Origin of the sequence: Phaeovulum molybdatiresistens (assembly GCF_023544865.1) — a bacterium.
Taxonomy (GTDB): Bacteria; Pseudomonadota; Alphaproteobacteria; order Rhodobacterales; family Rhodobacteraceae; genus Pontitalea.
On sequence record NZ_JAMJFX010000017.1, the window covers coordinates 1 to 55,991 of the forward strand.

The window sequence follows — 55,991 nt, forward strand, 5'->3', positions numbered from 1 at the left end:
TGGGTCTGCTCATGCCCTCCAGCTACCACACTGGATTCACGAGATGAATCCCCCACGGGTTTTGTGCAACAGAGCCGGTATCGGCGCCCGAGCAGGTCCCGATGCCCACGACCGTGTCGATCATCTCGGCAGTCGGGATCGCCAGCACGCAATCGCGCCGGTCGCATAGCGCGGCCCAGGAATGGTTCCATGGCCCCGTGGTCAGCGCAAATTCGGCGTCAAAGCCGCGCGCCATGGTCCAGGTGATCGTCATGATGTTGGGCTTTGTCCCGTCATGCGTTGTCACCAGAACCACCGGGCCGGGTTCGATCAGGGTAAAGGCGCGGGAAAGGGGCAGGGGGTCCATCGGCATCCTCCGGCGATCAGGGGCGGGCATTAATCACCATGTTAGCACAAAGGCCCCCAACATGCATGCAGGCCCCCCGGCCCGCAGGCCGAAGGGCGCGGGCCGGGCCCCGATCGCCTAGCGGATCAGAGCGACCGGCACCTTGCAGGACCGGATCATTTCCGTCGTCGTCGATCCGATGATCAGGCTGCGGATGCGGCTGTGCCCATAGGCTCCCATCACCAGCATGTCGAAGGGCGCGTCCTCGACCAGGCGCGCAAGGGCGGTTTCCGGCTGGCCCGGCAGGACCGCGGTTTCCGCCGCGATCCCCGCCGCGTTCAGCAGCGCCCGGGCCTCGGCCAGCCCCTGCGTGACCTCGGCCGTTTCCTGGCCCACGGTGACGACCTGCACGAAAAGCCCCTGAAACAGCGCGCTCTGCGCGATGTGATCGACCGCCTTGCGCGCCGAGGCGCCGCCGTCAAAGGCGACCAGCACCCTGGAAACGGGGCGGAAGGCGCGCGCGGCAACGACCACGGGCTTGTGGCTGGCGCGCACCAGCCGTTCAAGGTTCGATCCCAGATGGCCGCGCGCGAAATCCGCCGCCTCGCCGCGCTTGCCGATCACGATGACGCGGGCATCACGCTCTACCTCGGCCACGGTCTCGACGATGTCGCCGTGGCGCAGGCGGGTGGTGACCTCGGCCACGCCGGCCTGTTCGACAAGGGCGCGGGCATCGTCCAGAATGGCCCGGCCCCGCTGGCTGATCAGCTTGGCGCGCTGGGCGTCCAGTTCGGCCAGTTCCTGCAGCAGCGCCGTGCGCGCGCCCAGGGCAATGGCGCCGGACCGATCCTGGGTTTCGGCCCGCTCGCTGCGGCCAAGGACGTGGATCAGTTCCACCGGCGCCCCGGTGCGGCCCGCGATCCAGGCCGCGTGTTCGCAGACCGAGGCGGAATAGATCGACCCGTCGACCAGCGCGACGATCTTTTGCGGTTGGTTGGTCATGGTCCTGTCCCCCTTAATGCGCCATCAGCTTGTCGAGCGCGCCGGGCTTGTCATGCACGGCCAGCTTGTCGACGATGGTTTCGGATGCGGCATTCATGCCGACGATCTCGACTTCGGCCCCGTCCCGGCGGAATTTCAGCACCGCCATGTCCAGCGCCTGCACGCTGGAAATATCCCAGATATGCGCGCGGCTGACGTCGATCACCACGCGGTCCAGCGCCTCGCGGAAATCGAAGGCGGCCATGAAATCCTCGACCGAGCCATAGAACAGCTGGCCCTCGACGACATAGGTCCGTTCGCGCCCGTCGGCCGAGGCGGTCGAGGTCACCTTGAACAGCTGCGCGATCTTGGCGGCAAAGAAGATGCCCGACAGCAGCACCCCCACCAGCACGCCGATCGCCAGGTTGTGGGTCCAGACCACGGTCACCACGGTCGCCAGCATCACGACCGACGACGATCGCGGATGCGTCGTCAGGTTGCGGATCGAGGACCAGGAAAAGGTGCCGATGCTGACCATGATCATGATCGCCACCAGCGCGGGCATCGGGATGTGCGCGACCCAGTCGCCCAGAAACACGACCAGGATCAGCAGCACCGTCCCTGCGGTAAAGGCAGACAGCCGCCCCCGCCCGCCGGATTTCACGTTGATCATCGACTGCCCGATCATTGCACAGCCCGCCATGCCGCCAATGAAGCCCGTCGCGGTATTGGCGATGCCCTGGCCGATGCATTCCTGGTTGCGGTCGGTTTTCGTGTCGGTCAGCTCATCCACCAATTGCTGCGTCATCAGGCTTTCCAGCAGGCCCACCACCGCCACCGCCACCGAATAGGGCAGGATGATCGCCAGCGTTTCCAGCGTCAGCGGGATGTCGGGGATCAGGAACACCGGCAGCGTGTCGGGCAGCGCGCCCATATCGCCCACGGTGCGCACATCCCAGCCAAAGGCCAGGCTTAGCGCGGTCAGCACAAGGATCGTGACCAGCGGTGACGGGATCGCCTTGGTGATGCGCGGGAACAGGTAGATGATCGCCAGCCCCGCCGCGACCAGCGCATAGGTCAGCCAGGTGACCTTGCGCGGGTCCAGTTCCGGCAGCTGCGCCATGAAGATCAGGATGGCCAGCGCGTTGACGAACCCCGTCATCACCGATTTCGAGACATAGCGCATCACAAAGCCCAGCCGGAAAAGCCCCGCGCCGATCTGGATCAGCCCGGCCAGCACGGTGGCCGCCAGCAGGTATTGCAGCCCGTGGTCGCGCACCAGCGTCACCATCAGCACCGCCGTCGCGGCAGTCGCGGCCGAAATCATCCCGGGCCGCCCGCCGGCAAGGGCGGTCAGCACGGCGATGGAAAAGCTGGCGTAAAGTCCCACCTTCGGGTCCACGCCCGCGATGATGGAAAAGGCAATCGCCTCGGGGATCAGGGCAAGGGCCACGACAAGGCCCGACAGCAGATCGGCGCGGATATTGCCGAACCACTGGGTGCGATAGGCATCGATTGAAAACATGCAATTCTTCCCGAACGGCCCCGACGAAAATCCTTGGCGGGGCCGTCATCCAAACAGGGTTTGGTCTGGTTGTCCGGCGGATCGGCGGCCGGAAGAGCCAGCCGGGGATCGCACCCGGCTCCGGTTCGTTGCGGCCGCAATAGGGCCATCAGCGCCGGATGCCAAGCCCTTTGGGCCTGTCCGGTGTCGATGCGGCCCCCGGACAGGCCCCCCGGGGCGCGTCGGTTTGGTGGGCGTTCAGGCCTTGCCGCCGGGGATGCGCAGCACCTGACCGGGGTAGATCTTGTCGGGATGGGTCAGCATCGGACGGTTCGCCTCAAAAATCTCATTGTAGCGGTTGGCATTGCCCAGCGTCTTCTTGGCGATGGCCGACAGGGTGTCGCCCTTTTGCACGGTGTGGAACACCGCATCGCCCAGGTCGTCATCGGTGTCGGTTTCCACGGCGGCGACCCCGCCCACATTGCCGACGGCCAGGACGATCTTTTCCTTGGTCGCGGCATCCACCGCCTTGCCCGAGACCACGACCTTGTCGCCCTCGACCTTCAGATCGACGCCGCTGGCGTCAAGCCCAAGCTCTTTCAGTTCGTGGCGCAACACCTCTTCCTTCGGGGCCTCGGCGGCCTCGGCTTCCTTGCCGAACAGCGATTTCCCGGCGTCCTTGACGAAATTCCACAGTCCCATGTCTTTCTCCTTGGTAAATTGTTTTGGCCGATCGGGCCCGACGCGCATCAGCGTGGCCCAATCCACCATGGAAGCAAACGCAAAACGCCCCGGATCGGTTCCGGGGCGTCGTGGGGATACTGTCGTGACCGGGCGGGGCGGCCCGCTTAGCCGTGCTTGATGAAGGTTCCGTTCTGCAGCTCTCGCATGGCCTGGCGCAGTTCGTCCTGGGTGTTCATCACGATCGGGCCGTGCCAAGCCACGGGTTCCTGGATCGGGCGGCCCGTCATCAGCAGGAAGCGCAGCCCCTCATCCCCGGCATGAACGGTGATTTCATCGCCCGCGCCGAACCGGATCAGCGTGCGGTTGCCGGTCATGTCGCGGATGTTCAGCTCTTGCCCGCGGAATTCCTTTTCCACCTTGATCCCGACCGGTGTGCTGGCGTCGCGGAACGTGCCCGATCCGGCAAAGACATAGGCCAGCGCATTGGCGCGGGTGTCCACCGGCAACACCTTGCGCCGCCCCGCGGGCACCGAGACATCCAGCAGCATCGGATTGGCCGCGATCCCGTCCACCGGGCCGGTCTTGCCCCAGAAGGAACCGATGATGACCTTGACCACGGTGCCGTCATCATCGACCTCAACAGGGATGTCGCTGGATGAGACGTCCTGATAGCGCGGGTTGGTCATCTTCAGAGCGCCGGGCAGGTTGGCCCACAGCTGAAAGCCATGCATCCGGCCCTGGCGGTCGCCCGAGGGCATTTCCTGATGCACGATGCCGGACCCGGCGGTCATCCATTGCACGCTGCCCGGGCCCAGCAGGCCGCGGTTGCCCAGCGAATCCGCATGTTCCACCTGACCTTCCAGCACATAGGTGATGGTTTCGATCCCGCGATGGGGATGCCAGGGAAAGCCCCGCGAATACAGTCGCGGATCGTCGTTGCGGAAATCGTCCATCATCAGGAACGGATCGGTCAGCGACGGATCGCCAAATCCAAAGACCCGGTGAAGGTGAACGCCCGCCCCCTCGATTGCGGGTTGGGCGCGGCTGGTGGCGGCGACAGGTCTGAAGGTCATGTGATGCTCCATGCGTCTTTACGATGAATGTGGGGCATCCGGGGCGATAATCAAAGCCATGCGTTTTCGGCAATATATGTGCACCTGTGCACAGCGCGAGACGGGCATGACACAGCGATTTGGACCATTGCGGCAAAGCCCCCCGCTTGCGGCCTGATGCACGGGACCTGTGCGCTGATCCGCGTTGCCAGGGGGGGACAAGCCCTTATGCTTGCACGGGGCCATGAAAAGGATGAGGTGATGGGCAAGCTGGTGAACGGCACATGGGACAGCGCCTGGTATGATACCGGCGCGACCAAGGGCAGGTTTGAACGCGATACCGCGCGCTTTCGCAACTGGATTACCGCCGACGGCAGCGCCGGGCCTTCGGGCGCGGGCGGCTTTGCGGCGGAAAGTGGGCGCTATCACCTGTATGTGTCCTACGCCTGCCCCTGGGCGCATCGCACGCTGATCTTTCGCGCGCTGAAGGGGCTTGCGCCGCATATCGGCGTGTCGGTCGTGCATCCCGACATGCTGTCCGACGGCTGGACCTTTGCCACCGACTTTCCCGCCACGACCGGGGACCGGCTGCACGGGTTGCCATTTCTGCGCGACCTTTACACCCGCGCGCAGCCCGATGCGACCGGCCGGGTCACGGTTCCGGTCCTGTGGGACCGCCAGCGCGACACGATCGTCAGCAACGAATCCTCGGAAATCATCCGCATGTTCAATTCGGCCTTCGACGGGCTGACAGGCAACCGCGCCGATTACTGGCCCGAAGATCTGCGCGATGGCATCGAGGCGATGAACGCCCGCATCTATCCGGCGATCAACAATGGCGTCTATCGCGCAGGTTTCGCCACCACCCAGGCCGCCTATGATGAGGCCGTGCAAGAGGTGTTCGCCGGGCTCGACTGGCTGGAAGGGCATCTGGCCGCCAACCGCTATCTGATGGGCGCGCGCCTGACCGAGGCGGACTGGCGGTTGTTCACCACCCTGATCCGGTTCGATCCGGTCTATCACCTGCATTTCAAATGCAACCGCAAGCGGCTGATCGATTATCCGAACCTTTGGGCCTATACGCGCGAATTGTATCAGATCCCCGGTGTGGCCGAGACGGTCAACCTGGACCATATCGTGCGCCACTATCACTATAGCCACGATACGATAAATCCGAACCGCATCATCCCGATCAACCCGGTGCTGGACTATATGCAGCCGCACGGGCGGGGCTGATCGCCCCCCCCCCCCCCCGATGTCAGGCGGCGCGATCAGGCGGCATCGTAGCGGGTGAACACCTCGGTTGTGCCATCGGCGCGGATCAGGTGCACGTCATAGGCCTCGCGCGCATCTTCCGGGCCCATGCCGGGCGACCCATAGGGCATGCCGGGCACGGCAAGCCCAACCGCGTCGGGGCGTTCGGCCAGCAGGCGGCGGATGTCGGCGGGGGGCACGTGGCCTTCGATCACATAGCCTTCGATATGCGCGGTGTGACATGAGGTCATGGCAGCAGGGATGCCGCTGGCCGCCTTGTGCGCCTGAAGGGCGTCGTAGTCGTGCAGCTCGACCGTGGCGGCAAAGCCATCGGCCTCAAGGATCTCGATCCAGGCATCGCAACAGCCGCAGTTGGGGTCCTTGACCACGCGGAGTCCGGTGGGGGCAGCCCGGACCATGGCGGGGGCCAGCCCCGCGCCGACGGTTGCCGCCAGCGCAAGCAGGGCCATGCGACGGTTCAGGACAAGCGTGGTCATGGGTCGATGTCTCCTTTATGGTTCGTGGGTTATCCTTGCGCCCTGCCGGCGCGGATGCAACGCGCGATGCCTGGGCACACGCAGATGTGTCGGCATCGCGGCGGTTGATCCGGGCCGGCAGCCCCGGCGCTTGCTTTTCGCCGCCGCCGGGCGCAGACTTTGACCACCTAAGATCCTTCCGTGGCCCGTATCCGTATCTGCCTGGTTGCCTGATGGCGTTGCCAAGGGATTTCGGGGCTTGGGAATGTGCGATTGGCCCGAAGCCGGGCACCAGCGTTCCAGAATGCTTCCGCAAGGCCCATGGACAGGGAGGGTTCCGCATCATGGCACAGGATTTCAGCACCCCGCGGGAACGGATGTATCTGCCGGCCCTTGGCGGGTTCTATTCGGAATTTGCCCAGCCCTTCGGCTGGCTTGCCTTCCGCATCGTGATCGGCGGCTGGCTGGCGGTCGAGGGCTGGCACAAGATCCAGCACCCGATGGCGATGGCGGGCTTTGTCGAAAGCATCGGCTTCTGGCCGGGCTGGTTTTTCTCGCCGCTGCTGGCGGTGACGAATTTCCTGGGCGGTCTGTTGATCGTGGCAGGCTTTCTGACGCGGCCCGCGGCCCTGGCCAATGCGGTGATGTTGCTGGTGACCTACTGGTTTCACGTCACCCATCCCTATGGCGATGCGTTCCTGACCCCGGCGGGGATGGCCTATCTTGCGGCGAACCCGGATCTGCTGACCCCGGCCGGTCAGATGCGGCTGTTGTCCGATGGCGGCGCGGGCTTTCTGGCGGGCCCGACCGGGGTGCAGCTGAAGGCGGAATTCGCCTCGTTGTTCGCCACGGCAGCGGCCGCGCTGATCGCGGCGCTGGGGGGCGGGCGGATCTCGGTCGATCGGATGAGGCGCAAGGAATTCTGATCGCGTCCGACCCGGCGGCACCCCCCCGATTGACGCGGCCCGGCCTTGCGGACAAGCTGACGGCAAATGACCGACATGGGGGGTGCAAGTGTCGAACGCCGTTGAACCGCAAGGGGCCGCCCGGCCGCGCTGTGGGGATGTCACACGGATCGGGGCCGCGCCATGACCCGCGTTGCACCCGACGCCTTGCGCGATTTCGCGACCCGCTGCTATGCGCAGCTTGGCCTGCCGCAGGCTTCGGCGGAACTGCTGGCCGATACGTTGGTTCAGGCCGATCTGTGGGGGCATCCGTCGCATGGCATCATGCGGTTGTTCTGGTATGCCAAGCGGCTGGAAAGCGGCGCGATCCGGGCCGATGCGCTGCCCCCGACCGAGGATAGCCCCGGCGCGCTGGGCGTGATCGACGGCGGCGATGGGGTGGGTCAGGTCGTGGCGCAGGCGGCGATGGCGCAGGCGATCCGCGCGGCCAAGGCGCATGGCATCGGCGCGGTGGCGGTGCGCAATTCGGGCCATTTCGGCACGGCGATGTATTTCACGCGCATGGCGGCGCAGGCGGGGTGCATCGGCTTCATCTCGACCAATGCCAGCCCCGCGATGGCGCCCTGGGGCGGGCGGGAAAAGCGCATCGGCAACAACCCCTTTTCCTGGGCGGCACCGGCGGGCCGGCATCCGCCGATGATGGTGGACATGGCCAATACCGCCGTCGCGCGGGGCAAGCTTTACGTCGCGCGGGCGCGGGGGCAGGCCATTCCCGAAGGCTGGGCCATGGATGCGACCGGGCAGATGACCACCGATCCCGCCGCCGGTATCGCGGGCACGATCCTGCCGATGGCGGGGCACAAGGGCTATGCGATCACCTTCGCGATGGATGTGCTGTCGGGCGTCCTGTCGGGCAGCAGCTTCGCGCCCGCTGTCGTGGGCCCCTACGTCCCCGAGGGGCGCAGCGGGGTAGGGCATTTTGTGATGGCGGTCGATATCGCCCACTGCCGCCCGCTGGCCGAATTCGAGGCGGATATGGAACGCCTGATCGCCAGCATGAAGGACACGCCCCGCGCGCCCGGCATCGACGAGATCTTTTATCCCGGCGAGATCGAGGCCCGCCACGATCTGCGCGCCCGGCACGAGGGCCTGGACCTGCCCGCCGATGTGCTGCGCGACCTGTCCGAAGGTGCCGCGCGTCTGGGCATCACCCCGCCGTTCTAGGCAGGCTGCGGGCGGGAAGGCGGTTCCCAGGGATAAGAAATCGCTATAGAAGGCGTCAGGGGTCGTGCGGGGCGGGCCTTGGCGCGGCCCCGTCTGGCGGGGTGGGGTGATGTCGTGATCTCCAGAAATCTCAGGCACTTCCGGGTCTTTCTTGCGGTGGTGGATCTGGGCTCGCCGACGCTTGCGGCTAGCCGCTGCCTGATCTCGCAACCGGCGGTAACGCAGGCGCTGGGCAAGCTGGAACAGGAAACGGGCGGCGCGCTGTTCGACCGCAGCCGGCAGGGTTTTTTTCTGACCGAACGCGGCCAGCGCCTGGACCGGCGCCTCCGGCGCGCGATGGGCCGGCTGGATGGCGCGCTGGCGGAAATCGCGCCGCGCCTGAAGGTGACCGCGACCGCCGCCCAGCTGCAGGCGCTGATCGCCATGAGCGAGGCACAGAATTTCACCCTGGCCGCGCGGATGCTGGGCCTGGCCCAGCCGACCGTGCACCGGGCCATCACCCGGATCGAGCGTGAGGCCGCCCGCGCGTTGTTCGAACGCACCTCATTCGGGATGGTGGCCACGCCGGCCTGCCGCCGGCTGGCGCAGGCCGCGCGGCTGGCGTTCTCGGAAATCGAACAGGCCGAGGCCGACCTGGCCGATTTCGACGGGCGCGCGGGCGGGCGGATCGTCATCGGCGCGCTGCCGCTGTCGCGGTCTGTGGTGCTGCCCGAGGCGCTGGTGCGGTTCCGCGCGGCCTTTCCGACGCATCGGGTCAGCGTTCTGGACGGGACCTATGATGACATGCTGGGCGGGCTGCGGCGGGGGGATATCGATCTGATGATCGGTGCGCTGCGCGACCCGCTGCCGATCGGCGATGTGACGCAGGAGACGCTGTTTCACGACCGGCTGGCGATCCTGGCCCGGCCCGGCCATCCGCTGGCGGGGGAGGGCCGGATCCCGCTGGCGGTGCTGGCGGCGCAGCAATGGGTGGTGCCGCGCCAGGGCACACCGTCGCGCGCGCGCTTTGATGCGCTGTTTGCGGGGCGGGACTGCGGGCCACCCGACAGCATTCTGGACTGCGGCTCGATCCTGCTGATGCGCGAGGTGCTGAGCCGCAGCGATATGGTTGGCTGCATCTCGGCCCAGCAGGCCAAGGCGGAAATCGCGCGCGGGCTTCTGGTGCGGCTGGATGCGGCGATGGATGTGCCGGTGGATGTGGGGCTGGATGCGGGGTTGGACGGGGCCGGGCGCCGCATCGGGCTGACCTATCGGGCGGACTGGATCCCGACCAAGGCGCAGGGCGCGCTGCTGGATCTGATCCGCGACGCCGCGCGCGGCATTGACGCGCGCTAGCGGGCGGCGCGGCGTTCGCGCCGGTTGCGCGCGGCCAGCGCGGCCAGGAACATCGCCGTCAGGATCATGACGATGGTGGGCGCGGGGGCGCTGTCCAGCCAGAAGGCGGCATAGGTGCCGCTGAGCCCGGCCAGCACCGCCGCCCCGATCGCCACCCCGATCATCGTCGAAAACCGCCGCGTCAGCAGAAAGCCGATGGCGCCCGGCGCGATCAGATAGGCGATCGACAGAATGATGCCCACCGCCGACAGCATCGCCACGATGGTGGCCGACAGGATCGCCAGCATCCCGTAATGCAGCCAGTTCACCCGCAGGCCGATCATCCGGGCATGCACCGGATCAAGGCTTTGCGCCAGAAAGTCGCGCCACTTCGCGGCCAGGATCAGCGTCACCGCCCCCGAGATCAGCCCCGCGGTCCACAGCGCCCCGGGGGTCAGGCCCAGCATGTTGCCAAACAGGATATGGTCCAGGTGCAGCCCGGTGCTGACCTGGGTGTGAAGCACGATGCCCAGGCCGAACATTCCCGAAAAGACCACGCCCATCACGGTGTCCTGCTTGATGCGCGAATGGTCCTTGATCAGGCCGGTGCCAAGCGCGCAGATCAGCCCGGCCAGAAACGCCCCGATGATCAGCGGTATTCCGGCCAGATGGGCCAGCACCACCCCGGGCAGCACCGCATGGCTTGTGGCATCGCCGATCAGCGACCAGCCCTTCAGCACGACGAACGCGCTTAAGATCGCGGCGGCGGGGGCGATCAGCACCACGATCAGCAGCGCATTTCGCATGAAGGGAAAGTGCAGCGGCAGCAGAAGCTCGGCGATCATGCGCGCGCCTTTCGGGTTGCGCCGCTGCGGGCACGCCTGCGCGCCGCCAGCACCCCGTGGCGGGGCGCCAGGATCAGCGCCGCCAGAAACAGCGCCGTCTGCAGGCAGACGATGATCCCGCCGGTCGCGCCGTCCAGAAAATAGCTGGCATAGGCCCCCAGCGCCGCAGTGCCGGCCCCGATCCCGACCGACAGCAGCAAAAGCCGCGCGAACCGGTCGGTCAGCAGATAGGCCGTGGCGCCGGGCGTGACCACCAGCGCGATCACCAGAAAGGCGCCCACGGTCTGCATCGCCGCCACCGTGCAGGCCGACAGCAGCGTGAAGAACACCAGCCGCAGCGCGGTGACGTTCAACCCGATCGAACGGGCGTGGCCTTCGTCAAAGAACACCGCCAGCAGGTCGCGCCACTTCGCTACCAGCACCGCCAGCGACACCCCCGCGATCAGCACCAGCTGCATCGTGTCGCCCGGCGTGATCGCCAGGATGTTGCCCATCGTAATCGTCTGGATCGACACCGCCATCGGGTTGAGTGAGACCATGAACAGCCCCAGCCCGAAGAAGGCGGTGAAGATCAGCCCGATCACCACATCCTCCTTCAGCCCCGATCGCTGGCGCAGGACCACCATCGCCACCGCCGCCAGCCCGCCCGACAGAAAGGCCCCCAGCGCGAAGGGCAGGCCCAGCAGGTAGGCGCCCGCGACCCCCGGCACCACCGAATGCGCCAGCGCATCCCCGATCAGCGAGCAGCCTTTCAGCATCAGATAGGCCGACAGAAAGGCGCAGACCCCGCCCACCAGCGCCGAGACCCAGATCGCATTGGTCATGTAGCCGTATCCAAAGGGTTCCAGCAGGATCATCATGGCCCCTTCACCGTATGGGCGCGGTCATCATAGATCACCAGCGGGCGTTCATCGTCGCTGAAGATGTCCAGCTTGCGCCGGTCGCCGTCGTCATGCAGGCGCGGCCCTTCCAGCAGGAAATGCCGCAGCACGCCGCCAAAGGCCGCGCGCAGGTTGTCCGGGGTAAAGACCTGTTCGGTCGGGCCATGCGCGATCACCGTGCCCTTGACCAGCACCACCCGGTCGCAGAATTCCGGCACCGAGCCAAGGTTGTGCGTGGCCACCAGCATCACCCGCCCCTCGGTGCGCAGGGCGCGCAGCAGGGCGATGATCTGATCCTCGGTCTTGACGTCGACGCCGGTGAAGGGTTCGTCCAGCAAGATCACCTGCGCATCCTGCGCCAGCGCGCGCGCCAGGAACACGCGCTTCTTCTGCCCGCCCGACAGTTCACCGATCTGGCGGTGGCGAAACGGCGCCATGTCGACGCGGTCCAGCGCCGCGGTGACGGCGGTATGGTCGGCCGCGCGCGGGCGGCGCAGGAACCCCATGTGGCCATAGCGCCCCATCATCACCACATCCTCGACCAGCACAGGAAAGGTCCAGTCGACCTCTTCGGACTGGGGCACATAGGCCACGGCCTGTTGCCGGATCATCCGGGCGACGGGCTGGCCCAGGATCTCGATCCGGCCCTGCGCCACGGGCACAAAGCCCATCAGCGCCTTGAACAGCGTCGATTTACCCGCGCCATTCACCCCCACCAGCGCGGTGATCGTGCCGCGCGGGATGGCAAAGCTGGCGTCGCGCAGCGCGGTATGGCCGTTGCGATAGGTGACGCACAGCCCCTCGGCGCGGATGCCATCAGTGTGAATACCATCAGCGCGGCTGCCGGAGTCATCGGTCATGGCTGCAACCCGGTCACGATGGTCTGTGCGGTCACGCGCAGCAGGTCCAGATAGCTGGGCACCGGCCCGTCCGGCGCGCTCAGGCTGTCGACATACAGAACCCCGCCATAGGCCGCGCCGGTTTCGCGCGCCACCTGACGGGCGGGCTTGTCCGAAACGGTGCTTTCGGAAAACACCGCCGGGATGGCATGGGCGCGCACCGTGTCGATCACCGCGCGCACCTGTTGCGGGGTGCCCTGCGCATCGGCGTTGATCGGCCAAAGAAACACCTCACGCAGGCCGAAATCGCGGGCCAGATAGGAAAACGCCCCTTCCGAGGTCACCAGCCAGCGGCGGTCTTCGGGTAGCGCGCGGGCGGCGTCGCGCAGGGGGCCGATCACCTCGGTGATCCGCGCCTTGTAGGCCGTGGCATTGGCGGCATAGGTGGCGGCATTGTCCGGATCGGCGCGCGTCAGCGCATCGCGGATATTGTCGACATAGATCAGGGCGGAACCCAGCGCCATCCAGCCATGCGGGTTGGGATTGCCGTCATAATCGCCGCCCGAAATCGCGATCGGCACCACGCCTTGCGACACGACCGCGGCGGGAACATCGCTCAGGTTGGCAAGGAATGGCTCGAACCAGCGTTCCAGGCCCAGCCCGTTCCACAGGATCAGATCGGCATCCTGCGCCCGGACCAGATCGCGCGGCGTCGGCGCATAGCCATGCACCTCGGCGCCCGGGCGGGTGATCGAGACGACCTCGGCGGCATCGCCCGCCACGTTCTTCGCCATATCCGCGATCACGGTGAAGGTGGTGACCACCTTCAGCCGGTCCTGCGCCGCCCCGGGCCCGGCGATCACGCTTAGCCCCAGGCCCAGGATCAGGGCGAAAAGCGGTCTTCGGCGGGGCATTGCGGGCTCCTTCATGGCGGTGGGTGTCTTTCATGCATTTAGGACTGGTTTGCATCTGTCAAGGCAAATGCAAACGATTTGCAACTGGATCTTGCCTGCCGCACCGCTTTCGCGCAAAAGTGACCCCATGACGAAGATTGACCGCAGAACCGAACGGCTGACCGATGCGCTGCGCCGGGCGGGGGTGCGCATCACGCGTCAACGCGCGGCGCTTCTGGCGGTGCTGGCGCGCGCCGAGGATCATCCCGAAGCGGTCGAACTGCACCGCCGCGCCGAGGCGCAGGTGCCGGGGATTTCGCTGTCCACCGTCTATCGCACCCTGACCGCGCTGGAGGCGCAGGGCGTGATCCAGCGCCATCAGTTCGCGGGCACCCCGGCGCGGTTCGAACATACCGAAACCGCCCATCACGACCACATGATCGACGTGGATACCGGTGAGGTGGTGGAATTCGCCAATGACCGGATCGAACGCCTGCAGGCCGAGATTGCGGCGGCGCTGGGCTATGACATCGTCCATCACCGGCTGGAACTTTATGTGCGCAAAAAGGCCCGCCCGGGGACCGATCAGGGCTGATCGGGGCGTTGCGCGGCGCGCCGACAAGGCGCGTGGGCCCTGCCAGCGCGGGAACCGGCACTCACAAAAAAACCATTACTTTCGCCGATTCCCGCACCCGTGCCGGTAAATGGCACGCAGCCAGGCACCACCCCCAGGCAGATACCCGACCGGATCACTATGAGCGGGACACTCCGCGACATCAGCCAATGGCTGTGCAGGGCAAATAGCCCCTGTGCGGACCCGCCTGAAATGCGCCGATCTGTCCAATCAACTTGACACATTCGCGCGCGCCGCGCCCCCTGCGTTCAGAGGGGGACCAGCGCCGGAAACGACAAAATCAGCGCGACAAGATCGCTTTGGCGGTTCGTATCGGTCTTGGAGAACAGGTTTTTCAGGTGGAAGGCCACGGTCGTGCCGGAAACGCCAAGGCTGCGGGAAATATCCTCGGGGCGCTGGCCCGTGGCCAGCAGATGGGCAATGCGCGCCTCGGTCGGGGTCAGGCCGAAGACCCGCGCCAGCAGCACCGGATCGGGCACATGGCGCCGGTCGGGGTCGACGATCACGACCAGGGCTGCCGCGCCCTGCGGGTTGCCGGGGGCCAGCGCGCCGATCAGAACGATCAGATCGCGGCCGCCATCCGCGCGCGGGATGCTGACCGGATCGGCCGCGTCTGCATGGCCCGAAATCACCTGCGCGATCGCCGTGCGCAGCGCAGCCGTGGGCCCGGGGGCGGTGCAGGCCAGCCGCTGTCCCAGCGCCAGCGGGCTGGCCGGACCGCAGAGCGCGCGCGCGGCGGCATTGGCCTGCACCACCTGACCCTGCGGGCCCAGCAGCACGATCGCAGGGGCCAGCCGGTCCAGCGCCGCGCCCTGATCATCCGCCGATGCCGCCAGCGCGGCGCGGGTTTGCGTCAGCCGCGCGCCAATCGCCGCACGCAGCCGCGCGACCTGGCGCAGATGGGCCGCCACCGTGGCCAGCATCAGATCGTAATCGATCGGCTTGACCAGATAGTCATCCGCCCCCGCCAGCTTGCCGGCGACCACGTCGGCCCGGTCGGCCAGCGCGGTCAGGAACAGGAAGGGCACATCGGCCAGATCGGGCCGCTCGGCACGCAGGTGCGCCAGCAGGCCGCGGCCATCCAGACGCGGCATGCAGATGTCGCACAGGATCAGATCGGGGCGGTCGGCCTCCAGCATCGCCAGCGCCGCCAGCCCGTCGGCCGCGGCCAGAACGCGGTATCCCGCCTCGGACAGTTCCGCAGCGATATCCTGCCGCAGCGCGGTTTCATCTTCGCAGATCAGGACGCAGGGCGGGGTCATGCGGCCACCTGCGCCGGGGCCATGGCCGCCAGCCACAGCGTAAAGACCGAGCCGCGCCCCGGCCAGCTTTCCACCTCGATCGCGCCGTCCTGCAATTCGGCCAGGCGCCGCGCGGTCCACAGGCCCAGCCCGCTGCCCTCGACCCCGCTGGCCGGGCCGCGGCGAAAGCGGTCGAAGATCCGCGCCAGATCGTCCGGCGCGATCCCGGGGCCGGTATCGACGATCGCGCAGGCGATCCGGTCATCGCGCTGAAACAGCCGCATCACGACCGGCCCGGTCGAATGGCGCAGGGCGTTTTCCAGCAGGTTCATCACCGCATGCTGCATCAGCGCCGGGTCGCACCAGGCCAGCATCGGTTCCGCCGCCGCTTCCAGCCGCAGGCTGCGGCCGGGGTGGCGCGCCTGCAGATCCGCGATCAGCGCGCGCAGCGGCGCCACGACGTCATGGCGCGCGCAGCGGGGCTGCTTCATGTCATTGTCGATCTGGCCTGCGATCAGCGCCGCCTCGACGAGCCGCGACAGATCGGCGACGGTCCGCCGGATCGTGTCCAGCCGCGTCCGGTGGCCCGGGTCATCGGGCGCGGGCTGGCCACGCAACATGCGCTGCGCGGCGCTGTCGATCACGGCCAGCGGCGTGCGGAACTGATGCGACACCACGGCGGCGAAATCGCGCCAATAGGCGGCCTGGGTGCGTTCCTGATCCAGATCGCGTTCCAGCCGGATCGCGCGCAGCCGCAGTTCCTCGGCGCGCAGAAGCGCGCGTTGATCGGCCACCAGCCGCCAGCCCAGATAGGCGGCAAAGCCGATCCCCAGCACCAGCGAGGCGATCACCTGTGCCACCGCCCCGCGATACAGCTCCAGCCGGTCGGACAGGTCTTCCCAGTCGGCGACCATGGTGCGGTTGCCCGCGCGGCGCAGCACCTGGCGCAACTGTTCCAGCGCGCCCGCAAGCTGCGCGGCGCGTTCGGGCGTCATGGGTGCTGCGCGCGGGTCCAGCGCCAGCACCTGCGCGCGCTGGTCCATCACCGGGCCGGACAGGCCGATGCGGTCCAGCGCGCGCAGCTGCGGCCCTTCGGCGATCAGGGTCAGGCGGCTGGCCAGCAGATCGAACCGCGTTGCGATCACGGGGTCATCCGCGGGGTTGCGCGCCAGCGCCGCATCCAGCCGCAGCGCCTCGGCCTCGGTCTGGCTGATCACCCACAACATGTTGGCCGATTGCTTGATGCGCATCGTCTGCTCGATCTCGGCCAGGCGCATCAGCCCGAAGGCCAGCGCGCCCAGACAGGCCGCCACGATGGCCACGGGCAGGCCGATCTGCCGCAGCCTGCGGGCGATCATTGCGCCTCAAGGCGGCGCAGCTGCCAGACCCAGCGGTGATCATACATGATGTCCTGCAATTCGGCGTGGTCATCGCGCGGATAGACGATCCAGATCGGCCCCTTGTCGCGCGGGGTCAGCGCCTGGTCGTTCATCGTCATCGCCGCGATCACGTCAAAGCGGGTGAAATCGGCGGTCGGAATCGCGATTTCATAGTCGTTCAGCGCGATGGCCAGCACGCTGTCGGCGCTGATCCCGGCATCGGCCAGCAGATCGCGCATCAGCGGCCCGGCAAAGCTCTGCGGCCCGTCGGTGACGCTGGTATGGGTGACGATGCGGTGCTGGGGCAGGGCGGCAAGCCGGTCGGCATCATAGGCCACGGCGCTACCGTCGGCGCCGACGATGTCAAGGATCGTCTGTCCCTTCGCCACGGGCGCGCCGCCCATCAGCGCCATCAGTGCCAGCACGCCTGCCCGAATCGTCATCGCGCCCCCCTTTGCCCGAAAGGACCCCGATCTTGACCCAAGGTCAGGCCGATCGACAAGGCGGGCAAGCAAAAACCGCGTCTGCCGCCCGCCGCGGCGGGCTTCCGGCGCAGGGCAGGGCCGTTCGCGGCGGGGGTTTGTTGTTTTCCGACCACAGGCGCAGCCTTTGCTTCCTTGGGTTAGGTGAGAGCTATACTTTTGCATTAGTTTTTCTCAAAATACAAATCAGCACATGCGAAAGGGGTGACGTGTCCATTGGACCCTTTGCCCGGCGGGTGCCCGGACCTTGGGGTCGGGGGCGCCCCTCGCAGGCTTGAGACGCAAAGGCCCGCTCCCCGGGCCGTAGCCAACTGGAGGAATTGTTTTGCGGAAAATCATTGCACGGAAACTTGGGACGGTCGCGCCCATTGCCCTGATCGCGGCGCTGGGCGCGCCGGCCTTTGCCGGGACGCTGGATGATGATGTGCTGATCGGCACGTCGGGTGGTGGCTATATCTTCGCCGACCCCGCGGAAGGCGTGTTGGAACCCGGCATTCGCGCCGTGACCTTCACCAAGACCCGGATCGGTGACGGCCAGACGGCCGAATATGTCGAACCGTTTGAAGCGATCGAGACCGATTTCGAAACGCTGGAGAAGCGCAGCGAAGTCACGAACTGCCTGATCGCCAACAACCCTGATGTATATTGCGATTCGGAACGCGGCACGGGCAAGCGGATCAAGACCCGCCTGACGGGCCCCGAGGCGCTGGACATCCGCATGCGCACCACGCCCAGCGACGAATATGCCCAGGTTGATTACTTCACCTTCGGCAAGACCTCGAACCTGACGGGCGCGCGCATCACCGATCTGTCGATCCAGTTGCTGGATGCCGATGGCAACCTGATGAACCCCGAAACCCCCGAAGCCGCGGTTCTGTTCAACCTTGCCGCGACCGCGATCGGCCTGGGCGCCAACCTGCCGGACGGTCTTTACGGTGATGGCGGCAATGAGGGCGAGATCGGGTTCTTCTCGCCTGACGCGGCGGAACTGGCCCTGACGGCATCGGCCAACACGCTGGATTTCGGCGCGCTGAGCAACGGCGATGGCCACTATGCGACCTATTTCGGCGATGCGCTGCTGGATGACAGCATGGTGCCGGACGGGTTGTTCTGGGATGACAATGACAATCCGGCCGATGAATCGGCGCTGATCGCCTGGAACAACATTTCCGGGGGCGGCTGGACCTATGGGATCATCGAACTGGGCGATGCCGCGATCGAAGCGCGCAAGATCGAACTGGCCGCGGCGCTGGGCGTCGAGGTGGACGCGCTGAATTACGTGCCCGGCGGTGCTGTGCCGCAAGAGATTGTCGATGCGGCCCAGGCGAACGGCCTGTTCAGCGTCGCCATCATCGAGGACCTGCGCAACGCGAACCTGAACTTCACCATCACGGTCGGCAATGTCGAGACGGGTGAATTCACGCTGCGCCTGGCCCCGGGCTTCGCCCCGATTGTTGAGGCTGCGACGACCGAATACCAGTTCCGCACCGCGGGCTATCTGGATGCAGCGGCAGAGGTCCCCTATTGGAACCTGGGCAATGCCGATGCTTATGCGGCGGAAATCACCCGCATCCTGGGTCTGGACCCGGCCGCGCAGGCCGATGCGCTGGAACAGACCGGCTTCAGCTTCCTGGGCGCCTTCTCGGGGCTGGGGATGAACCTGGGCCGCGATCAGGTCTTTGCGCTGGGCCGTCCGTCGGTGGAAATCGGCACCGATGGGGTGACGCTGTCCAGCAAGGGCGACGGCAGCTGGTCGATGGGCGATGACCTGCGCGGCTTTGCCTCGCTTCACGGCAGCTCGGGCAGCTATGAAACCACCGCCAACAGCATCGGTTACGATGTTGACACGCGCGGCTTCAGCGCCGGTGTGGAAACCGCGATCAGCCCGACGATGTCGGTGGGCGTGATGGTCGGCGGGCTTGACGGCACCGCCGAGGCCTTTGCCGGTCGCGGCGAAATCGACGCCTCGGGCTGGTCGGTGGCGGCCTATGGGCGCACCACCTTCGGTGTGGGCGGCAGCCTGCAGGCGGTCGTCGGCTATCAGGACCTGTCCTTCGACACGACCCGCAACGTGGCCGGCATGGTCGCCGAAGGCTCGACCGATGGGTCGCAGACCTTCATGGCGCTGCAGGCCGACTACATGTTCCGTCAGGGTGCGCTGACCTGGGGCCCGATGGCCTCGATCGAGCGCTATGACATCTCGGTCGACGGGTTCACCGAAACCGGCGCCGGCATCTGGAACCTGGCCGTGGGCGAACAGGATGGTGCGGTGACGCTGGTCAGCGCCGGTGTGCGCGGCGAATATGCGGTGGATGCCGCGGGCAACACGCGCGCCTATGGCAGCCTGGCGATGACCAAGGCCTCGGGCGATGATGCGATGATCGCTGCGGGCTTTGTCGGCCTGCCCTCGGGCAGCACGCCGGTGGATGGCATCGATCAGGACTGGGTCGATGTGAACCTGGGCATGACCACGACGATCCCGGGCTTTGGCGGCAAGGGTGCCGTGTTGGGCGGCGAATATCGCGGCTCGTTCGGCGATGACTATGAAAACCACGGTCTGGGCGTCTTTGTGAAGATGGCGTTCTGATCGCCGGGCCGGGGCACCCCGGCCCGAAACCTGCGCAAACGGGGCCGCATCGGTGCAGACCGGTGCGGCCCTTTGCGTTGCTGCGGGGCGCGGTGCGCGCGCAAGGGGTGCTGCGGCGCCAGGCCGCAGGGCGGTGCCCCATGGGTGCGATTTCGGCAGAATTCTGCGCGCCGCGCGCGATCCGTGGGCGGCGGCCCGCCGGATTGGCGGGCTGCGGCGGGGATGTGACCGCATGGTTCTGGCATGGGGCGGGGGAATGTCTAACTGATCGGCATGTCACCGGCATGGGGCACGGCGCCTTGCGGTGATGCGGATCAACAACCAAGGACGGACCCATGTCGAAACGCCTTATTCTTTCGGCTCTTTTCGTGATCGGCAGCGGTGCAGCCGCGCTTGCAGGCCATGCCAACCCCTGGACCGACGACACCTCGATCCTCGAGATGCAATATCACGATGAGAACCTTGCCCAAAGCGTCGATACCCCCGGCGAGGATGAGATGCTGGGTGAAATGGTGCAACAAGCGCGCGGCAAGCTGGAGGATATGGGCGGGGCCAGCACGGGCGGCGCCGATCTTGGGGGCAATGGCGCGGGCGGCAACCGCGCGAACTGACGGACCGGACGGGCGCGCGATGTCAGGGCCCGACGGGGCGCGGTGCGATCCGGGCGCCGTCGGTGATGCGGTTGCCGGGGTAGGCGACGACGCGGTCGCCTTCGGACAGCCCGGCCAGAACCTCGGCGCGGTCGGCCTGGATCTGGCCGATCGTGACCGGCACCAGCACCGCGCGCCCGTTCGTTTCACGAAACACCGCCCAGCCGCCTTCGTGGCGGAACAGCGCGCCCTGCGGCACCTGCAGCGCCTGCGGGCTGGACCAGATCACCACCCGCACGAACACCCGATAGCCATCGCCCAGACCTTCGCGCGCTTCGGGCGGTGACAGGATGTCCAGCTTCAGCCGCACGCGCTGTTCCTCGATCCCCAGCGCAGAAACGCGGGTGAAGGCGGCGGGCTCGATCCGGCGCACCTGCGCCCGCAGCGGGTCCGGCCCGCCCCAGCGTTCGATATGGGCAAGCGCCCCGGCGGCGACCTTGACCGCATCGGCCGACAGCAGATCGACCTCGATTTCCAGATCCTGCAGGTCGCCGATCGTCAGCAGCGGCTCACCCGCCTGCACCAGCCGCGCCGAGGGGTCGGCGACGGTCAGCACCCGGCCCGAATGCGGCGCGGTGATTTGCACGCAGCAATCGCCCGGGCCCGCATCAGGGCCGGCGGGCGCGGGCGCAACCAGTTGCGCCTGCATCCGGGCCAGCGTCGCGCGGTTCAGATCCAGTTCCGAGCGCGCCGCCTGCAGCGCGGCGGCGGCGGTGTCGCGCGCCTGCGTGGCCGCTTCCAGCGTGCGCGAGGCGATGATGCCGCGGTCCGACAGCGCCAGATTGCGGCGCAGTTCCGCCTCGGCATAGTCCAGATCGGCCTGGGCGTGGGACAGGTTCACCTCGGCCAGGCGCAGCGCGGCCTGGGCCTCGGTCACGGCGGCTTCGGCGGCGGCGCGGGCGCGGGCATCCAGAAAGGCGGGCTCGGCCGGGCTGATCACCGCCACCACCGTCTGCCCGCGCGTCACCGGATCGCCCACCTGCACCGGCATGCGCAGCGCCGCCCCCGTCAGCGGCGCGGTGACCAGATAGGGATCGCGCACCCGCGTCACGCCCTCGGCCTCGACCGTCACCTCCATCGGGGCCAGCGTAACCGCGGCCAGATCCACCGGCTCGGGCTTGGGCCACAGCGCCCAGGCCGCCAGCCCCGCCAATGCTGCGGCACCCAGCAGCGGCGCGATCAGGCGCAGCGCGGCAGTCTTGCGGGGCGGGCGGTCGGGCATGGTCGCTATCCTTTGCGTTATTCCTGCGCCTTCAGCGCCTGCACGATGTCGATCCGGTCCAGCCTGCGGCGCACCACCAGCGCCGCCGCCAGCGCCGTGACCAGCACGATCAGGCTGGCCGTGGCATAGGTCGATGTGTCGATCACCAGCGGCACGCTGACCACATCGGTGGATACGCCTGCCACGATCATCGCGGCAAATCCATAGCCCGCAAGCCAGCCCGGCGGGATCGCTGCCAGCGTCAGCCCCATCAATTCGCCCACCAGCACATAGCCCACCTCGGCCCGGCGAAAGCCCAGCACGCGCAGGCTGGCCAGGTCATGGGCGCGCTGTGACAGCTGGATGCGCGCGGCATTATAGATCACGCCGATGGTGATCAGCATCCCCAGAACCGAATAGATCGTGGCCGAAATCCAAAGGTTTTCATTGATCGTCTGTTCGAACTGGCGGCGCACCTCGGTCCAGGTGACCAGGCCCGCGACGGCCGGCGTGGTCTTGACGGTGCGGTGCAGCGCGTCCATGCGGTCGGTATCGACCATCAGATGCAGCATGTTGACCTGCGGCGCGCTGCGCATCAGCGAAAACAGCGCCGTGCGGTCGATATGCGCCTCTTGCCCGACGGTCTGGCGGATCGTGCCGGCCAGCGGGATCGACCAGGTTTCGCGCGGGGGGGCCAGCGCCTCGACCTGCAGCATGTCGCCCGGGCGCAGGTCCAGCTTGCGGGCCAGCCCTTCAGGCAGGACCAGGCCCCGGGCGGGCAGGGCGACGGGGCGGCCATCGGTGTCCAGAAGCCGCGACAGATCGGTCTGCGCGGGCCGGGCATTCAGCGTCGACAGTTCCGACCGGGCCCCGTGGATCAGCCGCACCGGCAGGGCAAAGGCGCCTTCGGCGCGGATCACGCCGGGCAGGGCCAGCACATCCTGCACCGCCGCCTCATTGCGGGCCGACGACAGGATCAGCGTCACCTGCTGGCGGTTGGACTGGGCGAACATCTCATCCATCATCAGGTCCATCGCATCGAAGGTGCAAAACGACGCCACCAGCACCGCGACCGAGGCGGACACCCCGAACAGCGTGACACTGGCCCGCCCCGGCCAGCGCGCGACCGAGCGCAGGATCATCATCGTCGTCTGGCGCAGCCGGAACGTCCGGCCCAGCCCGTCCAGCCAGCCGCGCCGGAACAGCGGCGGGGCGGGCGGCGCCATCGCCACCGCCGGGGCCAGCCGCACCGAGGCGCGCACCGCGCGCAGCCCGCCCGCCGTGACCGTGGCCAGCGCCAGCGCCGCCGAAATGGCAAAGGGCCCCGGGCGCGGCTGATAGATCAGCCAGGGCAGGCGGAAGAACTCGGTGTAAAGCTCGGTCATGCGCTGGCCCAGCCACCAGCCCGCGGCCCAGCCAAACACGACCCCCAGCACCCCTATTCCCAGGCACAGCTTCAGATAATGCCAGCCGATCGCCCCGGTGGAATAGCCCACCGCCTTCAACAGCCCGATCTGGCGGCGTTCCAGCGCGATCAGCCGGCCCAGCACCATGTTCACCAGAAAGGCCGACACGATCAGGAAGATCGGCGGCAGGATATAGGCCAGCGCGGCCAGCTGGGTCATCTCGCTGTCCAGAAAGGCGTGCGAGGCGTGGCGCGCGCGCCCATAGCCGCCGGTGCCGCCATAGGGTGCCAGCAGCCGGTCCAAGGCGGCGATCACCGCTGCCTCATTGGCGCCGCGCGACAGGCGCAGGGTCAGGTCGTTGAAGGCCCCGTCCAGATCGGTGGCGGCGGCCAGCGGCGCCTCGGCCATCCACAGGATGCCGAAGCGCAGGTCATCGGGCATGATTGACCCCGCGCCCATCGTATAGATGAATTCGGGCGACAGCAGATGCCCGGTCACCACCAGTTCGCGGCGCTGGCCCTTGATCACGGCAGCAAAGCGGTCGCCGGGGCGCAGGCCATGGGCCTGGGCGAAGGGTTCATAAAGCGCCACCTCATCAGGGTGCAGCGGGTCGGGCAGGCGGCCGGCGCGCAACAAGGGCAGGTTCAGCGCCGGCGCCCCCGTGGTCGGCAACGACAGCACCCGCGCCGAAACGGGTTCGGCAAAGCCTTCCAGATCGACCAGCGCGGCGGCGATGATCCGCGCCTCCAGCGCGGCGACGCCGGGCAGGGCGGCGATATCGGGCAACAGGCTTTTCGTGGCACGGGTGGCGGCGGCAAAGACATCACCGAAGCGGTGACGCTCGTAATAAGCCTCGCGCGTGTCCATAAGCGAGGCGCGCGTGCCATTGGCCAGCACCAGCACCATCACCCCGCAGCCCAGCACCAGCGCAATCGCCAGCACCTGCGCCCAAAGACGGGCCAGATCGCGCAAGGCCTTGCGATCCAGCGCGCGCATTACCAACTGACCTGCGAAGGTGCGATGCGGGTTTCGTTCACCTCTTCGCGCGCGATCAGCCCGTCGGCCAGATAGATCACCCGATGCGCGATCTTCCGGATGCCCGCGTTATGGGTGATGATCGCGGTGGTGGTGCCCAGATCGCGGTTCACCTCGGCCAAGGCCTCCAGCACGGTGACGCCGGTGGCGCTGTCCAGCGCGCCGGTGGGTTCGTCGCACAGCAGCAGTTCGGGGCGCTTGCCGATGGCGCGCGCGATCGCCACGCGCTGTTGTTCGCCCCCCGACAATTCCGCCGGGAAATGATCCAGCCGGTGGCCCAGGCCCACGCGTTCCAGCGCTTCTTCGGGGCGCATCGGGTTTTGCGCGATCTCGGTCACCAGGGCCACATTCTCGCGCGCGGTCAGCGCGGGCATCAGGTTGTAGAACTGAAAGACGAAACCCACATGGTCGCGCCGGAACTGCGTCAGCGCGCGGTCGCTGGCATGGGTCAGGTCATGGTCGCGAAAGGTGATGCGGCCCGCCGTCGGCGTATCCAGCGCGCCCAGAATGTTCAGCAGCGTCGATTTGCCCGACCCCGAGGCGCCCAGCAGCACGACCATCTCGCCCTGAAACAGCGTCAGATCGACCCCGCGCAGCGCCTGCACCGTCACCGCGCCGGTGCGGTAGACCTTTGTCAGGCCCCGGGCGGACAGCACCGGGACGGGTTGGCGGGCGGGGGCTGCGGGGGCGGATTCCGTCATGACGTCAGCCTAGCAAGCCGATCCGCGCCGCGCCATTGCCAAGCGCGTTTAGCGCCCGCGGATACGTGGGTCCAGCGCATCGCGCAGCCCGTCGCCGATATAGTTGACCGACAGCACCGTCAGCGAAATCGCGATACCGGGAATGATGACGCGCCAAGGATACAGCTGCATCTGGTCGATCGCATCATACAAAAGCCGCCCCCAAGTGGGGAAATCCGGCGGGAAGCCCAGCCCCAGAAAGGACAGCGCGGATTCGGTGATGATCGCCGCGGCGATGCCCAGCGTGGCCGACACCATGATCGGCGACAGCACATTGGGCAACACGTGGCGCGTGACCATGCGCCGCGCGGGTGTGCCGATGGATCGTGCCGCCAGCACGAATTCGCGTTCCTTGATCGCCAGCACCTCACCGCGCACGATGCGGGCGGTCTGCATCCAGCTGGTGGCGCCGATGGCGCAGACGATCAGCAGAAAGATCCCGCCCTCGGGGCCGAAGCTGCGCGACAGCGGTTCGCGAAACAGCGTCACCATCAGCAACAGCAGCGGCAGCAGCGGCAGCGCCAGGAACAGATCGGTCAGCCGCATCAGCGGGCCTTCCAGCCGGCGGAAATACCCCGCCAGAACCCCGATCGTCGTGCCCAGCAGGATCGACAGCGACATCGCCGTCATCCCCACCGCGATCGACACCTTGCCCCCCGCCATCACCCGCGCCAGCAGATCGCGGCCCAGCTGATCGGTGCCAAGGGGATGGGCCGCCGAAAAGCCCTGGTTGCGCGCGCGCAGGTTCACCGTGGTGGGATCTATCGTCCAGATCAGCGGGCCGATCAGCACCGCGCCCAGGATCAGGGCAAAGACGGTCAGCCCGACAATGGCGCCCTTGTGGGTCTTGAACTGGTCCCAGACATCGCGCCACTGCGAACGCGGCGGGCGGGGCAGGGTCAGCGTGGCGGGGGCCTCAGTCATAGCGGATCCTCGGGTCCAGAATGCCATAAAGAAGATCGGCGATCAGGTTGAACAGCACGATCAGGATCGCGAATATGAAGGTCAGCGTCATGACCATCGGCAGGTCATTGGCATGGATCGATGAAATCAGCTGCTGGCCCAGGCCGTTCACCTTGAACACCTGTTCGGTGATGATCGCGCCGCCAAAGATCGTGGGCACGCCAAGCGCGATCACCGTGACCACCGGGATCATGGAATTGCGCAGCACATGGACCAGCACCACCACGCGTTCGCCAAGCCCCTTGGCGCGGGCGGTGCGCACATAATCCTGGCCCAGATTGTCCAGCATCGAGGCGCGCATGAACCGGCTGATCTGGGCGGCATTATAAAGCGCCAGCACCGTGACCGGCATCACCATCTGGCGCAGCTGCGCCTTGAAGCTGGCCCAGTCGGTCACCTTCAGCGTCGTGTCATAGACGGACGGAAACCACTGCAGCTTGACCGCAAAAACGATGATCAGCACCACGCCGGTAAAGAAGGTGGGCACCGAAAACCCCACCATCGAAACGAACGTGCCCAGATTGTCGAACCAGGAATATTGCCGATAGGCGGACAGAATGCCGATCGGCAGCGCGATCATCACCCCGATCAGATAGGCCAGCCCCACCACCATCAACGTCTGCGGCAGCCGTTCGGCGATGATCTGCATCACCGGCTGGCGCGACTGGAAGGAAATCACCCGCTGCATCCCCTCGCCCAGCGAGGTGCCGAACAGGTGATCAATCAGGTGCAGCGGTTCGACCCAGAAGAACTGCTTGAGCCAGAGCACGTAGCGCACATACCACGGGCTATCGAGGCCAAGGGCCGCGCGCATCTTTTCCTTGACGTCGGGCGGCACGGTCAGCGGCACATCGCCCAAGGGGTCGCCGGGGGCGGCCTCAAGCAGAAGAAAGATCACCAGGCTGATGATCAGCAGCGTCGGCACCGCGATCAGCAATCGGCGAAGGGTAAAGGTGAACATCGGCGCCTCGGGTCAGGGTCTGGCAAGGGGTGGGGGCGCGGGCAGATGGCCCGCCCGCGCCGCCCGGTCACAGGGTCACTTGATGCGATACCAGTCCGAGGCGTTCCACAGTTCGGAATCCCAGGTGTTCAGCACCACCCCGCCCAGCGTGTTGGCATGCGCCGACAGACGCCCGCGATCAACCAGCGGCACGACGACATAGCTGTCCTTGGTCAGCATGTCGTTCAGCGTCTTGGCAATCTCGGCGCGCTTGTCCATCTCGCGGGTTCTGACCAGTTCGGCCACCAGCGCGTCATAGGCCGGGTCGCAGAAGCGGTTGACGTTTTCGCCCTGCCACTGGGTTTCCGGGCGCGGCGCCTTTTCGCAGGTATATTGCGCCAGGTAGGGTTCGGGATCGGTGCCGTCGAAGTTGTTGGCATACATCTCGACATCGGCATAGAATTTCTGGAACGTGTCGGGGCTGCCCGCGTCGCCGCCGAAGAAGACCGAAGGATCGACGGTCTTCAGTTCAACCTCGACGCCGATATCGTTCCACCACTGCTTGATGATCGACTGGAAATCCTGCCGGATCGCATTGACCGAGGTCTGATACAGCAGGGCCAGCTTGCGCCCGTCCTTGTCGCGCACACCATCGCCATCGCTGTCGGTCCAGCCCGCTTCCTCCAGCAGCGCCTTGGCGCCTTCCACATCCTGGGTCAGACAGTCGGTATTGTCAGATGCGAAGAATTCCGGCGCCGGCACCAGGTTGCAGGTGGCGCGCCCGGCATTGCCATAACCGATTTCCACCAGGATCTGCCGGTCGATCGCCATCGACAGCGCCTTGCGCACGCGGATGTCGGACAGGATCGGATGGGGATGTTTCGCGGTGGCCCGTTCCCCTTCGGGCAGTTCGGGCGAGGGATCGGTCATGTTCATCTCGATCCGCTCGACCAGCGTGCCAAAGGCATTGACGAATTTGCCGGTGCCGCCCTGTTCCATCTGCGCCTGAATCTCCGGCGCGATCTGGGTGTTCCAGGCATAGTCGAATTCGCCGGTTTCCATCACCGCGCGCGCCGCCGCCGTGGCATCGCCCCCGCCCTTGACCAGCGCGGTCGCAAAGGCCGGCTTGGCCGGGTCGCGATAGTTCGGGTTGGCCTCCAGCATGACGGTGTCATTGGTACGGAATTCGGTCACCCGGAAGGGGCCGGTGCCGATCGGCTTGAAGTTCTGATCCGTGCAGCTGGACGCCGCCGGGCCAAGGCAATTCTGGAATTGCGCCTTTTGCAGGATGGGCGAGGTGGCGCCCACGAAGGCGGTAAAGGGGTTGGGCTTGGCGTCCTTGTAGGTGATCTTGACGGTCAGATCGTCTACGGCCTCGACCTTTTCGATGCCCTCATAGCGCGCCAGCTGCGCGCAGCCGCCTTCGGGATGCATGCAATATTCGGCGGTGAACACCGCGTCATGGGCGGTAAAGGGGCTGCCGTCGGACCACAGCAGGCCGGGGATCAGCTTCCAGGTGATCGACTTCATGTCCTCGGCAATGCCGCCGTTTTCCAGGGACGGGATTTCGGTCACCAGGCGCGGGATCACCTCGCCCTTTTCGTTGAAGCCGGCCAGCGGTTCCAGCACCAGGCTGCCCACCTCGACATCCTTCGTCCCCGAGGACAGATAGGCGTTCATCGTGGATACGGCCTGGGAATAAAGGATGCGCACCTCGCCATCGCTGCCGCGTTCGGCAAGGGCCGCGGGGGCAAAGGCCAGGCTTGCGGCCGCGCCCATCAGGGCGGTTTTCAGTTTCATGTCATTCTCCTTGTTGGATCGACGCAGCGTCTGTGCCGGGGCTGCCCCCGGCGGCCGCCGTTATGCCGGCGGTCTGGTTGTAAAGATGGCAGGCCACGAAGCGGCCCGGTTCCAGTTCGCGCAGATCGGGTTCGACCGTGCGGCAGACCGGCATCACCTTGGGGCAGCGGGTGCAGAAATTGCACCCCGGCGGCGGATTGGCGGGCGAGGGCACATCGCCCGTCAGGATGATCCGGCGGCGATGCGCCTCCAGCGCGGGGTCGGGTTCGGGCACGGCGGACAAAAGCGCCTGGGTATAGGGGTGCAGCGGCGCGCCATACAGCGCCTCACGCGGGGCCAGTTCGATGATCCGGCCCAGATACATCACCGCCACCCGGTCCGCGATATGGCGCACCATCGACAGATCATGGCTGATGAACAGATAGGTCAGGCCCAGCCGGTCCTGCAATTCTTCCAGCAGGTTGACCACCTGCGCCTGGATCGACACATCCAGCGCCGCGATCGGTTCGTCGCAGACGATGAACCGCGGGTTCAGCGCCAGCGCGCGGGCAATCCCGATGCGCTGGCGCTGGCCGCCGGAAAATTCATGCGGATAGCGGTTGGCGAAATCGCGGTTCAGGCCGACCTGGTCCATCAGCTCATAGATCCGGGCCAGCTTTTCGCCCCGCGTCAGGCGGGTGTGTTCCTCCAGCGGTTCGCCGATGATCGCGGCCACGGTCATGCGCGGGTTCAGGCTGGCCTGGGGATCCTGGAACACCATCTGCATCGCCGGGCGCAACTTGCGCAGCCGGTCCGGGGACGCGGCCAGCACGTCTTCGCCATCCAGCCGCACCGATCCGGCGGTGGGTTCGTAAAGCCGCAGGATCGCCCGCCCGCAGGTCGATTTCCCGCAGCCCGATTCCCCCACAAGGCCCAGCGTTTCGCCCTGCAGGATGTCGAAGGACACGTCATCGACCGCCTTCACATCGCCCACGCGCCGGCGCAGCACGCCTGCGGTGATCGGGAAATACATCCGCAGGCCCCTGACCTCGATCAACGGCTTGCGCGCGGCTTCGGGCGCCGTGGCTTGGGGCGTCACGGCTTGGGGCAGCGCGGTATCAGCCATCTTTCGGGGCATCCTTGTCGAAATCCCAAAAGCAGGCGGCGTCATGGCCGGGGCCTGCCGGGTAAAGCGGCGGGTTTTGCACGCAGCAGCGGGCAAAGGCCTGCGGGCAGCGGTTGGCAAAGGCGCAGGCCGCGGGGGCGGCGCGCAGGATCGGGGGCTGGCCTTCAATCACGCTAAGCTTTTCGGCCCGCGCGCCCCGCACCGAAGGAACGGTCTTCAAAAGCGCGCGCGTATAGGGGTGGCGGGGCCGGGTGAACAGGTCCTGCACCGGGGCCTGTTCGACGATCTGGCCGCCATACATCACCATCACCCGGTCCGCGATGCCCGCGATCACACCCAGATCATGGGTGATCCAGATGATCGCCATGCCCAGCTTGTGGCGCAGATCGCGCACCAGTTCCAGGATCTGCGCCTGGATCGTCACATCCAGCGCCGTCGTGGGTTCATCGGCGATCAGCACCTTGGGGTCGCAGGCCAGCGCGATCGCGATCATCACCCGTTGGCGCATGCCGCCGGAAAACTGATGCGGGTAATCCTTCAGCCGCCGCGCCGCATCGGGGATGCCGACCAGATCCAGCAATTCCGCCGCCCGGACCTGCGCCTGCGCGCGCGTCAGGCCCATATGCGTCATCAGCGGCTCGCGCAGCTGATAGCCCACGGTGAACACCGGGTTGAGCGAGGTCATCGGGTCCTGAAAGATGAAACCGATGCCGGCGCCACGCACACCGCGCAGATGATCGGCGCCGCAGGTCAACAGATCGGCGCCGTCGAACAGAACCTGACCCGCGCGCACATCGGCGGGGGGGGATGGCAAAAGGCCGATCAGCGACATCATCGTGACCGACTTGCCCGACCCCGATTCCCCCACCACGCCCAGCAATTCGCCGGGGCGCAGGTCAAAGCTGACGGAATTGACGGCATGAACCTCTCCGCCGCGGGTTCTGAAGACGGTCTTCAGCCCCCGGACAGACAGGACGGGCGCGACCCCATCCGGCATAAAACTCTCCCAGTAGTTTGTTTTATATAGTCTTTTTATTGTGGCCGTCTGCATGCCGGTATCCGGGCGACCTTGATCGATCCAGTGTCAGAGATTTTTTTCAATCGCGCAAGAATGTTTGTGTTAACGCTCTCGGTGACGTGGCGATGGGCGGAATGACGAAGGTTTCGGGCGATGTGCCGGTGCCAGATGCGCGAATCCTGCGGCTTTGCCGCAGCGGTCGGGCGGGGTGGCGGATGGCGGGGGCGGGGCCCCGGGGCAAAGGCCCGGGGGAATCACCCACCGCCAGCGCGGCGCCCGCCGCGCGGGGCCTTGCGGCGGGGCGGGCTTTGTAACAGGCTGACCGCAGGGGCGCGACCGACGCCCGCCAGAACCACCCGACAGGAGAGAGTGACGATGCCCGTCAAGAACCGCTTTGCCGAACTGCTGCCCGAAATCACCGCCTGGCGCCGGGATTTCCACGAACACCCCGAACTGTTGTTCGATGTCCACCGCACCGCCGACAAGGTGGCCGGGCTTTTGCGCAGCTTTGGCTGCGATGAGGTGGTCGAGGGGATCGGGCGCACCGGCGTTGTGGGCGTGATCCGGGGCCGCAGCGACACCAGGGGCCGGGTGATCGGCCTGCGCGCCGACATGGACGCGCTGCCCATCCATGAGGCGACGGGCCTGCCGCATGCCTCGAAAACGCCCGGGAAGATGCATGCCTGCGGCCATGACGGGCATACCGCGATGCTGCTGGGTGCGGCGAAATACCTGGCCGAGACGCGCAATTTCGACGGCACCGCCGTGGTGATCTTCCAGCCCGCCGAAGAGGGCGGCGGCGGCGGGCGCGAAATGGTGGCGGATGGCCTGATGGACCGCTTCGGCGTGCAAGAGGTCTACGGCATGCACAACATGCCCGGCATCCCGGTGGGCCATTTCCACATCCGCGAAGGCGCGATGATGGCTGCGGCCGATCAGTTCGAGATCACCGTGACCGGCAAGGGCGGCCATGCGGCCAAGCCGCATGAATGTGTCGATACCACGCTGGTGGCCAGCCATATCGTGATCGCGCTGCAATCCATCGCCAGCCGCAATGTCGACCCGCTGAAACAGGTGGTCGTGTCGGTCTGCACCTTCCGCACCGAAACCCAGGCGCATAACGTCATCCCCCAGACCGTGCTGCTGCGCGGCACCGTGCGGACCATGGACCCCGAAGTGCAGGATCACGTCGAGGGCCGGGTGAAGGCGATTGCCGAGGGCACGGCCCAGACCTTTGGCGCCGTGGCGGATGTGACCTATATGCGCGGCTATCCGGTGACGATGAACAGCCCCGAAAACACCCGCTTCGCCGCCGATGTGGCGCGCGCCGTTTCGGGCCAGGTCGACGAAAACACCGCGCCGCTGATGGGGGCCGAGGATTTCAGCTTCATGCTGAACGAACGCCCCGGGGCCTATATCTTTCTGGGCAATGGCGACACGGCCAGCGTGCATCACCCGGCCTATGATTTCGACGACAACGCCATCCCGTTCGGATCGTCCTGGTATGCCGGCATGGTCGAGGCACGGATGCCCGCGGCCTGAAGGGGCCTGCCGGGCCAAGCGTCACGCGGGGCAAGGGTGCGCGCCGGGGAACCGACGCGCATTCCGTTCAGGCGTATCGTGTCAGCGCAGCACCATCACCGAACAGGGCGCATGGCGCACGACCCGCGCCGCGGTCGATCCCATCAGGTAATCCTGCAGGCCGGGCCGGTGCGAGTCGATCACGATGCAGTCATTGCCATTGGCGGACACCCAATCCAGGATCTCGGCGGCGGCATGGCCCTGGGTGATCGCGCCCACGCCATTGGCAAAGCCGGCGGCCAGCTGGTCCAGTTCGGCCTGAATGCTTTTGCGCAGGTCGCTGGAATAGCCCTCGGGCATGTAGCTGATGGCATAGCCGGGCACTTCCATCATCACGTGCAGCAGCGTCACCCGGGCATCGGGCGCGGCCAGCGCACGCGCCGCGGTCAGCGCGGCCTCGGGGCTGTGGCTGTCGTCAAGTGCGATCGGAACAAGGATATTTTTGTACATGTCGGTCCTCCTTCGGGGGCAGTCTGCCGCATGCTGGCACATCCGCCTAGTGCAAATCCTTGATCGAGGTCAGGAAAGATCAGCCGCCCGTATGGCTCATGTGGCGCGACATCTGGCCTGCGACCTGCTGGCGCGAATAGTCGAAGTCATGGCCCTTGGGCTTGCGCGCGATGGCGGCCCGGATCGCGTCGATCAGGGCCGCATCATCGGCACTGGCGCGCAGCGGTGCGCGCAGATCGGCCATGTCTTCCTGGCCCAGGCACATGAACAGCTCGCCCGTGCAGGTGACCCGCACCCGGTTGCAGCTTTCGCAGAAATTATGCGTCAGCGGCGTGATGAAGCCGATCCTCTGCCCCGTTTCCTCCAGCCGGACATAGCGGGCGGGGCCGCCGGTGCGGTCCGCCAGATCGGTCAGCGTAAAGCGTTCGGCCAGCCGCGCGCGCAGATCCTTCAGCGGCCAATACTGATCCAGCCGCATCTCCTCGCCCATCTCGCCCATCGGCATGACCTCGATGAAGGTCAGGTCATGGCCCTCGGCGCCGCACCAATCGACCAGGCGGAACAGCTCATCTTCGTTAAAGCCTTTCAGCGCGACCGCGTTGATCTTGACGCGCATCCCCGCCGCGGTGGCGGCGCGGATGCCATCCAGCACCTGCGGCAGCCTGCCCCAGCGGGTGATCTGGGCAAATTTTGCCTCATCCAGCGTATCAAGCGAGACGTTGATCCGGCGCACCCCGACCGCCGCCAGGTCGGCGGCAAAGCGGGTCAGCTGGCTGCCATTCGTGGTCAGCGTCAGTTCCGACAACGCGCCCGTATCCAGATGCCGCGCGATGCGGCGGAAAAAGGTCATGATGTCCTTGCGCACCAGCGGTTCCCCGCCGGTGATGCGCAGCTTCTTCACCCCCAGCCCGATGAAGGCGCTGCACAGGCGGTCAAGTTCCTCCAGCGTGAGAAGGTCTTTTTTCGGCAGGAACTGCATGTGTTCGGCCATGCAATAGGTGCAGCGGAAATCGCAGCGATCGGTGACCGACACCCGCAGATAGGTGATCGGACGCGCGAAGGGATCGATAAGCGGGGCGGCGGTGGTCTGTATCATGCCGACAAGTTAGGTCTGCGGGGGCCGCACAGCAAGGGTGAAACCGCCGGGGGGGACCCCGCGCGATTGCCCGTGCCGGGCAAAGCGGGTAGCCTTTTGGCAAGGCCGCGAAGCGAAGGGGCCGCGCAAGGAAAGGGATGCCAGTCATGACCAAAGCCACCGTTGCCGGCGCGCTTGGGGCGCTGATCCTGCTGTCGGGCTGCGCGCAGGGGCCGCTATCGGGGCTGCGCTCGGCCGATCCGGTGACGCCCGCCGCCGCACTGCCCGAGGCGCCGCCGCCTGCGCCGATCCCGAAACCCGCCGCCCGCACGGTTGAGGAGTTTGACGCCACCACCGCCGCGCAGCGCGCGACCGCCGCCGCCAAGCCCGCCCCGGGGGCCGAAACGCGGCTGGGCACGACGGTGGCAAGCCTGGGTAACCCCGCCGAACCGGGCTTCTGGCTGCGCACGCCGCTTGCGCGCGCCGAGGCGCCGGGCCGGATCGAACATCCCGCAACCGGCGCCTCGGCGCAGGTCACGTTGCTGCCGATGCCGGGGGCGGCGGCGGGCGCGGGCAGCCAGATTTCCCTTCCCGCGCTGCGGCTTCTGGGCCTGCCGCTGACGGCGTTGCCCGAACTGGTGGTCTACGCGCGCTAGGCGGCGGGGCCGGGCAGGGGCTGCGGATCAGGCGTCCAGATCTATCCAGACCGGAACGTGGTCGGACGGCTTGTCGCCCGCGCGCACCTCGCGGTCGATGCCCACGTCGCGCAACAGATCGGCCGCCTGGGGCGACAGCAGCAGATGGTCGATGCGGATGCCGTTGTTGCGCTGCCAGGCACCGGCCTGATAATCCCAGAAACTGTAATGCCCCGGCCCTTGCACCCGCGCGCGGAAGGCATCGGTGAAGCCAAGGTTCAGGATGCGCCGGAAGGCGGCCCGGCTTTGCGGCAGCGCCAGCGCATCTTCGCGCCAGGCCTCGGGTTTTGCGGCATCCTCATCCTGGGGAATGATGTTGTAATCGCCCGCCAGCACCACCGGATCTTCGCTGGCCAAAAGGGCCGTGGCATGGGCGTGCATCCGGTCCATCCAGGCTAGTTTATAGTCATATTTCGGCCCCGGCGCGGGGTTGCCATTGGGCAGATACAGCCCCGCCACGCGGATCGCGCGGCTTCCGATCACCGTGGCCTCGATCCAGCGGGCTTGCTCGTCAGTGTCATCACCGGGCAGGCCACGGGTCACATCCTCCAGCGGCAGGCGCGACAGGATCGCCACGCCGTTGAAACTTTTCTGACCGTGGGTTTCCACGCGATAGCCCATGTCTTCAAAAATCTCGCGCGGGAAAGCCGCGTCCACCGACTTGATCTCCTGCAGCAGGGCGACATCGGGGCGGGCCTCGGCCAGCCAGGCGGGCAGGGCCTCAAGGCGTGCCTTGATCCCGTTGATGTTGAAGGTGGCGATTTTCATGCGGCTCTCCCTGCGGCGTGGGGCCTTTCTAGGCCGCAGCGTAGGCCTTGCCAAGCGTGCCCGCCCGCAACCACAGCGCATCAATCGCCGCCAGCGCCCGGGCGTCGAAGCGATCGGCCTGTTCCCAATAACGCCCCGAGGGCACGACATAGCCCAGCCCCGCCTCGGCCTGCAGGGCCTGCGCGGCGGCCTGCGCATCATGGGGGGCGGGCGCATCGGGCAGGGTGGCGGGGGTCGCGCGCGGCAGCAGCAGGCGGCTGGGCGCGGGCGACAGGTTCACCACCGCCGCGCCCTGCCGCGCCCCCAGCACCCGAAGCCGCGCCGATTTCGCCTCAAGGCTTTGCAGCGTGACATCGCGGCGCAGCGGGTCCGGCGTGCCGGTGCCATAGAAATGCGTGGCCCCGGTTACCGGATAGGTCATGTTGCAGCCGAAAAACGCGATGCGGCGCGGGCGATATTCGTGCAGCGCCCAATAGGCGGCGGTAAAGGCCATTGTTGCCCCGGCATAGACAAAGCCGCCAAAGGCATTCTGCGCGGGCACGAATCCCGCCTCGGTCACGATGCGACCGCCGGGGGCAGGGGGCATCCGGTCGGCGGGAAAATCCCAAGGGTGGATCAGCACATCCCAATCGGGGCGCACGCGCCAGGCATTGTTGATCGCCACGATCACGTCAAAGGCCGCGCGGTTCCATGCGCGCGCGGCCACCACCTCGGGCCCCGAGCCCAGGATCAGGATGCTTGTCATGATTGTCCCCCGTTTTTTGCGAAACTAGCCCGCATGGGCCGGGGGACCAGCCCGTCACATCGAAAAAGAAATCCCGCAGCCGCAGGAAGACGTGGCATTGGGGTTCTGCACCACAAAGCGCGCGCCGATCAGCTCATCGGTGAAATCGATCACCGCGTTTTCCAGAAACGGCAGCGACACCGGGTCGATCAGCACCCGTTCCCCGCCGCCTTCCAGCACCAGATCGTCTTCGGCCGGGGTGTCCTCCAGCTTCAGGTCATATTGGAACCCCGAACACCCGCCGCCTTCCACCGCGACGCGCAGCGCCCGCGGGTTGGCCGCGCCGGCATTGATCTCGGCCAGCCGGGCAAAGGCACGGGGCGTCACTTTCGGGGGAATGTTCAGCATCTTCGCACCTGTTCTTTACTTCTTGCTGCGATATAGGATGGCGCAAAAGACGCGACAAGACGAGGGGCCGGATCGTGCTGCAACCTTATGCCTGCCATCCCGAAGCCAGCCGGGGGCGGCTGCATGCCGAAAACATGTCCACCTTCCGTTCGCCGTTTCAGCGTGACCGGGACCGGATCATCCATTCCAGCGCCTTTAGGCGGCTGAAACACAAGACGCAGGTCTTTGTCGAACACGAAGGCGATTACTACCGCACCCGCCTGACCCACACGATCGAGGTGGCGCAGGTCGCGCGCACCATCGCCGGGGCCATGGGGCTGAACACCGACCTGGCCGAGGCGGTGGCGCTGGCCCATGACCTTGGCCACCCGCCCTTCGGCCACACCGGCGAGGATGCGCTGGCCGCGCTGATGGCGCCCTTTGGCGGGTTCGACCACAACGCCCAGGCGATCCGCATCGTCACCCGGCTGGAAAAGCATTACGCGGGCTTTGACGGGCTGAACCTGACCTGGGAAACGCTGGAAGGCATTGCCAAGCACAACGGGCCGGTCATCGGCGCGGGCGGCGGGTCGCATACCGTGCCCGATCGCGCCAGCCTGCCCTATGCGCTGGCCGAATTCGATGCGGAGTGGGATCTGGAACTGACCACCAACGCCAGCGCCGAGGCGCAGGTGGCCGCGGTGGCCGATGATGTCGCCTATAACCACCACGACCTGCATGATGGGCTGCGCGCCGGCCTGTTCACCGAGGCCGATCTGATGGAACTGCCCACCATCGGCCCCTGTTTTGCCGAGGTGGACCGCCTGCACCCCGGGCTTGACCCGATGCGCCGGAGGCATGAGGCGCTGCGCCGCGTCTTTGGCGTGATGGTTGAGGATGTGATCGCCGTGGCGCAGAACCGGCTGGAAAGCCTGCAGCCGCAAAGCGTGGATGACATCCGCGCGATGGATGGCCCGATCATCCGCTTTTCCAAGCCGCTGTATCAGAACCTCAAGGCGATCAAGGGGTTCCTGTTCACGCGCATGTATCGCGCGCCCTCGGTCGTGGTCGAACGGCGCCGGGTGACGGCGATGGTCAACGCGCTGTTCCCGCTGTTTCTGGACGAACCCGACCTGCTGCCCGAGGATTGGCAGCCCGAGGTTGTGCGCGCCCAAGCGATCGGCCGGACCGAACTGGCCCGGGTCGTGCTGGACTATGTCGCGGGCATGACCGACCGCTTCGCGATCCAGGAATACCACCGCCTGATCGGCCCCGAGGCCTGAGCGCCAGCGCGACGGATCGGTTCACGGCGGATGGCCCCGGGCCTGACAAGCACCGGGCGCCGCCGATCCGCAAAGGCCCCCGGCTGGCGGCGATCGATACGGACTGGGCCCCGACTGGCCGGCCCCGGCTGGCGGTGATCCCGGCTGGCTTCGCCCCGGCTGGCAGCGCCTTGGCTGGCTTTGATCCCGGCTGTCGACGGTGCCGCCGCTTTTCCGCATGCCGAAGCCTGTCTTGCAACGGGGCTTGCCGTCCCACACCGGGCCGCGCATCGCAGCACAACCGTTCGACGCCGCGACCGCATGCCGCTAACGCGCGTCATGCCCCGCGGCCCGTTCCGCGCGGTCTATCGTCACCCGTTGAACCGACGCGTTTTGCCCTGCACACCGGGGTCAGTCACGGCGCCGGGCCGCGGTCATCCCGCCGCCCGGCCGCAGGCATCAGCCGCCGATGCGGGCAAAGTTGGTGCGGTTGTCCGGCCCAAGGCCCAGCCAGCCAGCCGTGGTGGCTGCCAGATGGCCAAGCACCTCATCACGCTGGGTGATGCCGCGTGCTTCCAGCTGGGCGGCGGCGGTGCCGGTCAGCCCCGGGAAATCGGCCGCAATCGCTTGCGCCGGCACGATCACCGCACCGCTGCGCGCATCGACCACCTCGATCGTGTAGCGGATGTCATAGACACCCGTGCCGCGCGGCGCGGCGCGGCGCGATTTTTCATTCAGCGCATGGAAGGTCTGCAACGTCACGCGGAATCGCACGCGCTGCTTGCCGTTCAGCCCGGATGCGCCGCGCGTGATCCCGTCACGCAACAGCCGCGACACCTGCGCGCGCCGGTCGCCAAAGGGTTCGCCCTGCCAGACGATGTCGGCCTTGGGCACATAGACCGTGTTGTCTTCGGAAATCGACAGTGTTTCGGGAACGGTCACATCCACCCCGTCCAGCCGCCAGTCCCTGGCCGAAGTCCCGACCGGTTCATAGCTGGTCATCCAGGCGCTGCCGCAACCCGCCAGCACCGCAAGCGCGCCAAGTCCCAGACCAAATACCGCACGCCGACCAAAATTGCCACTCATACAAACCTCGCAAACCACAGGAACTGGCGGTCCTTTAGCGAAGAAGCTTGCACGAATCCACTGCTTTTCGGTTAACTTTGGGGCAACCCGCCCCGCCGCCCCCCGGTTATTGCATCATTTCCTTGGTCGCGCTCAGCGTGATGCCGGGATAGTCGCGGATCACGCGGTCGATGTCCCACTGCAACCGCGTCAGGAACACGATGTCGCCGTCATGGTCGGTCGAGATATGCTGCTTGTTGGTCTCCACCATCTGCTCGACCGCCGCGCGATCGCCCTGCACCCAGCGCGCCGAGGTGAATTGCGACGGCTCGAACCGCACCGGAATGCCATATTCGATGCCGATCCGGCTGGCCAGAACCTCGAATTGCAGCGCGCCCACCACGCCCACGACAAAGCCCGATCCGATCATCGGCTTGAAGACCTTGGCGGCACCTTCCTCGGCGAATTGCATCAGCGCCTTTTCCAGATGCTTGCCCTTCATCGGATCGGTGGACCGGACCGATTGCAGCAGTTCGGGCGCAAAGCTGGGGATGCCGGTAAAGCGCAGCGCCTCACCCTCGGTCAGCGCGTCGCCAATGCGCAATTGCCCGTGGTTCGGGATGCCAATGATGTCGCCCGCCCAGGCCTCTTCGGCCAGTTCGCGGTCGGCGGCCAGGAACAGCACCGGGTTCGTCACCGCCATCGGCTTCTTGCTGCGCACATGCAACAGCTTCATCCCGCGCGTGAAATGCCCCGACACCATGCGCACAAAGGCCACCCGGTCGCGGTGCTTGGGGTCCATGTTGGCCTGCACCTTGAAGACAAATCCGGTGACGGCCTTTTCCTCAGGCGCCACGTCGCGCTCGGCCGCCTTTTGGATCTGCGGCTGTGGCCCGAATTCGCCGATGCCGTCCATCAATTCTTTGACGCCAAAGGAATTGATCGCAGATCCGAACCAGATCGGCGTCATATGCCCTTCAAGAAAGGACTGCCGGTCAAAGGCGGGCAGCAATTCGCGCGCCATCTCCAACTCCTCGCGCAGCTTTGCCAGCTGCCCGGCGGGCACATGTTCGGCAAGCTTCGGATCGTCCAGACCGTCGATCTTGATCGACTCTGCCACCCGGTTGCGGTCGGCCCGGTCGATCAGCTCCAGCCGGTCGTGCAGGATGTCATAGCAGCCCAGGAAATCGCGCCCCATCCCGATCGGCCAGCTGGCCGGGGCCACGTCGATCGCCAGGTTTTCCTGGATCTCGTCGATGATCTCAAAGGTGTCGCGCGCCTCGCGGTCCATCTTGTTGCAAAAGGTCAGGATCGGCAGGTCGCGCAGCCGGCACACCTCGAACAGCTTGCGGGTCTGGCTTTCCACCCCCTTGGCGCCGTCGATCACCATGATCGCCGCATCCACCGCGGTCAGAGTGCGATAGGTATCCTCGGAAAAATCCGAGTGGCCGGGCGTGTCCACCAGGTTGAAGCGGAATTCGCGGAAGTCGAACGACATCGCCGAGGCGGAAACCGAAATCCCGCGGTCCTGTTCCATCTTCATGAAGTCCGACCGCGTGCGCCGCGCCTCGCCCTTGGCGCGCACCTGACCCGCCATCTGGATCGCGCCACCGAACAGCAGGAACTTTTCGGTCAGCGTGGTTTTCCCCGCATCCGGATGCGCGATGATCGCAAAGGTCCGGCGGCGGGCGATTTCGGCGGGAAGATCGGGTCTGTTGCTCATGCGCGCCCTTTAGCGCGCCCCCGCCGCCCGCGCAATCGCCCAGATCGCCAAAGCCGCGCCTGCCTGCTTCGGCTTTGCGAAAATATCCTCGGGGGGAGGGGTGTGGCCGGTCCCCGGCACGGGGGCGGGCCGCGGCCCCGGGGGGCAGACAGCCCCCCGTCCGGCGGGCGCCGCCCGCGCGCGCCTCAGTCCCCGGCGCGGCGGCGAAACAGCCGGTCCAGCCCCACGCGGGCCAGCGTCTCGCGCCCGGCCTCGGTGCTGAAATGCGGCTTGTGGTTCAGCCCCGGCAGGCGCGCGCGGATTTCGGCCGTCAGCTCGCCCGGCAACAGGCCCAGCGTCGCCTCGGTCACCATCAGGCTTTCGCAGGGGATGCCTTCGGCATAGATGATCTCATGGTGGTCAAAGACCAGCGCATGATAATCGACATAGCCGCCTTCGCGCCGCCAGACCTTGTCGCCATCGACCAGATGCTTGGCCTGAACCAGAACCTCGGCGGTGCGGCCGATGCGCTGTTCGCCGCGCCGATACAGAAAGATGCGGTGATGTGGGCTGACGATCAGATCGCCCTCATTGCCCAGCGTGCCGGCCGAAATCACCACCGGCGCGAAAGACCCCAGCGCCCGCAGCGTCGCCCGCGCCACAAGCCGCAGCGGCTGCGCGCCGTGATCGCGCGTCAGGATCGCATCGCCCGGCCGCAGGCTTTCGATCGGGCGCTGCGCGCCGCCCGCCAACGTGATCATCGTGCCGGTGGTAAAGGCCACACAGACCAGATCGGCCAGCCGCACATCGCGCGGCGCGCTGTCGGTTTCGATCAGCGTGTAATCCATCCGCGGCGCGATCGGCGACAGCGGCAGGATGCACAGCCGCCCGCTGCCGGTATTGCGCAACAGCAGGACGTCCACCCCGTCGCCATCGGGGGCCATCATCACATGACGCGCGACCAGCTCGATCCGGTCGCCCGCGCGGCCCAGTTCCGACCCCGGCGCCACCACCTGCACCCCCACCGGCGCGCCATCGGCGGCCAGCATCATCCGGCGCGGGCGCGCCTCGCGGTCCAGCTGATAGACATCGCCCGGCTCGCACTCGGCGGCCGCGCCGATCGGATCGCCGTGATTGGCCCCCGAGGTCACGCGGAAATCCACCGCCTCGAAGACATGCACCCGACGCGCGGGCGCGGGGGCCACGGGCGACGGGCTGTCTGGCGGGGCGGGCGACATCGGCGGCGGCCTTTCGCGGGGATCTTCGGGATCAGTCGTCCGCCCGGTAAATCCGATAACGGCCCCGGGCGTCAAGCGCCGCGCGCGCCCTGTGCTTGCTGCGCGCGGCCCGCATGACCTTTTGTCCGCCGCGCGTCGGTGCTAGGCAGGCGCAGGACATTCGCAGGGGAGCATCAGGATGGATCTTGGCATCAAGGGCAAGCGCGCGCTGGTCTGCGCGGGGTCAAAGGGGCTGGGGCGCGGCTGCGCCGAGGCGCTGGCGGCGGCCGGGGTGGAACTGGTTCTGAACGCCCGCGGCGCGCCCGCGCTGGAGGCAACGGCCGAGGCGATCCGCCAGGCCCATGGCGTGCCCGTCACCGTGATCGCGGCCGACATCACCACCGAATCGGGCCGCGCCGAGGTGCTCTCTGCTGCGGGGGCGGTCGACATCCTTGTCACCAATGCCGGCGGGCCGCCGCCCGGCCTGTGGTCGGATTGGTCGCGCGATGACTTCATCGCGGCGCTGGATGCCAACATGCTGACCCCGATCGCGCTGATGCAGGCCTGCCTGCCGGGCATGATCGCGCAGGGCTGGGGCCGGGTGGTCAACATCACCTCGCAATCGGTGCGCGCGCCGATCCCGCAGCTGGGGCTGTCGAATTCGGCCCGGGCGGGGCTGACGGGCTTTGTCGCGGGCACCGCGCGCCAGGTTGCCCAGCATGGCGTGACGATCAACAACCTGCTGCCCGGCATCCACGCCACCGACCGTGCGATCGCGCTGGATGGCGGGGTGGCCAAGGCCCAGGGCATCACGCTTGACGAGGCCGCCGCGCGCCGCGCCGCGACGATCCCCGCGCGCCGCTATGGCACCGCGGCGGAATTCGGCGCCACCTGCGCCTTCCTGTGTTCGGCCCATGCGGGCTTCATCGTCGGGCAAAACATCCTGGCCGATGGCGGGGCCACCAACCTGACGATGTAGCGCCCGCGCCGGCACCGGCCCGGCCGGGCTTGTCCCGAAGGGGGGCGGCGCTTGCACAGCCCCCCCGGGCCTGCTATCCCGACCGTAACCTGACCGTTCCAATCGGAATTTCGATGACCCAGCCTCCCCGTCCCGCCGCAGGCCCCCGCCCCACGCCCGAGGCACCGCGCCTTGAGGTGCAGGGGCTGGTGCGCCGCTTCGGCGGGCAGACGGTGGTCGATGATGTCTCCTTCTCGATCCCGGCGGGGCAGGTGACCTGCCTCTTGGGCCCCTCTGGCTGCGGCAAATCGACCACGCTGCGCCTGATCGCGGGCGTCGACATGCAGGATGAGGGGCGTATCTTCGTCGATGGCAATCTGGTCTGCGACACCGTCTTCCGCGTCCCGCCGGAACGGCGCGCGATCGGGCTGATGTTTCAGGATTTCGCGCTGTTTCCGCATCTGTCGGTGGCCGATAACGTGGCCTTCGGGCTGACCGGACCCCGGGCCGAAAAGCGCGCCCGGGTCGAGGAGTTGCTGGCCCGGGTGCATCTGTCGCGCCATATCGACAGCTTTCCCCATGCGCTGTCAGGGGGCGAACAGCAGCGCGTGGCGCTGGCGCGCGCGCTGGCGCCGCGGCCGCGCATCCTGCTGATGGACGAACCCTTCTCGGGGCTGGATGAACGGCTGCGCGACGGCATCCGCGATGAAACGCTGGCGCTGCTGAAAGAGGAAGGCACCGCGGTCCTGCTGGTCACGCATGAACCGCATGAGGCGATGCGCATGGCCGACCAGATCCTGCTGATGCGCGGCGGGCGCATCGTGCAGCGCGGCGCCCCCTACAACCTCTACAACGCCCCCATCGATCGCGCCGCGGCGGCCTTCTTTTCCGACATCAACGTGATCCCGGCCACGGTCAAGGGCGCGCTGACCCAGACCCCGTTTGGCGAATTCCTGACCCCGGGCCACCCCGATGGCACACCGGTCGACATCGTGATCCGCCCGCAGCACCTGAAAATCGATTTCGACCGCGCCGGGCGCGGCCCGAACCCCACGCCACAGGATGGAACGCCCGCCCGCGGGGTGGTGCAACGCGCGCGCTTCATGGGGCGCGAAAGCCTTGTGGAATTCGTGATGGATTTCGACGGATCGGTGCTGAAGGCGACCGTGCCGAACGTCTTTTTGCCAAAGCCGGGCACGCCGATGTGGCTGATGATCCGCCGCGACCGCTGTTTCGTGTTCCCGCGCACCTAGGGGGCGCTGCCCCCTCTTGGCGCTCTGCGCCAATTCACCCCCGGGATATTTGGACAAAGCCGAAGGGCAGATCGTGCCCGGCGAAGCGGACTGCTGCTTTCGGCTTTGCGAAAATATCCCGGGGGACGCGCGGCCCGCGCGCGGGGGCAGAGCCCCCGTTCCGCGCTATCCGGTCCCGACCCGACCGTCATGGCCGCCCCGGCGCCGCTGCAGGCGGGGGGCGCGGTCGGGCAATTCGTCCATGATCTTGCGCCGGGTTTGCGGCGTCATCGCGCCCCAGCCGCCGATTTCCTCGATCGTGCGATAGCAGCCCACGCAGATCCGCTCGATGGGATGGACCGCGCACAGCTTGACGCAGGGGCTTTCGATCTCGGGGCGTGTCCGGGGGCTGTCGGGCGTGTCGGTCATCGCGGTCCCATATAGGCAAGGCGGTCCAGGGCGCCCTGCAGGATAAACCCGGCGGCGACATGGTCGATCACCTCGGCGCGACGTTTTCGGGACATATCCGCCTCGAGCATCGCGCGTTCGGCGGCAACGGTCGACAGCCGTTCATCCCAGAAGCCGATCGGCAGCGGGGTGAGCTTTTCCAGATTGCGCGCGAAGGCGCGGGTCGACTGGCAACGGGGGCCTTCGCTGCCGTCCATGTTCATCGGCAGGCCCAGGATCAGGCCCTGGATATCGCGCTCGGCCACGATCTTCAAAAGCGCCTGGGCATCGAGCGTGAATTTCTCGCGCCGGATCGTGGTCAGCGGCGAGGCGACGGCGCGCAGCCCATCCGACACCGCCACGCCGATCGTCTTGGTGCCCAGATCCAGCCCCGCCACGGCCCCGGTGCGGGGCAGGGCGGCGGCGAAATCCTCGATCGAGGCGCAGATCACTCGTCCACCCCCGCGGCCCGGGCGGCGGCGCGGATCTGTTCCAACGCGGCCGGATCGGCGGCCAATGCGGCGCTGGCCGCATCCACGGCGGCGCGCGCACGTGCGGTTTCGCCCAAAATCCCCAGGGACGAGATCAGCCGCGCCCATTCCCCCGCGCTGCCCCCTTCGGCCAGCAGGCGGTCTTCCAGCCCCGCAACCATGCCCTGGATCATCTCTTGCCGTTCGGCCTCGGTCATCGCGCCGGCGGCTTCCATCTCGGCCGCGCCGGGGCCGGGCAGGGCGGGTTGCGCGGGGCCGGGCGGGGTGCCGGCATTGGCGGCGCGGATCAGCGCCAGATCCTCGGGGCGCTGGGCGAACAGGGTTTCGGCCTCGCCCAGAACGGCATCGGCGCGGGCATCCTCGCCCAGCAGGCGCAGCGCCGCCAGAAGCTGCGCCCAGTCCTGCGCCGTGCCGCCCTGTTGCGCCAGCCGCGCGTTCAGCGCCTCAAGGCCGGGGCGCAGCGCGGCTTCGCGCGCATCGGGCGGCAATTGCAGCGCGCCCGCCAGATCAAGCGCCGCGCCGGCGCGCGGGGCGGGCGGGGTATAGTCGGCCTCACCCGCAAGCCAGGCCAGCGCGGGGATATTGGCCATGATCTGCGGCACCCAGGGCGCATCCGCCGTGCTTTCGCGCAGCAGCCCATCCCAGATCCGGAAGGCGCGGTCGCCACGCCCGTTCTGCGCCATCATCAGCCCGACGTAATAGCGCGCAAGGCCGTTGCCCGGGTCAAGCGCCAGCGCGCGGCCCAGCGCGCCCTCGGCCTCGGCGGTGACGACGCCACCGGCGGCCACCACCATCAGCTCGGCCAGCTGGGCATGATCCTCGGCGCTGGCCGCATCGGCCTTAAGGGCGACCAGCCGCCGCTGCGCCTCCCATGCGGCGCGATAATTGCCCATGTTCGCCTCATTGCGGGCCAGAAGCGCCAGACCTTCCAGGTCATTGGGGCGCTGGGCGACAACCGCGCGCAGCCGTTCCATCAGGGTGGCGAATTGCGGATCGGGTTCGGGCAGCGGGCCGCGCGCGGCGGCGGCGGTTTCCTCGGCCGCATCCTGCGTGGGGCGGTTGTCGTAAAGATCTTGCGCCATGTCGATGCGCAGCGCCAGCGGCAGGTCCGGGTATCCCGGCGCGCCCAGCCGCTGATAAAGCCAGAACGACCCGCCCAGCACCACCGCCGCCGCCAGCGCCGCCGTCAGCGTCAGCCCCCGGGGCGCGCGCGCCGCCGCGTGGCCCGTCTGAACGGCGCGGTCTGCCTCCAGCACCCGGCGCGAGATTTCCAGCCGCAGCCGCTCGGCCTCATCCGGGGCCAGCACGCCCCGCGCCAGATCGCGTTCCACATCGCGCAACTGGTCGCGATAGACCCGCAGGTCATAGGCGGCCGAGGGTTCGGCCCCGCTGCGCCCCCGCCAGAGCGCAAGCCCCAGCAACAGCGCGATCAATGCGGCAAGCGCGGCGGTGATGATCCAGAACAGCATGGCGTCTCCTTGTGTTGATCCCATTTAGGCCGCTTGCGCCGCGGGAAAAAGCCCAATGCCGCAGGATGGAGCGCCATGTCGCAGGGCAGGGCCGCATTTTTTCGCGAAATCGGGGGGGCAAATGCTGCCTTGGGGCTGGAAATTTACCCCCGCCCGGGTTCATCAATGACGCAAGTGTTACGCGCGCGCGGGGATTCGCGCGGCGGGCAAGACCACCCGCCCGGGCCTGCCCGGGCGCAGAAGGAGCGCCGCATGGCCCAGAGACGCTATTCCCTGTTCGCCGTCGCGCGCGAGGCGATGCGTTTCCATTCCGGATGGGAACGCGCCTGGACCTCGCCCGAGCCGAAGAAACGCTATGACGTGATCGTGGTGGGGGCGGGCGGTCACGGGCTTGCCACGGCCTATTACCTGGGCAAGAACCACGGCATCCGCAACATCGCGGTGATCGAAAAGGGCTGGCTGGGCGGCGGCAATACCGGGCGCAACACCACGATCATCCGCTCGAACTATCTGCAGGATCCTTCTGCGGCGCTCTATGAAAAGGCCCGCGCGCTTTACGAAGACCTCAGCCAGGACCTGAACTACAACGTCATGTTCAGCCCCCGCGGCCTTCTGATGCTGGCGCAGACCGAACATGAGGTGCGCGGCTACAAGCGCACAGTCCACGCCAATACCCTGCAGGGCGTGGAAACCGAATGGATCGACGCCAAACGCGTCAAGGACCTGGTGCCGATCATCAACATTGACGGGCCGCGCTATCCGGTGCTGGGCGCGCTTTACCAGGCCCGCGGCGGCACCGCGCGCCACGATGCGGTCGCCTGGGGCTATGCGCGGGCCTGTTCGGCGATGGGCATGGACATCATCCAGCAATGCGAGGTGACCGGCATCCGCACCGCCAACGGTCGCGTGCAGGGCATCGACACGACCAAGGGCGCGATCGACTGCGGCAAGCTGGCGATCGTCGTCGCAGGCCATTCCTCGGTTCTGGCGGAAATGGCGGGCTTCCGGCTTCCCATTGAATCGATGGCGCTGCAGGCGCTGGTGTCGGAACCGATCAAGCCCTGCATGGATGTGGTCGTCATGGCCAACACCGTGCATGGCTACATGTCGCAATCCGACAAGGGCGAGATGGTGATCGGCGGCGGCACCGACGGGTTCAACAACTACACCCAGCGCGGCTCCTGGCAGCATATCGAGGAAACCGTCCGCGCCCTGATCGAAACCTTCCCGATGATCTCGCGGCTCAAGATGCTGCGGCAATGGGGCGGCATCGTCGACATGACGGGCGACCGCTCGCCGATCCTGTCGACCACGCCGGTGGAAAACATCTTCGTCAACTGCGGCTGGGGCACCGGCGGGTTCAAGGCCATCCCCGGCTCGGGTTGGGCGATGGCCGATCTGGTCGCGCGCGGCCAACCCGGCCCGCTTGCGGCCGATTTCGGCCTCAATCGTTTCCGCGAAGGCCGCTTCATCGACGAATCCGTCGCCGCCGGCGTCGCCCACTAAGGAAGAACACCGATGCCGCTTCTTCTTGGCCAAAATACTCCGGGGGTCCGGGGGCAGCGCCCCCGGCCTCGCCACCCGAAAGGCGGATTGCCATGCTGACCCTGACCTGCCCCTATTGCGGCGTGAAGGCCGAGGAAACCGAACTGGCCCCCGGCGGCGAGGCGCATCTGAAGCGCTCTGGCCCCGGATCGTCGGATGAGGAGTTCGAATCCTACCTCTTTGCCCGGAAAAACCCCAAGGGGGTGCATTTCGAACGCTGGCGCCACTCCTATGGCTGCGGCAAATGGTTCCTGGCCGCGCGCTGCACCGCCACGCTGGAAGTCTTTGGCACCTATCCCGCCCAGACCCCGGCGCCCACGCCCGACATCCTCGCCGCGATCAAGGCCAAGCGCCCCGAATGGGAGGGCTATGAATGAGCACCCGTCTATCCCGTGGCGGCCGTCTGATCGACCGCTCGAAACCGATGAACTTCACCTTCAATGGCAAGCGGCTGCGCGGCTTTGCCGGCGACACGCTGGCCTCGGCGCTGCTGGGCGCCGATCAGATGCTGGTGGGCCGGTCGTTCAAATACCACCGCCCGCGCGGCATCGTCGCCAGCGGGGTCGAGGAACCGAACGCCCTGCTTGGCCTGGGCCGCGGCGCGCGCTTCGAACCCGACCAGCGCGCCACCACGACCGAATTGTTCGAGGGCGCCGATACCGCCAGCCAGAACCACTGGCCCAGCCTCGATTTCGACGTGGGCGTGGTGAACAACTGGGCCTATCGCTTCCTGCCGGCAGGCTTTTACTACAAGACCTTCATGTTCCCCCGCGTCGCCTGGAAACACCTGTTCGAGCCGGTGATCCGCCGCTCGGCCGGGCTTGGCAGGGCACCTGTCGATCGCGACGGGGACCGCTATGAACAGGCCTATGCCTTTTGCGACGTGCTGGTCGCGGGTGGGGGCGTGGCGGGCCTGGCCGCCGCGCTACAGGCCGCGCGCGCGGGCAAGCGGGTGATGGTGCTGGAACAGACCCCGCATTGGGGGGGGCGCGCCCCGGTTGATGGTGGGACCATCGACGGCAAGCCCGTCGCCGATTGGATCAAGAGCGCCGTTCAAGACCTTGAAAGAATGTCGAATGTCACGCTTCGCAATCGCTGCATGGTGGCGGGTGTGCATGATCATGGCCATGTCATCGGCTATGAACGGGTGGCCGATCATACCCCCGGTGACGGTCGCCCGCGCCACCGCCTGTGGCGCATCCGGGCGGGGGAAATCATCTCGGCCACCGGCGCGATCGAACGACCCCTGGCCTTTGCCGGAAACGATGTGCCGGGCGTGATGCTCGCCTCGGCGGTGCGCGATTACGTCGTCAACTTTGCCGTCAGCCCCGGCGACCGCACCGTGATCGTCACCAACAACGACGACGCCTATCGCACGGCCTTTGCGTTGATCGACGCGGGGCTGATCGTGGCTGCCATCGTCGATGCGCGCCCCAGCGCCACCGGCGATCTGGTGCAAAAGGCCCGCGCCCGCGGCATCCGCGTGCTGGAAGGCCGCGGCATTGCCAAGGTCAAGGGCACCAAACGCGTGACCGGCGTGCAGATCTGCGCGCAGGCGGGCGAGGGTGCTGCGCTGGAAGACATCGCCTGCGATTGCGTCGCCATGTCGGGCGGCTGGTCGCCGGTCGTGCATCTGTGGTCGCATTGCGGCGGCAAGCTGATCTGGGATGAGGCGCGGGCCTGTTTCCGCCCCGACGCCACCCGCCCGCCAACCGGCGATCAGGGCCAGCCGATGGTCCGCGCCGTGGGCGCCGCCAATGGCGCGCTGACCCTGCCCGAGGTGCTGGCCGATGCCGGTGGTCCTGCGGCCGATGCGCCCGCCGAAGGCCCGATCGCCGCCGTCTGGGTCATGCCGCAGGGCGCGCCCGATGCGCTGCGCTTCAAGGCCTTCCTGGACTATCAGAACGATGTGAAGGTGTCCGACGTGCAGCTGGCCGCGCGCGAGGGTTATACCTCGGTCGAACATACCAAGCGCTATACCACGCTGGGCATGGCGACCGATCAGGGGAAGCTAAGTAATATCAACGGCCTGGCGGTGCTTTCTGATGCGCTGGGTCAACCGATCCCGGCCACTGGCACCACCACCTTCCGCCCGCCTTACGAACCGATCAGCTTCGGCGCCATCGCCGGCGAGGCGCGGGGCGAAATCTTTCAGCCGCTGCGCCGCACCCCGATGCACGACTGGCACGCCAGCCAGGGCGCGCATTGGGAACCCGTGGGCCTGTGGCGTCGCCCCTATTGCTACCTGCGCACGGGCGAGGGCCTGCAGGACGCGGTCCGGCGTGAAATCCGCAATACCCGCAACGCGGTCGGACTGCTGGATGCCTCGACGCTGGGCAAGATCCTGGTCAAGGGGCCGGATGCGGGGCGCTTCCTCGACATGATGTATACCAACATGATGTCCACCCTGCCGGTCGGCAAATGCCGCTATGGGTTGATGTGCAACGAAAACGGCTTTCTGATGGATGACGGGGTCGTGGTGCGCCTGTCCGAGGATAGCTGGCTCTGCCACACCACCTCGGGCGGGGCGGACCGCATCCATGCGCATATGGAGGACTGGCTGCAGTGCGAATGGTGGGACTGGAAGGTCTACACCGCCAACCTGACCGAACAATTCGCGCAGGTCGCCGTGGTCGGCCCGAACGCCCGCAAGCTGTTGGAAAAGCTGGGCGGGATGGATGTGTCCAAAGAGGCGCTGCCCTTCATGACCTGGGCCGAAGGCACGCTGGGGGGCGTGCGGGCACGGGTGTTCCGCATCAGCTTCTCGGGCGAATTGTCCTATGAAATCGCGGTGCCGGCGTCCGAAGGCATGGCCTTCTGGACCCGGTTCTTGGAGGCCGGGGCCGATCTGGGCGTGATGCCCTACGGGACCGAGGCGCTGCACGTGATGCGCGCCGAAAAGGGCTTTATCATGATCGGCGACGAAACCGACGGCACGGTGATCCCGCAGGATCTGGGGCTTGGCTGGGCGATTTCCAAGAAGAAGGCCGATTATATCGGCAAGCGCGCGCAGGAACGCAGCCACATGGCCAGCCCCGACCGCTGGCAGCTGGTGGGCCTGGAAACGCTGGACGGGTCGGTCCTGCCCGATGGCGTTCATGCCGCGGCGCCGGGGCATAATGCCAACGGCCAGCGCAATGTGCAGGGGCGCGTGACGTCCACCTATTTCTCGCCCACGCTGAACAAGGGCATCGCGATGGGCCTGGTCCATCGCGGCCCGGCCCGCATGGGCGAGGTGCTGGATTTCCCGGTGGGGGCGGACAAGGTGGTGCAGGCGCGGATCGTCGATCCGGTCTTCTACGACAAGGAAGGGGAGAAGGGGAATGTCTGACGCCGTCAGCGCCCTTGCGGGCCGCAGCTTTCAGGGGTTCGCCCGCGTGGCCGAGGCAGGGTTACAGGGGATGATCACCATCCGCTGCGACCTTGCCTCAAAAGCGCTTGCCAAGGGGTTGAAAGGTTTGGGCCTTTCGGTGCCCGCGCAGCGCCGCATCGTGACCGCGGACGCGGCCGCCGCGCTGTGGATGTCGCCTGATGAGCTGCTGGTACTGGTGCCCTATGCCGATGCCGTGGCCACCGTCGCAGCCCTGGAAAAGGCGCTGGCCAAGGATCACGCGCTGGTCGCCGATGTCTCGGATGCCCGCGCGCTGTTCCGGATTTCCGGCGCCAAGGCGGATCAGGCCCTGATGAAGCTTTGCCCCGTCGATTTTCCCAGCCTTGCGCCGGGCGAGGTGCGCCGCACCCGCGCGGCCCAGGTGGCCGCCGCCCTGTGGCAGTCGGGCGAAAACGAGATCTCGCTGATCTGTTTCCGGTCGGTCGCGGGCTATGTCATGGGCATCCTTGAACATTCCGCGCGGCCCGGATCGGAACTCTTTCCCGGTTGATCGCCTCTTGCCCTTGACCTTGGGAACCCCCGCCCTTCTATAGGCATTGGAACAGGAACCCCTGCAGAAGGAACAGTGAAATGGCTTTCGAACTTCCCGATCTTCCCTATGCCCATGACGCGCTGGCCGATCTTGGCATGTCGCGCGAGACGCTGGAATACCACCACGACCTGCACCACAAGGCCTATGTCGACAACGGCAACAAGCTGATCGCGGGCACCGAGTGGGAAAACAAGTCGCTGGAAGACATCATCCGCGGCACCTATCAGGCGGGCGCGGTTGCGCAGAACGGCATCTTCAACAATGCCAGCCAGCACTGGAACCACGTGCAGTTCTGGGAAATGATGGGCCCCAAGGGCGACAAGATGCCCGGTGAGCTGGAAAAGGCGCTGGTTGAATCGTTTGGTTCGGTCGAAAAATTCAAGGAAGACTTCGCCGCCGCGGGCGCGGGCCAGTTCGGCTCGGGCTGGTGCTGGCTGGTCAAGGACAAGGACGGCAGCCTGAAGGTCACCAAGACCGAAAACGGCGTGAACCCGCTGTGCTTTGGCCAGACCGCGCTCTTGGGCTGTGACGTGTGGGAACATTCCTACTACATCGACTTCCGCAACAAGCGCCCGGCCTATCTGACCAACTTCCTGGAAAAGCTGGTGAACTGGGAAAACGTGGCGTCGCGCCTGTAATCCCGGCGCCAAGCCTGTGATGAAACCCGCCGGTGCGCACCGGCGGGTTTTTTTCTTGCCACATTCTTACATGGCACGCGGGCGTTCTTATGTCAGACTGACCAAGATTCGTTCAAACGAGAGGAGAGTCCGAGATGTTGCTTCCCAAGGGTGCCTGGGTCGTTGTCGCTGACGGGGAAAAGGCGTTGGTGCTGGAAAACACCGGCGCGCCCGGTGCGCCGAAGCTGGCCATGATCGCCCGTGATGAGGCGGACCCGGTGATCATCGCCTCGGACCGGCCCGGCCGGATGCCCGATGAGGGGGCGGGCCAGCGTTCCGCGCTGGAACAGCCCGATTATGCCCGGCTGAATGCCGAACGCTTCGCGGGCGATCTGGTCGACATGCTGCGCGACCGGCTGCGTCGGGGCAAGTTCGACAAGGTCGTTCTGGTCGCCCCGCCGCAGGTTCTGGGCGCGCTTCGCGATGAGATGGATGAGGGGCTGGCGCGTCATGTCCTGGCCGAGATCCACAAGACCCTGACCAACCACCCGGTCCCGAAGATCGCCGAGATCGTCGCGGCGGAACTAGACGGGATGTAATACGGTGCCCGCGCGGGGGGCTGTCTGCCCCCCGGCATGGATCGCCCCCGTCCCGTGGGCGCCCCACGCCCCCCCGAGGATATTTGGACAAAGCCGAAGGGGGGCGTCAGGCCAGCGCGTCGGTCAGCGCGCCCTGCAGATCGGCCACGGTGGGCACCACCGTGAACAGCCCGCGCAGCGCGCCATCGGCAAAGCCTTCCGCGATGATGTGATCGATCAGTGCGATCAGCGGCTGCCAGTAGCCATCCGTGCTGAGCAGGAAGATCGGTTTGCGGTGCAGGCCGATCTGGGCCCAGGTCAGCACCTCGAAGAATTCATCCAGGGATCCCGCCCCGCCCGGCAGCACCACGATCGCGTCCGAGTTCATGAACATGACCTTTTTGCGTTCATGCATGTTCTCGGTCACGATGAAGGTGGACAGATCGCGCTTGCCCACCTCTAGCGCGAAGAGGTGCTGGGGGATCACGCCAAAGGTCTGGCCGCCGGCGGCCTGGGCGGCGCGGGCGACCTCGCCCATCAGGCCGACATCGCCAGCGCCATAGACCAGCCGCCAGCCGCTGCGCGCCAGCATTTCGCCGGTGGCGCGGGCCTGTTGGGCGTAAACCGGGCGGTTGCCCGGGCGGGCGCCGCAGTAGACGCAGACAGATCTAAGAGGGTGCGACATCGTAACCTTTCGGTTCCTGGCGGTTGCGCGCGATTTCTTGAGTGGTGATAGCGGTCTTGCTAAGGTTCCTCAAGACGCGGCGCGGGAAATGACGCCGCCTGGATCGGGGAATGTGATGGACAAGGACAAGACGGGCGCTGCCGGGGGATCGGACAGGCGTCGTTCGGGTGCGGCGCTGATGGGGGGCGTGGCGGCCGGGGCGCTGGTGGCGGCGCTGGGGGGCTGGCTGTTGCTGGGCCGTCTGGCCCCGATGCCGGGCGGCGATGCGGGGCCTGATGTGGCCGCGCCTGCGGGGGGAACGGTGGCATCCGGGACGGTGTCGGTCGAGCCCGCCGCCGACGCGCCCAAGGTCGCGCCAGAGGAACCCGCCGCACCGCCCGCGACGGAAGACGTGGCAGAGGCCCCGGCGGCAGATCCGGGCGCAGGGGCGGATGCCGCGTCCGCGGTGCGGGCAGATGCCGAGGCAGAGGCGCGGGCGGGGGATGACGCGCAGGCCGGGGCAGCCCCGGTCTTTGACACGTTCCGGGCCGCGCCGGATGGGTCGGTCACGCTGGCCGGGCGCGCCGCGCCGGGGGCCGAGGTCGAGGTCTTGCTGGATGGTGTGCCGGTGGCTGCGGCCCGGGCCGGGGCGGGCGGGGCCTTTGCGCTGGTTTTTGATGTGCCACCGTCTGGTGCTGCGCGGGCGCTGACGCTGCGGGTGGCCGGGCCCGGGGGTGGGTCGCTGGTTTCGGCGCAGACCTTGGTGATCCGCCCGGATCTGGTCGCCGATGCCGCGGGGGCCGCCCCGGCCCCGGCGCTGTTGGCCGATGCGACCGGCGCGCAGGTGCTGGCGCCTGCCTTGGATCCTGCGCTGAATGGGGCGCTGGTGGTGGACACGATCGCCCATGACAGCGGCGCGGCGGTGTCGGTCAGCGGTCGCGGCGCCGCGGCGGGGCAGGTGCTGCGCGCCTATCTGGACAACCGCGAGGCCGGTCTGGCCGAGGTCGCGCCCGATGGGTCATGGCGGCTGCTGCTGCCCGATGTCGGGCCGGGGCGCTATCTGTTGCGGATCGATGCGTTGGATGGCACCGGCAAGGTCGTGGCGCGGGCCGAGACGCCCTTTGACCGCGCGGAACCCGAGGCGCTGGCGGTGGCGGCGGACACAGGCGGGGATGATGAGGTCGCAGCATCCCTGCCAGGGGCCCCGGGCGGGGTTCCGGCCTCGGGCGCCGGGATTGCGCCGCAGGGCAGGGCTCCGGCTAGCCCCGCGGCGGTTTCGGGGGCGGGCTCTGCCCGTCTGGCGCGTTTGCCCGAGAGTGTCGGTGCCAGCGCGTCGGACGGGGGGGAGGATGTTTCGGTCGCCGTGCCCGTTGCCGTGCCCGCCGAGGAGACCGGTGCTGGGCCAGGCGCCGTCGGAGAGGCCCCGGCGGTTCCGGCGGTCCGCCAGATCACCGTGGCCAAGGGCAGCTCGCTTTGGGCGATCGCGCGCGAGACCTATGGCGACGGCATTTTGTATGTGCGCGTCTTCGAGGCGAACCGCGCGCAAATCCGTGACCCCGATCTGATCTATCCCGGCCAGGTCTTCACCCTGCCCGAATAGGGCTGGACATCGCCGCCGCGGGGCTTAGGTTTGCCCGGGCTCGCGCGGGTCAGGCTGGCGGCGCGTGGGCCCGGGACCCCGGGGGCTGTCTGCCCCCGGACCCCCGAGGATATTTTCACAAAGCCGAAGAGGGCAGGATGCGCAGGTCGCAAAGCACGGTTTCGGGGCCGATAACGGCCGGTGAGCGCGGGCGCGGGATGCGCACGATCCGGGCGGTTTTGCCCTATCTGTGGCCTGCGGGGCAGGCGTGGGTGAAGCGGCGGGTGGTGCTGGCGTTGCTGGCGCTGGTGGCGGCCAAGCTGATTTCGGTGGCGACGCCGCTCTTGTACAAGGCGGCGGTGGATGCGCTGGCGGGGGCGGCGCCGGGGCCGGGCGTTCTGTTGGCGCTGGGGGCGGTCGGGCTGACGGTGGCCTATGGGCTGGCGCGGCTGATGACGGTAGCCTTTGGTGAATTGCGCGATGCGATCTTTGTGCGCGTGGGCCAGCGGGCCTTGCGCGCGCTGGCGCTGGAGACCTTTACCCATATTCACCGCCTGTCGATGCGCTATCACATCACCCGCAAGACCGGCGGCCTGAGCCGGATCATCGAGCGCGGGGTGAAGGGCGTCGATTTCCTGCTGCGCTTCATGCTGTTTTCGATCGGGCCGCTGATCCTTGAACTGACGCTGGTGGCGATCCTGTTCGCAGTTCTGTTCGACTGGCGCTATGCGCTGGTGGTGGTGGTGACGATCTGGGCCTATGTCACCTTTACCTTCAAGGTCACCGAATGGCGGGTGCAGATCCGCCGCCGGATGAATGAGGCCGATACCGCCGCCAATCAGAAGGCGATCGACAGCCTGCTGAATTTTGAGACGGTCAAGTATTTCGGCGCCGAGAAGCGCGAGGCGGCGCGTTATGACGCCTCGATGGAGGGGTATGAGAAGATGGCCGTGAAGACCGGCCAAAGCCTTGCGGTGCTGAACTTTGGCCAGTCGCTGATCATCACCGCGGGGTTGGTGACGGTGATGGTGATGGCAGCGATGGGGGTGCAGCAGGGGGCGCTGACGGTGGGCGATTTCGTCATGGTGCAGGCCTATATGATCCAGATCACCATGCCGCTGGGGTTCCTTGGCACGGTCTATCGCGAAATCCGACAGGCGCTGGTCGATATGGGCGAGATGTTCGATCTGCTGCATCAGCCGGC

At 67.2% G+C, this 55,991-nt stretch carries 53 protein-coding genes and 1 other annotated feature (1 of these 54 running past the window's edge); of the genes, 20 read left to right on the top strand and 33 right to left on the bottom strand.

From position 1 onward, the window contains the following. Positions 1-22: 22 nt before the first annotated feature. The 5 genes from MXB90_RS11995 to MXB90_RS12015 all read right to left on the bottom strand — a co-directional run bounded on the left by MXB90_RS11995 (position 23) and on the right by MXB90_RS12015 (position 4,567). Positions 23-346, bottom strand: a complete 324-nt coding sequence (locus MXB90_RS11995; protein WP_250045118.1) for a flavin reductase — start codon at positions 344-346, stop codon at positions 23-25. A gap of 117 nt (positions 347-463) precedes the next feature. Beyond that, positions 464-1,327, bottom strand: a complete 864-nt coding sequence (locus MXB90_RS12000; protein WP_250045126.1) for a universal stress protein — start codon at positions 1,325-1,327, stop codon at positions 464-466. Between the two features lie 13 nt (positions 1,328-1,340). Continuing rightward, complete coding sequence (locus MXB90_RS12005; protein WP_250045128.1) at positions 1,341-2,831, bottom strand: SulP family inorganic anion transporter; 1,491 nt, start codon at positions 2,829-2,831, stop codon at positions 1,341-1,343. Between the two features lie 67 nt (positions 2,832-2,898). Then, positions 2,899-2,956, bottom strand: a sequence feature (sul1 is cis-regulatory element that is thought to sense ions involved in sulfur or methionine metabolism; They are found in Alphaproteobacteria). Positions 2,957-3,068: 112 nt separating this feature from the next. Next, entirely contained in the window at positions 3,069-3,512 is a 444-nt protein-coding gene (lysM, locus tag MXB90_RS12010) for a peptidoglycan-binding protein LysM (RefSeq protein WP_250045130.1), read from the bottom strand. Positions 3,513-3,658: 146 nt separating this feature from the next. Then, positions 3,659-4,567, bottom strand: coding sequence for a pirin family protein (locus MXB90_RS12015; RefSeq protein WP_250045133.1), 909 nt, complete (start codon positions 4,565-4,567; stop codon positions 3,659-3,661). A 240-nt stretch (positions 4,568-4,807) separates the two neighbouring features. Between MXB90_RS12015 and MXB90_RS12020 the strand changes: the two genes are divergently transcribed. Beyond that, on the top strand, positions 4,808-5,782 hold the full coding sequence (locus tag MXB90_RS12020) for a glutathione S-transferase family protein (RefSeq protein ID WP_250045364.1): 975 nt from the start codon (positions 4,808-4,810) through the stop codon (positions 5,780-5,782). 35 nt (positions 5,783-5,817) lie between these two features. Here the strand turns inward: MXB90_RS12020 and MXB90_RS12025 are convergent, their stop codons facing one another. After that, entirely contained in the window at positions 5,818-6,297 is a 480-nt protein-coding gene (locus MXB90_RS12025; protein ID WP_250045135.1) for a DUF411 domain-containing protein, read from the bottom strand. Between the two features lie 323 nt (positions 6,298-6,620). Here MXB90_RS12025 and MXB90_RS12030 point away from each other — a divergent pair, with 323 nt between their 5' ends. The 3 genes from MXB90_RS12030 (at position 6,621) to MXB90_RS12040 (ending at position 9,740) form a co-directional block, all read left to right on the top strand. After that, the gene (locus MXB90_RS12030) at positions 6,621-7,202 is read left to right on the top strand and encodes a DoxX family protein (RefSeq protein ID WP_250045137.1); all 582 of its coding nucleotides are present in this window, start codon (positions 6,621-6,623) and stop codon (positions 7,200-7,202) included. 162 nt (positions 7,203-7,364) lie between these two features. Next, positions 7,365-8,405, top strand: coding sequence for an Ldh family oxidoreductase (locus tag MXB90_RS12035; RefSeq protein WP_250045139.1), 1,041 nt, complete (start codon positions 7,365-7,367; stop codon positions 8,403-8,405). Between the two features lie 114 nt (positions 8,406-8,519). Then, a complete protein-coding gene (locus MXB90_RS12040; RefSeq protein WP_250045140.1) occupies positions 8,520-9,740 on the top strand; it encodes a LysR family transcriptional regulator in 1,221 nt (406 codons plus the stop codon). Here the strand turns inward: MXB90_RS12040 and MXB90_RS12045 are convergent. From MXB90_RS12045 to MXB90_RS12060, 4 genes are read right to left on the bottom strand one after another with little or no spacing between them, the layout of a single operon-like run. Beyond that, positions 9,737-10,564, bottom strand: a complete 828-nt coding sequence (locus tag MXB90_RS12045) for a metal ABC transporter permease (RefSeq protein WP_250045142.1) — start codon at positions 10,562-10,564, stop codon at positions 9,737-9,739. The two genes, MXB90_RS12040 and MXB90_RS12045, sit on opposite strands and share 4 nt — an antisense overlap. Continuing rightward, positions 10,561-11,424 (bottom strand): metal ABC transporter permease, encoded by an 864-nt coding sequence (locus tag MXB90_RS12050; protein ID WP_250045144.1) that lies wholly within the window; start codon positions 11,422-11,424, stop codon positions 10,561-10,563. Before MXB90_RS12050 ends, MXB90_RS12045 begins: the two co-directional genes overlap by 4 nt. Continuing rightward, a complete protein-coding gene (locus tag MXB90_RS12055; protein WP_250045146.1) occupies positions 11,421-12,305 on the bottom strand; it encodes a manganese/iron ABC transporter ATP-binding protein in 885 nt (294 codons plus the stop codon). The genes MXB90_RS12050 and MXB90_RS12055 overlap by 4 nt, the downstream gene beginning before the upstream one ends. Then, positions 12,302-13,198 (bottom strand): metal ABC transporter substrate-binding protein, encoded by an 897-nt coding sequence (locus MXB90_RS12060; protein WP_250045148.1) that lies wholly within the window; start codon positions 13,196-13,198, stop codon positions 12,302-12,304. Before MXB90_RS12060 ends, MXB90_RS12055 begins: the two co-directional genes overlap by 4 nt. A 127-nt stretch (positions 13,199-13,325) precedes the next feature. On the opposite strand from MXB90_RS12060, the gene MXB90_RS12065 reads away from it, so the two are divergent. Next, the gene (locus MXB90_RS12065) at positions 13,326-13,772 is read left to right on the top strand and encodes a Fur family transcriptional regulator (RefSeq protein WP_250045150.1); all 447 of its coding nucleotides are present in this window, start codon (positions 13,326-13,328) and stop codon (positions 13,770-13,772) included. 287 nt (positions 13,773-14,059) lie between these two features. Here MXB90_RS12065 and MXB90_RS12070 read toward each other — a convergent pair whose 3' ends face one another. From MXB90_RS12070 to MXB90_RS12080, 3 genes are read right to left on the bottom strand one after another with little or no spacing between them, the layout of a single operon-like run. Further along, positions 14,060-15,073: a response regulator gene (locus tag MXB90_RS12070; RefSeq protein ID WP_250045152.1), complete on the bottom strand. Its 1,014-nt coding sequence runs from the start codon at positions 15,071-15,073 to the stop codon at positions 14,060-14,062. Then, entirely contained in the window at positions 15,070-16,410 is a 1,341-nt protein-coding gene (locus tag MXB90_RS12075; protein ID WP_250045155.1) for a sensor histidine kinase, read from the bottom strand. The genes MXB90_RS12070 and MXB90_RS12075 overlap by 4 nt, the downstream gene beginning before the upstream one ends. Further along, the gene (locus tag MXB90_RS12080) at positions 16,407-16,874 is read right to left on the bottom strand and encodes a putative pterin-binding protein (protein ID WP_250045159.1); all 468 of its coding nucleotides are present in this window, start codon (positions 16,872-16,874) and stop codon (positions 16,407-16,409) included. The genes MXB90_RS12075 and MXB90_RS12080 overlap by 4 nt, the downstream gene beginning before the upstream one ends. Before the next feature lie 364 nt (positions 16,875-17,238). Here MXB90_RS12080 and MXB90_RS12085 point away from each other — a divergent pair, with 364 nt between their 5' ends. Then, on the top strand, positions 17,239-19,500 hold the full coding sequence (locus MXB90_RS12085; RefSeq protein ID WP_250045162.1) for a choice-of-anchor F family protein: 2,262 nt from the start codon (positions 17,239-17,241) through the stop codon (positions 19,498-19,500). A gap of 335 nt (positions 19,501-19,835) precedes the next feature. Further along, complete coding sequence (locus MXB90_RS12090; RefSeq protein WP_250045164.1) at positions 19,836-20,111, top strand: hypothetical protein; 276 nt, start codon at positions 19,836-19,838, stop codon at positions 20,109-20,111. A gap of 22 nt (positions 20,112-20,133) precedes the next feature. Here the strand turns inward: MXB90_RS12090 and MXB90_RS12095 are convergent, their stop codons facing one another. From MXB90_RS12095 to MXB90_RS12130, 8 genes are all read right to left on the bottom strand, one after another. Continuing rightward, a complete protein-coding gene (locus tag MXB90_RS12095; protein WP_250045166.1) occupies positions 20,134-21,372 on the bottom strand; it encodes an efflux RND transporter periplasmic adaptor subunit in 1,239 nt (412 codons plus the stop codon). 17 nt (positions 21,373-21,389) lie between these two features. Next, positions 21,390-23,753, bottom strand: coding sequence for an ABC transporter permease (locus MXB90_RS12100; protein WP_250045167.1), 2,364 nt, complete (start codon positions 23,751-23,753; stop codon positions 21,390-21,392). Next, positions 23,753-24,493: an ABC transporter ATP-binding protein gene (locus tag MXB90_RS12105; protein WP_250045168.1), complete on the bottom strand. Its 741-nt coding sequence runs from the start codon at positions 24,491-24,493 to the stop codon at positions 23,753-23,755. The genes MXB90_RS12100 and MXB90_RS12105 overlap by 1 nt, the downstream gene beginning before the upstream one ends. A 48-nt stretch (positions 24,494-24,541) precedes the next feature. Next, complete coding sequence (locus MXB90_RS12110; RefSeq protein WP_250045170.1) at positions 24,542-25,456, bottom strand: ABC transporter permease; 915 nt, start codon at positions 25,454-25,456, stop codon at positions 24,542-24,544. Continuing rightward, on the bottom strand, positions 25,449-26,456 hold the full coding sequence (locus MXB90_RS12115; protein WP_250045172.1) for an ABC transporter permease: 1,008 nt from the start codon (positions 26,454-26,456) through the stop codon (positions 25,449-25,451). The genes MXB90_RS12110 and MXB90_RS12115 overlap by 8 nt, the downstream gene beginning before the upstream one ends. A gap of 75 nt (positions 26,457-26,531) precedes the next feature. Further along, complete coding sequence (locus MXB90_RS12120) at positions 26,532-28,235, bottom strand: peptide ABC transporter substrate-binding protein (RefSeq protein WP_250045173.1); 1,704 nt, start codon at positions 28,233-28,235, stop codon at positions 26,532-26,534. Between the two features lies 1 nt (position 28,236). Next, positions 28,237-29,340 (bottom strand): ABC transporter ATP-binding protein, encoded by a 1,104-nt coding sequence (locus tag MXB90_RS12125; protein WP_284040817.1) that lies wholly within the window; start codon positions 29,338-29,340, stop codon positions 28,237-28,239. Then, positions 29,333-30,337, bottom strand: coding sequence for an ABC transporter ATP-binding protein (locus tag MXB90_RS12130; RefSeq protein WP_250045175.1), 1,005 nt, complete (start codon positions 30,335-30,337; stop codon positions 29,333-29,335). The genes MXB90_RS12125 and MXB90_RS12130 overlap by 8 nt, the downstream gene beginning before the upstream one ends. A 396-nt stretch (positions 30,338-30,733) precedes the next feature. Here MXB90_RS12130 and MXB90_RS12135 point away from each other — a divergent pair, with 396 nt between their 5' ends. Further along, complete coding sequence (locus tag MXB90_RS12135; protein WP_250045177.1) at positions 30,734-31,900, top strand: M20 aminoacylase family protein; 1,167 nt, start codon at positions 30,734-30,736, stop codon at positions 31,898-31,900. Positions 31,901-31,981: 81 nt separating this feature from the next. On the opposite strand, the gene MXB90_RS12140 is transcribed toward MXB90_RS12135, so the two are convergent. After that, on the bottom strand, positions 31,982-32,389 hold the full coding sequence (locus MXB90_RS12140; RefSeq protein ID WP_250045181.1) for a universal stress protein: 408 nt from the start codon (positions 32,387-32,389) through the stop codon (positions 31,982-31,984). Between the two features lie 79 nt (positions 32,390-32,468). Continuing rightward, complete coding sequence (gene moaA, locus MXB90_RS12145; protein ID WP_250045189.1) at positions 32,469-33,485, bottom strand: GTP 3',8-cyclase MoaA; 1,017 nt, start codon at positions 33,483-33,485, stop codon at positions 32,469-32,471. 146 nt (positions 33,486-33,631) lie between these two features. Between moaA and MXB90_RS12150 the strand changes: the two genes are divergently transcribed. Beyond that, on the top strand, positions 33,632-34,120 hold the full coding sequence (locus MXB90_RS12150; protein ID WP_250045191.1) for a hypothetical protein: 489 nt from the start codon (positions 33,632-33,634) through the stop codon (positions 34,118-34,120). A gap of 27 nt (positions 34,121-34,147) precedes the next feature. Here the strand turns inward: MXB90_RS12150 and xth are convergent, their stop codons facing one another. From xth to MXB90_RS12165, 3 genes are read right to left on the bottom strand one after another with little or no spacing between them, the layout of a single operon-like run. Further along, entirely contained in the window at positions 34,148-34,927 is a 780-nt protein-coding gene (gene xth / locus MXB90_RS12155; protein WP_250045193.1) for an exodeoxyribonuclease III, read from the bottom strand. Between the two features lie 28 nt (positions 34,928-34,955). Beyond that, positions 34,956-35,672, bottom strand: coding sequence for a hypothetical protein (locus MXB90_RS12160; protein WP_250045195.1), 717 nt, complete (start codon positions 35,670-35,672; stop codon positions 34,956-34,958). 54 nt (positions 35,673-35,726) lie between these two features. After that, complete coding sequence (locus MXB90_RS12165; protein WP_250045197.1) at positions 35,727-36,059, bottom strand: HesB/IscA family protein; 333 nt, start codon at positions 36,057-36,059, stop codon at positions 35,727-35,729. A 74-nt stretch (positions 36,060-36,133) separates the two neighbouring features. Between MXB90_RS12165 and MXB90_RS12170 the strand changes: the two genes are divergently transcribed. After that, complete coding sequence (locus tag MXB90_RS12170) at positions 36,134-37,321, top strand: deoxyguanosinetriphosphate triphosphohydrolase (RefSeq protein WP_250045199.1); 1,188 nt, start codon at positions 36,134-36,136, stop codon at positions 37,319-37,321. Between the two features lie 438 nt (positions 37,322-37,759). On the opposite strand, the gene MXB90_RS12175 is transcribed toward MXB90_RS12170, so the two are convergent. The 3 genes from MXB90_RS12175 to MXB90_RS12185 form a co-directional block, all read right to left on the bottom strand. Continuing rightward, positions 37,760-38,386, bottom strand: a complete 627-nt coding sequence (locus tag MXB90_RS12175; protein ID WP_250045201.1) for a DUF6778 family protein — start codon at positions 38,384-38,386, stop codon at positions 37,760-37,762. A gap of 106 nt (positions 38,387-38,492) precedes the next feature. Continuing rightward, positions 38,493-40,088 carry a peptide chain release factor 3 gene (locus MXB90_RS12180; RefSeq protein ID WP_250045203.1) on the bottom strand — a complete coding sequence of 532 codons (1,596 nt, stop codon included), beginning with the start codon at positions 40,086-40,088 and terminating at the stop codon, positions 38,493-38,495. A 185-nt stretch (positions 40,089-40,273) separates the two neighbouring features. Further along, positions 40,274-41,305 carry a Hint domain-containing protein gene (locus tag MXB90_RS12185; RefSeq protein WP_250045206.1) on the bottom strand — a complete coding sequence of 344 codons (1,032 nt, stop codon included), beginning with the start codon at positions 41,303-41,305 and terminating at the stop codon, positions 40,274-40,276. Positions 41,306-41,483: 178 nt separating this feature from the next. Between MXB90_RS12185 and MXB90_RS12190 the strand changes: the two genes are divergently transcribed. Next, a complete protein-coding gene (locus MXB90_RS12190; RefSeq protein WP_250045208.1) occupies positions 41,484-42,263 on the top strand; it encodes an SDR family oxidoreductase in 780 nt (259 codons plus the stop codon). Positions 42,264-42,376: 113 nt separating this feature from the next. Then, a complete protein-coding gene (locus tag MXB90_RS12195; protein WP_250045211.1) occupies positions 42,377-43,495 on the top strand; it encodes an ABC transporter ATP-binding protein in 1,119 nt (372 codons plus the stop codon). A 165-nt stretch (positions 43,496-43,660) separates the two neighbouring features. On the opposite strand, the gene MXB90_RS12200 is transcribed toward MXB90_RS12195, so the two are convergent. The 3 genes from MXB90_RS12200 to ccmI are packed head-to-tail and all read right to left on the bottom strand — an operon-like array spanning position 43,661 to position 45,881. Then, a complete protein-coding gene (locus tag MXB90_RS12200; protein WP_250045214.1) occupies positions 43,661-43,903 on the bottom strand; it encodes a DUF1289 domain-containing protein in 243 nt (80 codons plus the stop codon). Beyond that, positions 43,900-44,373 (bottom strand): Holliday junction resolvase RuvX, encoded by a 474-nt coding sequence (ruvX, locus tag MXB90_RS12205; protein WP_250045224.1) that lies wholly within the window; start codon positions 44,371-44,373, stop codon positions 43,900-43,902. The genes MXB90_RS12200 and ruvX overlap by 4 nt, the downstream gene beginning before the upstream one ends. Further along, positions 44,370-45,881: a c-type cytochrome biogenesis protein CcmI gene (gene ccmI, locus MXB90_RS12210; protein ID WP_250045225.1), complete on the bottom strand. Its 1,512-nt coding sequence runs from the start codon at positions 45,879-45,881 to the stop codon at positions 44,370-44,372. Before ccmI ends, ruvX begins: the two co-directional genes overlap by 4 nt. A 252-nt stretch (positions 45,882-46,133) precedes the next feature. Here ccmI and MXB90_RS12215 point away from each other — a divergent pair, with 252 nt between their 5' ends. The 6 genes from MXB90_RS12215 to MXB90_RS12240 all read left to right on the top strand — a co-directional run bounded on the left by MXB90_RS12215 (position 46,134) and on the right by MXB90_RS12240 (position 52,565). Continuing rightward, positions 46,134-47,387, top strand: coding sequence for a sarcosine oxidase subunit beta family protein (locus tag MXB90_RS12215; protein WP_250045228.1), 1,254 nt, complete (start codon positions 46,134-46,136; stop codon positions 47,385-47,387). Between the two features lie 92 nt (positions 47,388-47,479). Next, entirely contained in the window at positions 47,480-47,803 is a 324-nt protein-coding gene (locus tag MXB90_RS12220) for a sarcosine oxidase subunit delta (RefSeq protein WP_250045231.1), read from the top strand. Then, positions 47,800-50,757: a sarcosine oxidase subunit alpha family protein gene (locus tag MXB90_RS12225; RefSeq protein ID WP_250045242.1), complete on the top strand. Its 2,958-nt coding sequence runs from the start codon at positions 47,800-47,802 to the stop codon at positions 50,755-50,757. Before MXB90_RS12220 ends, MXB90_RS12225 begins: the two co-directional genes overlap by 4 nt. After that, positions 50,750-51,307, top strand: coding sequence for a sarcosine oxidase subunit gamma (locus tag MXB90_RS12230; RefSeq protein WP_250045244.1), 558 nt, complete (start codon positions 50,750-50,752; stop codon positions 51,305-51,307). The genes MXB90_RS12225 and MXB90_RS12230 overlap by 8 nt, the downstream gene beginning before the upstream one ends. An 80-nt stretch (positions 51,308-51,387) precedes the next feature. Continuing rightward, complete coding sequence (locus MXB90_RS12235) at positions 51,388-51,987, top strand: superoxide dismutase (RefSeq protein WP_250045246.1); 600 nt, start codon at positions 51,388-51,390, stop codon at positions 51,985-51,987. 134 nt (positions 51,988-52,121) lie between these two features. Beyond that, positions 52,122-52,565, top strand: a complete 444-nt coding sequence (locus tag MXB90_RS12240; protein WP_250045250.1) for a host attachment family protein — start codon at positions 52,122-52,124, stop codon at positions 52,563-52,565. Between the two features lie 106 nt (positions 52,566-52,671). Here the strand turns inward: MXB90_RS12240 and MXB90_RS12245 are convergent, their stop codons facing one another. Next, positions 52,672-53,229, bottom strand: coding sequence for an LOG family protein (locus tag MXB90_RS12245; protein ID WP_250045254.1), 558 nt, complete (start codon positions 53,227-53,229; stop codon positions 52,672-52,674). Between the two features lie 115 nt (positions 53,230-53,344). Here MXB90_RS12245 and MXB90_RS12250 point away from each other — a divergent pair, with 115 nt between their 5' ends. Then, the gene (locus MXB90_RS12250) at positions 53,345-54,808 is read left to right on the top strand and encodes a LysM peptidoglycan-binding domain-containing protein (protein WP_250045269.1); all 1,464 of its coding nucleotides are present in this window, start codon (positions 53,345-53,347) and stop codon (positions 54,806-54,808) included. A gap of 197 nt (positions 54,809-55,005) precedes the next feature. Next, positions 55,006-55,991: the 5' portion of an ABCB family ABC transporter ATP-binding protein/permease gene (locus MXB90_RS12255; protein WP_250045369.1), read on the top strand. Its footprint extends 784 nt past the window's final position; only the first 986 of its 1,770 coding nucleotides appear in the window; the start codon lies at positions 55,006-55,008; its stop codon lies off the right edge, out of view.

Coding starts and splice junctions, on each gene's coding strand:
- MXB90_RS11995 (WP_250045118.1), bottom strand. CDS start 346: ATGGACCCCCTGCCCCTTTCCCGCGCCTTTACCCTGATCGAACCCGGC.
- MXB90_RS12000 (WP_250045126.1), bottom strand. CDS start 1,327: ATGACCAACCAACCGCAAAAGATCGTCGCGCTGGTCGACGGGTCGATC.
- MXB90_RS12005 (WP_250045128.1), bottom strand. CDS start 2,831: ATGTTTTCAATCGATGCCTATCGCACCCAGTGGTTCGGCAATATCCGC.
- lysM (WP_250045130.1), bottom strand. CDS start 3,512: ATGGGACTGTGGAATTTCGTCAAGGACGCCGGGAAATCGCTGTTCGGC.
- MXB90_RS12015 (WP_250045133.1), bottom strand. CDS start 4,567: ATGACCTTCAGACCTGTCGCCGCCACCAGCCGCGCCCAACCCGCAATC.
- MXB90_RS12020 (WP_250045364.1), top strand. CDS start 4,808: ATGGGCAAGCTGGTGAACGGCACATGGGACAGCGCCTGGTATGATACC.
- MXB90_RS12025 (WP_250045135.1), bottom strand. CDS start 6,297: ATGACCACGCTTGTCCTGAACCGTCGCATGGCCCTGCTTGCGCTGGCG.
- MXB90_RS12030 (WP_250045137.1), top strand. CDS start 6,621: ATGGCACAGGATTTCAGCACCCCGCGGGAACGGATGTATCTGCCGGCC.
- MXB90_RS12035 (WP_250045139.1), top strand. CDS start 7,365: ATGACCCGCGTTGCACCCGACGCCTTGCGCGATTTCGCGACCCGCTGC.
- MXB90_RS12045 (WP_250045142.1), bottom strand. CDS start 10,564: ATGATCGCCGAGCTTCTGCTGCCGCTGCACTTTCCCTTCATGCGAAAT.
- MXB90_RS12050 (WP_250045144.1), bottom strand. CDS start 11,424: ATGATGATCCTGCTGGAACCCTTTGGATACGGCTACATGACCAATGCG.
- MXB90_RS12055 (WP_250045146.1), bottom strand. CDS start 12,305: ATGACCGATGACTCCGGCAGCCGCGCTGATGGTATTCACACTGATGGC.
- MXB90_RS12060 (WP_250045148.1), bottom strand. CDS start 13,198: ATGCCCCGCCGAAGACCGCTTTTCGCCCTGATCCTGGGCCTGGGGCTA.
- MXB90_RS12065 (WP_250045150.1), top strand. CDS start 13,326: ATGACGAAGATTGACCGCAGAACCGAACGGCTGACCGATGCGCTGCGC.
- MXB90_RS12070 (WP_250045152.1), bottom strand. CDS start 15,073: ATGACCCCGCCCTGCGTCCTGATCTGCGAAGATGAAACCGCGCTGCGG.
- MXB90_RS12075 (WP_250045155.1), bottom strand. CDS start 16,410: ATGATCGCCCGCAGGCTGCGGCAGATCGGCCTGCCCGTGGCCATCGTG.
- MXB90_RS12080 (WP_250045159.1), bottom strand. CDS start 16,874: ATGACGATTCGGGCAGGCGTGCTGGCACTGATGGCGCTGATGGGCGGC.
- MXB90_RS12090 (WP_250045164.1), top strand. CDS start 19,836: ATGTCGAAACGCCTTATTCTTTCGGCTCTTTTCGTGATCGGCAGCGGT.
- MXB90_RS12095 (WP_250045166.1), bottom strand. CDS start 21,372: ATGCCCGACCGCCCGCCCCGCAAGACTGCCGCGCTGCGCCTGATCGCG.
- MXB90_RS12100 (WP_250045167.1), bottom strand. CDS start 23,753: ATGCGCGCGCTGGATCGCAAGGCCTTGCGCGATCTGGCCCGTCTTTGG.
- MXB90_RS12105 (WP_250045168.1), bottom strand. CDS start 24,493: ATGACGGAATCCGCCCCCGCAGCCCCCGCCCGCCAACCCGTCCCGGTG.
- MXB90_RS12110 (WP_250045170.1), bottom strand. CDS start 25,456: ATGACTGAGGCCCCCGCCACGCTGACCCTGCCCCGCCCGCCGCGTTCG.
- MXB90_RS12115 (WP_250045172.1), bottom strand. CDS start 26,456: ATGTTCACCTTTACCCTTCGCCGATTGCTGATCGCGGTGCCGACGCTG.
- MXB90_RS12120 (WP_250045173.1), bottom strand. CDS start 28,235: ATGAAACTGAAAACCGCCCTGATGGGCGCGGCCGCAAGCCTGGCCTTT.
- MXB90_RS12125 (WP_284040817.1), bottom strand. CDS start 29,340: ATGGCTGATACCGCGCTGCCCCAAGCCGTGACGCCCCAAGCCACGGCG.
- MXB90_RS12130 (WP_250045175.1), bottom strand. CDS start 30,337: ATGCCGGATGGGGTCGCGCCCGTCCTGTCTGTCCGGGGGCTGAAGACC.
- MXB90_RS12135 (WP_250045177.1), top strand. CDS start 30,734: ATGCCCGTCAAGAACCGCTTTGCCGAACTGCTGCCCGAAATCACCGCC.
- MXB90_RS12140 (WP_250045181.1), bottom strand. CDS start 32,389: ATGTACAAAAATATCCTTGTTCCGATCGCACTTGACGACAGCCACAGC.
- moaA (WP_250045189.1), bottom strand. CDS start 33,485: ATGATACAGACCACCGCCGCCCCGCTTATCGATCCCTTCGCGCGTCCG.
- MXB90_RS12150 (WP_250045191.1), top strand. CDS start 33,632: ATGACCAAAGCCACCGTTGCCGGCGCGCTTGGGGCGCTGATCCTGCTG.
- xth (WP_250045193.1), bottom strand. CDS start 34,927: ATGAAAATCGCCACCTTCAACATCAACGGGATCAAGGCACGCCTTGAG.
- MXB90_RS12160 (WP_250045195.1), bottom strand. CDS start 35,672: ATGACAAGCATCCTGATCCTGGGCTCGGGGCCCGAGGTGGTGGCCGCG.
- MXB90_RS12165 (WP_250045197.1), bottom strand. CDS start 36,059: ATGCTGAACATTCCCCCGAAAGTGACGCCCCGTGCCTTTGCCCGGCTG.
- MXB90_RS12175 (WP_250045201.1), bottom strand. CDS start 38,386: ATGAGTGGCAATTTTGGTCGGCGTGCGGTATTTGGTCTGGGACTTGGC.
- MXB90_RS12180 (WP_250045203.1), bottom strand. CDS start 40,088: ATGAGCAACAGACCCGATCTTCCCGCCGAAATCGCCCGCCGCCGGACC.
- MXB90_RS12185 (WP_250045206.1), bottom strand. CDS start 41,305: ATGTCGCCCGCCCCGCCAGACAGCCCGTCGCCCGTGGCCCCCGCGCCC.
- MXB90_RS12190 (WP_250045208.1), top strand. CDS start 41,484: ATGGATCTTGGCATCAAGGGCAAGCGCGCGCTGGTCTGCGCGGGGTCA.
- MXB90_RS12195 (WP_250045211.1), top strand. CDS start 42,377: ATGACCCAGCCTCCCCGTCCCGCCGCAGGCCCCCGCCCCACGCCCGAG.
- MXB90_RS12200 (WP_250045214.1), bottom strand. CDS start 43,903: ATGACCGACACGCCCGACAGCCCCCGGACACGCCCCGAGATCGAAAGC.
- ccmI (WP_250045225.1), bottom strand. CDS start 45,881: ATGCTGTTCTGGATCATCACCGCCGCGCTTGCCGCATTGATCGCGCTG.
- MXB90_RS12215 (WP_250045228.1), top strand. CDS start 46,134: ATGGCCCAGAGACGCTATTCCCTGTTCGCCGTCGCGCGCGAGGCGATG.
- MXB90_RS12220 (WP_250045231.1), top strand. CDS start 47,480: ATGCTGACCCTGACCTGCCCCTATTGCGGCGTGAAGGCCGAGGAAACC.
- MXB90_RS12225 (WP_250045242.1), top strand. CDS start 47,800: ATGAGCACCCGTCTATCCCGTGGCGGCCGTCTGATCGACCGCTCGAAA.
- MXB90_RS12230 (WP_250045244.1), top strand. CDS start 50,750: ATGTCTGACGCCGTCAGCGCCCTTGCGGGCCGCAGCTTTCAGGGGTTC.
- MXB90_RS12235 (WP_250045246.1), top strand. CDS start 51,388: ATGGCTTTCGAACTTCCCGATCTTCCCTATGCCCATGACGCGCTGGCC.
- MXB90_RS12240 (WP_250045250.1), top strand. CDS start 52,122: ATGTTGCTTCCCAAGGGTGCCTGGGTCGTTGTCGCTGACGGGGAAAAG.
- MXB90_RS12245 (WP_250045254.1), bottom strand. CDS start 53,229: ATGTCGCACCCTCTTAGATCTGTCTGCGTCTACTGCGGCGCCCGCCCG.
- MXB90_RS12250 (WP_250045269.1), top strand. CDS start 53,345: ATGGACAAGGACAAGACGGGCGCTGCCGGGGGATCGGACAGGCGTCGT.